52 protein-coding genes, 1 tRNA gene, 1 pseudogene and 1 riboswitch (2 of these 55 cut by a window edge) are annotated in these 57671 nt (G+C 61.8%); of the genes and pseudogenes, 32 read left to right on the plus strand and 22 right to left on the minus strand.

Annotated features, from left to right (window positions below; translation table 11 throughout):
* The 5 genes and pseudogenes from ACAX43_RS06205 to ACAX43_RS06225 all read left to right on the plus strand — a co-directional run.
* A pseudogene (locus tag ACAX43_RS06205) lies at nt 1–1138 on the plus strand (IS5 family transposase) (it extends 267 nt beyond the left edge of the window).
* Between the two features lie 370 nt (nt 1139–1508).
* Complete coding sequence (locus ACAX43_RS06210) at nt 1509–2552, plus strand: phage tail sheath family protein (RefSeq protein ID WP_370707525.1); 1044 nt, start codon at nt 1509–1511, stop codon at nt 2550–2552.
* A 527-nt stretch (nt 2553–3079) separates the two neighbouring features.
* Nucleotides 3080–3526, plus strand: coding sequence for a nuclear transport factor 2 family protein (locus tag ACAX43_RS06215; RefSeq protein ID WP_370707526.1), 447 nt, complete (start codon nt 3080–3082; stop codon nt 3524–3526).
* Nucleotides 3527–3582: 56 nt separating this feature from the next.
* Nucleotides 3583–4749 (plus strand): YheT family hydrolase, encoded by a 1167-nt coding sequence (locus ACAX43_RS06220; RefSeq protein WP_370707527.1) that lies wholly within the window; start codon nt 3583–3585, stop codon nt 4747–4749.
* Nucleotides 4742–5314 (plus strand): DUF2946 family protein, encoded by a 573-nt coding sequence (locus ACAX43_RS06225; RefSeq protein ID WP_370707528.1) that lies wholly within the window; start codon nt 4742–4744, stop codon nt 5312–5314. Before ACAX43_RS06220 ends, ACAX43_RS06225 begins: the two co-directional genes overlap by 8 nt.
* Nucleotides 5315–5389: 75 nt before the next feature.
* On the opposite strand, the gene ACAX43_RS06230 is transcribed toward ACAX43_RS06225, so the two are convergent.
* Nucleotides 5390–7105, minus strand: a complete 1716-nt coding sequence (locus tag ACAX43_RS06230; protein ID WP_370707529.1) for a M48 family metalloprotease — start codon at nt 7103–7105, stop codon at nt 5390–5392.
* A 226-nt stretch (nt 7106–7331) separates the two neighbouring features.
* On the opposite strand from ACAX43_RS06230, the gene moaC reads away from it, so the two are divergent.
* On the plus strand, nt 7332–7808 hold the full coding sequence (gene moaC / locus ACAX43_RS06235; protein ID WP_370707530.1) for a cyclic pyranopterin monophosphate synthase MoaC: 477 nt from the start codon (nt 7332–7334) through the stop codon (nt 7806–7808).
* A gap of 58 nt (nt 7809–7866) precedes the next feature.
* Here the strand turns inward: moaC and ACAX43_RS06240 are convergent, their stop codons facing one another.
* From ACAX43_RS06240 to recA, 8 genes are all read right to left on the minus strand, one after another.
* Complete coding sequence (locus ACAX43_RS06240; RefSeq protein WP_370707531.1) at nt 7867–9651, minus strand: PglL family O-oligosaccharyltransferase; 1785 nt, start codon at nt 9649–9651, stop codon at nt 7867–7869.
* A gap of 136 nt (nt 9652–9787) precedes the next feature.
* Nucleotides 9788–10411 (minus strand): pilin, encoded by a 624-nt coding sequence (locus tag ACAX43_RS06245; protein WP_370707532.1) that lies wholly within the window; start codon nt 10409–10411, stop codon nt 9788–9790.
* A 198-nt stretch (nt 10412–10609) separates the two neighbouring features.
* A complete protein-coding gene (locus ACAX43_RS06250; protein ID WP_370707533.1) occupies nt 10610–11320 on the minus strand; it encodes a TerC family protein in 711 nt (236 codons plus the stop codon).
* Nucleotides 11321–11467: 147 nt separating this feature from the next.
* Nucleotides 11468–12349 carry a succinate--CoA ligase subunit alpha gene (gene sucD, locus ACAX43_RS06255; RefSeq protein ID WP_370707534.1) on the minus strand — a complete coding sequence of 294 codons (882 nt, stop codon included), beginning with the start codon at nt 12347–12349 and terminating at the stop codon, nt 11468–11470.
* A gap of 124 nt (nt 12350–12473) precedes the next feature.
* The gene (sucC, locus tag ACAX43_RS06260) at nt 12474–13643 is read right to left on the minus strand and encodes an ADP-forming succinate--CoA ligase subunit beta (protein ID WP_370707535.1); all 1170 of its coding nucleotides are present in this window, start codon (nt 13641–13643) and stop codon (nt 12474–12476) included.
* Complete coding sequence (locus ACAX43_RS06265; protein WP_370707536.1) at nt 13640–14404, minus strand: DUF2889 domain-containing protein; 765 nt, start codon at nt 14402–14404, stop codon at nt 13640–13642. The genes sucC and ACAX43_RS06265 overlap by 4 nt, the downstream gene beginning before the upstream one ends.
* Nucleotides 14405–14580: 176 nt before the next feature.
* A complete protein-coding gene (recX, locus tag ACAX43_RS06270) occupies nt 14581–15222 on the minus strand; it encodes a recombination regulator RecX (protein WP_370707537.1) in 642 nt (213 codons plus the stop codon).
* Between the two features lie 292 nt (nt 15223–15514).
* On the minus strand, nt 15515–16591 hold the full coding sequence (recA, locus tag ACAX43_RS06275) for a recombinase RecA (protein WP_370707538.1): 1077 nt from the start codon (nt 16589–16591) through the stop codon (nt 15515–15517).
* A 231-nt stretch (nt 16592–16822) separates the two neighbouring features.
* Between recA and ACAX43_RS06280 the strand changes: the two genes are divergently transcribed.
* The 5 genes from ACAX43_RS06280 to ACAX43_RS06300 all read left to right on the plus strand — a co-directional run bounded on the left by ACAX43_RS06280 (nt 16823) and on the right by ACAX43_RS06300 (nt 21633).
* Entirely contained in the window at nt 16823–17599 is a 777-nt protein-coding gene (locus tag ACAX43_RS06280) for a response regulator (protein WP_370707539.1), read from the plus strand.
* Nucleotides 17600–17608: 9 nt separating this feature from the next.
* Nucleotides 17609–19147 (plus strand): sensor histidine kinase N-terminal domain-containing protein, encoded by a 1539-nt coding sequence (locus ACAX43_RS06285; RefSeq protein WP_370707540.1) that lies wholly within the window; start codon nt 17609–17611, stop codon nt 19145–19147.
* Between the two features lie 229 nt (nt 19148–19376).
* Nucleotides 19377–21035, plus strand: a complete 1659-nt coding sequence (locus tag ACAX43_RS06290; RefSeq protein WP_370707541.1) for an MFS transporter — start codon at nt 19377–19379, stop codon at nt 21033–21035.
* A gap of 86 nt (nt 21036–21121) precedes the next feature.
* Nucleotides 21122–21198, plus strand: a tRNA-Met gene (locus ACAX43_RS06295).
* An 84-nt stretch (nt 21199–21282) separates the two neighbouring features.
* Nucleotides 21283–21633 (plus strand): hypothetical protein, encoded by a 351-nt coding sequence (locus ACAX43_RS06300; protein WP_370707542.1) that lies wholly within the window; start codon nt 21283–21285, stop codon nt 21631–21633.
* Between the two features lie 100 nt (nt 21634–21733).
* Here ACAX43_RS06300 and ACAX43_RS06305 read toward each other — a convergent pair whose 3' ends face one another.
* Nucleotides 21734–22177 carry a MarR family winged helix-turn-helix transcriptional regulator gene (locus tag ACAX43_RS06305; RefSeq protein WP_370707543.1) on the minus strand — a complete coding sequence of 148 codons (444 nt, stop codon included), beginning with the start codon at nt 22175–22177 and terminating at the stop codon, nt 21734–21736.
* Nucleotides 22178–22313: 136 nt separating this feature from the next.
* Here ACAX43_RS06305 and ACAX43_RS06310 point away from each other — a divergent pair, with 136 nt between their 5' ends.
* Nucleotides 22314–23852: a DHA2 family efflux MFS transporter permease subunit gene (locus ACAX43_RS06310; protein WP_370707544.1), complete on the plus strand. Its 1539-nt coding sequence runs from the start codon at nt 22314–22316 to the stop codon at nt 23850–23852.
* Nucleotides 23853–23895: 43 nt separating this feature from the next.
* On the opposite strand, the gene ACAX43_RS06315 is transcribed toward ACAX43_RS06310, so the two are convergent.
* Nucleotides 23896–24585: a FadR/GntR family transcriptional regulator gene (locus ACAX43_RS06315; protein WP_370707545.1), complete on the minus strand. Its 690-nt coding sequence runs from the start codon at nt 24583–24585 to the stop codon at nt 23896–23898.
* 209 nt (nt 24586–24794) lie between these two features.
* Here ACAX43_RS06315 and dgoD point away from each other — a divergent pair, with 209 nt between their 5' ends.
* From dgoD to ACAX43_RS06335, 4 genes are all read left to right on the plus strand, one after another.
* A complete protein-coding gene (gene dgoD / locus ACAX43_RS06320) occupies nt 24795–25943 on the plus strand; it encodes a galactonate dehydratase (protein WP_370707546.1) in 1149 nt (382 codons plus the stop codon).
* A 314-nt stretch (nt 25944–26257) separates the two neighbouring features.
* The gene (locus ACAX43_RS06325) at nt 26258–26560 is read left to right on the plus strand and encodes a hypothetical protein (RefSeq protein ID WP_370707740.1); all 303 of its coding nucleotides are present in this window, start codon (nt 26258–26260) and stop codon (nt 26558–26560) included.
* A 37-nt stretch (nt 26561–26597) separates the two neighbouring features.
* Nucleotides 26598–26828, plus strand: coding sequence for a YodC family protein (locus ACAX43_RS06330; protein WP_370707547.1), 231 nt, complete (start codon nt 26598–26600; stop codon nt 26826–26828).
* A gap of 528 nt (nt 26829–27356) precedes the next feature.
* Nucleotides 27357–29435 carry a serine protease gene (locus tag ACAX43_RS06335; RefSeq protein WP_370707548.1) on the plus strand — a complete coding sequence of 693 codons (2079 nt, stop codon included), beginning with the start codon at nt 27357–27359 and terminating at the stop codon, nt 29433–29435.
* Nucleotides 29436–29817: 382 nt separating this feature from the next.
* On the opposite strand, the gene ACAX43_RS06340 is transcribed toward ACAX43_RS06335, so the two are convergent.
* Together ACAX43_RS06340 and copC are read right to left on the minus strand one after the other, a co-directional pair.
* Nucleotides 29818–30747, minus strand: coding sequence for a CopD family protein (locus ACAX43_RS06340; RefSeq protein ID WP_370707549.1), 930 nt, complete (start codon nt 30745–30747; stop codon nt 29818–29820).
* Nucleotides 30744–31121 carry a copper homeostasis periplasmic binding protein CopC gene (gene copC / locus ACAX43_RS06345; protein WP_370707550.1) on the minus strand — a complete coding sequence of 126 codons (378 nt, stop codon included), beginning with the start codon at nt 31119–31121 and terminating at the stop codon, nt 30744–30746. The genes ACAX43_RS06340 and copC overlap by 4 nt, the downstream gene beginning before the upstream one ends.
* Before the next feature lie 369 nt (nt 31122–31490).
* Here copC and ACAX43_RS06350 point away from each other — a divergent pair, with 369 nt between their 5' ends.
* The 4 genes from ACAX43_RS06350 (at nt 31491) to ACAX43_RS06365 (ending at nt 36072) form a co-directional block, all read left to right on the plus strand.
* Nucleotides 31491–32222, plus strand: a complete 732-nt coding sequence (locus ACAX43_RS06350; RefSeq protein WP_370707551.1) for a cytochrome c — start codon at nt 31491–31493, stop codon at nt 32220–32222.
* 21 nt (nt 32223–32243) lie between these two features.
* Nucleotides 32244–33542 (plus strand): cytochrome c, encoded by a 1299-nt coding sequence (locus ACAX43_RS06355; RefSeq protein WP_370707552.1) that lies wholly within the window; start codon nt 32244–32246, stop codon nt 33540–33542.
* A 119-nt stretch (nt 33543–33661) separates the two neighbouring features.
* Nucleotides 33662–34282 (plus strand): hemolysin III family protein, encoded by a 621-nt coding sequence (locus ACAX43_RS06360; protein WP_370707553.1) that lies wholly within the window; start codon nt 33662–33664, stop codon nt 34280–34282.
* 233 nt (nt 34283–34515) lie between these two features.
* Nucleotides 34516–36072 (plus strand): DEAD/DEAH box helicase, encoded by a 1557-nt coding sequence (locus ACAX43_RS06365; protein WP_370707554.1) that lies wholly within the window; start codon nt 34516–34518, stop codon nt 36070–36072.
* 35 nt (nt 36073–36107) lie between these two features.
* On the opposite strand, the gene ACAX43_RS06370 is transcribed toward ACAX43_RS06365, so the two are convergent.
* The 4 genes from ACAX43_RS06370 to ggt form a co-directional block, all read right to left on the minus strand.
* Nucleotides 36108–36632: a hypothetical protein gene (locus tag ACAX43_RS06370; RefSeq protein ID WP_370707555.1), complete on the minus strand. Its 525-nt coding sequence runs from the start codon at nt 36630–36632 to the stop codon at nt 36108–36110.
* Between the two features lie 113 nt (nt 36633–36745).
* The gene (locus ACAX43_RS06375; RefSeq protein WP_370707556.1) at nt 36746–37573 is read right to left on the minus strand and encodes a ferritin-like domain-containing protein; all 828 of its coding nucleotides are present in this window, start codon (nt 37571–37573) and stop codon (nt 36746–36748) included.
* A 350-nt stretch (nt 37574–37923) separates the two neighbouring features.
* Nucleotides 37924–39288: an MFS transporter gene (locus ACAX43_RS06380; protein WP_370707557.1), complete on the minus strand. Its 1365-nt coding sequence runs from the start codon at nt 39286–39288 to the stop codon at nt 37924–37926.
* Between the two features lie 232 nt (nt 39289–39520).
* Nucleotides 39521–41158, minus strand: a complete 1638-nt coding sequence (gene ggt / locus ACAX43_RS06385; protein ID WP_370707558.1) for a gamma-glutamyltransferase — start codon at nt 41156–41158, stop codon at nt 39521–39523.
* A gap of 306 nt (nt 41159–41464) precedes the next feature.
* Between ggt and ACAX43_RS06390 the strand changes: the two genes are divergently transcribed.
* From ACAX43_RS06390 to ACAX43_RS06400, 3 genes are all read left to right on the plus strand, one after another.
* Nucleotides 41465–42244, plus strand: a complete 780-nt coding sequence (locus tag ACAX43_RS06390) for a DeoR/GlpR family DNA-binding transcription regulator (protein WP_370707559.1) — start codon at nt 41465–41467, stop codon at nt 42242–42244.
* 313 nt (nt 42245–42557) lie between these two features.
* A complete protein-coding gene (locus ACAX43_RS06395) occupies nt 42558–42755 on the plus strand; it encodes a hypothetical protein (RefSeq protein ID WP_132373180.1) in 198 nt (65 codons plus the stop codon).
* 190 nt (nt 42756–42945) lie between these two features.
* On the plus strand, nt 42946–43572 hold the full coding sequence (locus ACAX43_RS06400) for a TetR/AcrR family transcriptional regulator (RefSeq protein ID WP_370707560.1): 627 nt from the start codon (nt 42946–42948) through the stop codon (nt 43570–43572).
* A 79-nt stretch (nt 43573–43651) separates the two neighbouring features.
* On the opposite strand, the gene ACAX43_RS06405 is transcribed toward ACAX43_RS06400, so the two are convergent.
* Nucleotides 43652–44026 (minus strand): hypothetical protein, encoded by a 375-nt coding sequence (locus ACAX43_RS06405; RefSeq protein ID WP_370707561.1) that lies wholly within the window; start codon nt 44024–44026, stop codon nt 43652–43654.
* Between the two features lie 201 nt (nt 44027–44227).
* Here ACAX43_RS06405 and glpD point away from each other — a divergent pair, with 201 nt between their 5' ends.
* From glpD to ACAX43_RS06425, 4 genes are all read left to right on the plus strand, one after another.
* On the plus strand, nt 44228–45757 hold the full coding sequence (gene glpD / locus ACAX43_RS06410; RefSeq protein WP_370707562.1) for a glycerol-3-phosphate dehydrogenase: 1530 nt from the start codon (nt 44228–44230) through the stop codon (nt 45755–45757).
* Between the two features lie 168 nt (nt 45758–45925).
* On the plus strand, nt 45926–47425 hold the full coding sequence (gene glpK / locus ACAX43_RS06415) for a glycerol kinase GlpK (RefSeq protein WP_370707563.1): 1500 nt from the start codon (nt 45926–45928) through the stop codon (nt 47423–47425).
* A 76-nt stretch (nt 47426–47501) separates the two neighbouring features.
* Complete coding sequence (locus ACAX43_RS06420; RefSeq protein WP_370707564.1) at nt 47502–48215, plus strand: MIP/aquaporin family protein; 714 nt, start codon at nt 47502–47504, stop codon at nt 48213–48215.
* A gap of 196 nt (nt 48216–48411) precedes the next feature.
* A complete protein-coding gene (locus ACAX43_RS06425) occupies nt 48412–49098 on the plus strand; it encodes an HAD family hydrolase (protein WP_370707565.1) in 687 nt (228 codons plus the stop codon).
* A 70-nt stretch (nt 49099–49168) separates the two neighbouring features.
* Here ACAX43_RS06425 and ribB read toward each other — a convergent pair whose 3' ends face one another.
* The 4 genes from ribB to ACAX43_RS06445 form a co-directional block, all read right to left on the minus strand.
* A complete protein-coding gene (ribB, locus tag ACAX43_RS06430; protein ID WP_370707566.1) occupies nt 49169–49915 on the minus strand; it encodes a 3,4-dihydroxy-2-butanone-4-phosphate synthase in 747 nt (248 codons plus the stop codon).
* Nucleotides 49916–50061: 146 nt separating this feature from the next.
* Nucleotides 50062–50391: riboswitch (FMN riboswitch) on the minus strand.
* Between the two features lie 120 nt (nt 50392–50511).
* Nucleotides 50512–51201 carry a helix-turn-helix domain-containing protein gene (locus ACAX43_RS06435; RefSeq protein ID WP_370707567.1) on the minus strand — a complete coding sequence of 230 codons (690 nt, stop codon included), beginning with the start codon at nt 51199–51201 and terminating at the stop codon, nt 50512–50514.
* Nucleotides 51202–51396: 195 nt separating this feature from the next.
* Complete coding sequence (locus ACAX43_RS06440) at nt 51397–52563, minus strand: MFS transporter (RefSeq protein WP_370707568.1); 1167 nt, start codon at nt 52561–52563, stop codon at nt 51397–51399.
* A gap of 31 nt (nt 52564–52594) precedes the next feature.
* Nucleotides 52595–52996 carry a VOC family protein gene (locus tag ACAX43_RS06445; RefSeq protein ID WP_370707569.1) on the minus strand — a complete coding sequence of 134 codons (402 nt, stop codon included), beginning with the start codon at nt 52994–52996 and terminating at the stop codon, nt 52595–52597.
* A gap of 118 nt (nt 52997–53114) precedes the next feature.
* On the opposite strand from ACAX43_RS06445, the gene ACAX43_RS06450 reads away from it, so the two are divergent.
* From ACAX43_RS06450 to ACAX43_RS06470, 5 genes are all read left to right on the plus strand, one after another.
* A complete protein-coding gene (locus ACAX43_RS06450) occupies nt 53115–54098 on the plus strand; it encodes a LysR family transcriptional regulator (protein WP_370707570.1) in 984 nt (327 codons plus the stop codon).
* A 131-nt stretch (nt 54099–54229) separates the two neighbouring features.
* Complete coding sequence (miaB, locus tag ACAX43_RS06455; RefSeq protein ID WP_370707571.1) at nt 54230–55603, plus strand: tRNA (N6-isopentenyl adenosine(37)-C2)-methylthiotransferase MiaB; 1374 nt, start codon at nt 54230–54232, stop codon at nt 55601–55603.
* A gap of 46 nt (nt 55604–55649) precedes the next feature.
* Nucleotides 55650–56717 (plus strand): PhoH family protein, encoded by a 1068-nt coding sequence (locus ACAX43_RS06460; RefSeq protein WP_370707572.1) that lies wholly within the window; start codon nt 55650–55652, stop codon nt 56715–56717.
* 67 nt (nt 56718–56784) lie between these two features.
* The gene (gene ybeY, locus ACAX43_RS06465) at nt 56785–57246 is read left to right on the plus strand and encodes an rRNA maturation RNase YbeY (RefSeq protein ID WP_106354199.1); all 462 of its coding nucleotides are present in this window, start codon (nt 56785–56787) and stop codon (nt 57244–57246) included.
* 30 nt (nt 57247–57276) lie between these two features.
* On the plus strand, nt 57277–57671 hold the 5' portion of the coding sequence (locus tag ACAX43_RS06470; protein WP_370707573.1) for a gamma-glutamylcyclotransferase. Its footprint extends 283 nt past the window's final position; the window shows 395 of its 678 coding nt (coding positions 1–395); the start codon lies at nt 57277–57279; its stop codon lies off the right edge, out of view.

The following is a 57671-nucleotide window of genomic DNA, read 5'->3' on the forward strand; positions in this document are numbered from 1 at the left end:
GTCTTCATGGGCGAAACGTATTTGCAGGCCGAGCCTCCGATCGACCCGTCGAGCCTGACGCGCTGGCGCAAGCGACTGGGCGAAGCCGGCGTTGAAGAGTTGCTGGCCGAGACGATCGAAGCAGCAAAACGTGCTGGCGTGATCAGGGCCTCGAGCGTGAAGCGCGTGATTGTAGACACAACGGTTATGGAGAAGGCGATCGCCCATCCAACCGATTCGCGATTGCTCGAGCGGTGTCGGGAACATCTGGTGAAGGCGGCCGCGCGGCACGGCCTGAAGCTGCGGCAGAACTACAACCGCGAGGCGCCGCGACTGGGGCTGCAGATTGGCCGCTACGCTCACGCGAAGCAGTACAGGCGCATGAGGAAGGCATTGCGCACGCTGCGTTCGCGCGTTGGGCGAGTGATGCGCGATGTGGAGCGACAGGTCGCCCAGGTGGCAGACTCAGGCCGCGTGGCCTTGCAGGAGCTGATTGACCGCACGAAGCGGATCCTGTCGCAGAAGCCGAAGGACAAAATCAAGCTCTACGCGCTGCACGCACTGGAAGTTGAATGTCTGGCGAAGGGCAAGGCCCGCACACCCCTACGAATTCGGCGTGAAGGTGTCGATCACGACGACCCAAAAGGAAGGCCTGGTCGTTGGCATGCGTTCGATGCCTGGCAATCCGTACGACGGTCACACGCTGGCTGAAGCGCTGGAGCAGGCGGCAATCCTGTGCGACGCCACGCCAGAAGTCGCCATCGTCGACCGTGGATACAAGGGTGGCGCGGTCGACGGCGTGAAGATCTACCACCCGGGTTTGCGGCGGGGCATCACTCGCGGAGTACGCGCGATGATCAGACGGCGAAGTGCAATCGAGCCAGCCATCGGCCACATGAAGACAGACGGAAAACTCGATCGCAACTGGCTCAAAGGCGCGCTCGGCGATGCGATGCACGCGGTACTGTGTGGCGCTGGCCGCAACCTGCGGATGATCCTGAGGAAGCTGCGGCTTTTTTGCGTCTTCGTTCTCGCTGCTTTGCTCAACCGATGCATTGCCGCCGACGTGACGGCGCGACGCCGGCGCAACGAGAAACGAATTGTTCAGGGTCGACTTTTTAATCGGCTTGCAGAGCCCACTCTCACGACCTTCAATTAACATTAATTTAAATAATGTACCTCGGCCCTGATTTTTGGCAGAGAAGAGCGCAAGCTCTGCTTACAGCAATGCATTGCATCACATCGGCCGCCGGCCACACGCAAAAGTTTGCAATCAAAAATTGCAGCTATTAGCGCTCAATTGTCGCATGCCATTTTTTACAATCAAAACCTGCTAGAGTAGTCACGAAAAGATTTTTATCATACAACCGCATTGAATACCAAACCCGGTCGGGGCGCCTCGCATGCGCCCTTGCCCTGGAAATGGATTTTCAATATTCAAAAATAGCATTACGCAAGAACAACTATTTAATTTTACGGCAGGATTAATTTTTTAGCGTTTTAAATGAACATATCCGGAGATCTCTCAAATGTCTGCGACACCCACTTACCCAGGCGTGTACGTTACAGAAGACGCAACGCCTTCGATCTCCGTCAGCGCAACGGCTACCGCCGTGCCTATCATTGCGCTATGGGAAATGCCGAGCGGACCCGCCCGAAAATTCAAAAATTATTTAGAATTCAATAGCTCTTCCTTAGCCACTGGGAACTATGATCATCAATACATGCGGGCTTATTTTGAGTGTGGAGGGGGGCCTTGCTACGTCGTGTCATATCATGACTTCTTAACAGAAGCACTAAAATACAACGACATAACTTTGCTGGTCGCCGGAGCAGAAAAAGATATCGAATCCAAAGCAACAGACCTCTGCCAGCCGGGCGCCGGATTATTTGCCATTCTGGACGGCCCGACGACAGAAATTACCGGAGGCGGCTCGGCCAACTCTTATCCAGCCAGCCCGTTTGGCGCAGTGTATTATCCCTATTTGAGACCGGACTGGTCGACCGTCAATATCCCTCCGAGCATCGTAATGGCGGCTCTATACTGCGTATCTGATCGCACTCGCGGCGTATGGAAAGCACCTGCAAATATCGCTTTACCCGCCAATTACCAGGCGTGTTATTCAATAACAGATGATATTCAGAGCCAATACAATAGTGGCAAAGCAATTAACATGATTCGCAAGCTTGACGACCGAGGCCTCCTTGTGTGGGGTGCGCGAACACTGGAAGACAGCGACGACTGGCGTTACATCTCAGTCCGCCGGCTATTCAACAGCGCGGAGCGTGATATAAAAGCCGCCATGGGTGCCATGGTATTTGAGCCGAATAATCAGCCAACCTGGGAAACGGTGCGTACTGCGATTACCAACTATCTGCATAATCTGTGGCGGCAAGGTGCATTAACCGGCGCGACCGAACAGGAAGCCTATTTTGTGCGCATCGGCAAAGGCATCACCATGTCCGATGATGACATTGCAGAAGGAAAAATGATTGCCGACGTCGGCATGGCGGCCGTGCGCCCCGCAGAATTTATTATCCTGCAGTTCACGCAGAATATAGGCCCGCGCTGACGCATCGCGCGCGTGTCCTGGTCAATTTCTGGATGCATGCCGATACTGCTGCAATTCACCCATAAGCGGAACGTCTCAGCTTATGGGGTGATCGACAGCCACCTGCCCAAATATTCCCAAGTTTACCAAGGAGTGAATTCTCCTCGAGCCGCGACAAATCTACGCCACACAGCCTGCACGCCGGCCAGAATATTCTCCGCACCGCATCGTGACAATCGTCGATCCGGATGCGTCACGCGCGGCAGACCGACCCGCACGCCAGCGCGTCACTCATGCGACTCCCTTTCGACCTTCCCGTGTCATCCACCGCCATTACCGTGGGCCGCGAAGGTACAATGGCTTAATCCCAGACACAGTCCTGCTGTCTGAGCGCAAGAACAGGCATCCCGCGAACACGTCGCGTCGCGTCATGTTCGCGCCTTGCGGCGCGGGCATTCTCTCGCTTGGGTGCGATTGTCCGGTGCTTCGGACTGTCCCGCTGACCGCTGCCCCGCAACCGCGCGCCGCGCACAAGAGACTGACGAGCCATGCCACGTTTTGCCCATATCTTCGAAGCCGCCGCCGATACGCTGAACGCCTATTACCAGGCTGTCGCCGAGGTCAATATCGACAGCTTGATGGGCCTGTGGATCGATGAAGAATTCGCCAGCTGCATCTGCGCCGACGGCTCCCACCTGCACGGCCTCGACAATATTCGCGCCGGCTTGCAGATCCAGCTCGAAGTCGCGCCCGTTTCGATCGAACCGCTCGATATTCGCGTCTACGACAGCCTCGGCACCGTCGTCTACGCGATTGCCGAAGCGCACCGGCGAGCCGATCCGAAGGCTACGCCCGCGATGGTATTCACCACTTACGTGATGGTTCACGAGCGCGGCGAGTGGAAGATTGCACATATTCACGCGAGTCCGATGCCGAATGAGGCCGCTAGTCAGTTCGCCACGAAGATGCGGCATGGCCAGGGGTCGCTGCACTGACGCTTGACCGGTGCTTCGACTTATTCACCGGTTTCATTTTTTGTTTCGACGCTGGTATGAGCACGCCCCACAGGAAGTCCCCCGCCTCGAAGGAAGTCCCCCGCCCCGAAGGAAGTCCGCTTGAGGGATTGGGGCAATGGGCGACGACCCACGATAAATCCGCTCCTTCCGGCGCTGCACGCGCCGCGTCTGCCGTCGAGGCCACCGTCGATCTGCTCTACCGCGCGCCGCTCTGGCTGCCGAACCGGCATGCGCAGACTATCGTCCCGTCGCTGTTCGCGCGCCGGCCGGCAGTCACTTTCCGGCGCGAACGCTGGGATACGCCTGATGGCGACTTCATCGATCTCGATTGGGTGGTGCATGACGGCGGACCTGCCTCCGCGCGCGCACCATCCGCCCCACTTCAGATTCCCGCCGACGGCGCGCCGCTGTTCGTGCTGTTTCACGGCCTGGAAGGCAGTTCGACCTCGCACTATGCAGCGACGTTGATGGCGGCTGCGCGCGCGTATGGCTGGCACGGCGTCGTGCCACATTTTCGCAGTTGCAGCGGAGCGCTGAATCTGTTGCCGCGTTTCTACCATCTCGCCGACAGCAACGAAGTCGACTGGATCCTGCGGCGCTTGCGCGCCGCGCATCGGGGGCCGATCGTGGCCGCGGGCGTGTCGCTCGGCGGCAATGTGCTGCTGCGCTGGCTCGGCGAGCGGCGCGAAGATGCGTCGCCGGTGATCTCGGCCGCCGCGGTGATTTCGACGCCGATCGACGTGCATGCCGGCGGCCGTGCGCTGTCGCAGGGTTTCGGCATGGTCTACACGCGCAGTTTCCTGAAGACGCTGAAGCAGAAGGCCGAGCAGAAGCTGGTGCAGTTTCCGGGGCTGTTCGATCGAGACGCGATGCTGGCGAGCCGCACGATGTACGACTTCGACAACGTGGTGACGGCGCCGCTGCACGGTTTTCGCAATACCGACGACTACTGGAGTTCGGCGACCACGCGCCCGCTGCTGCCCGGGATTGCCGTACCGACGCTGGTGTTGAACGCGCGCAACGACCCGTTCCTTCCGGCCGCGGCATTGCCGACCCGGCACGAGGTGTCGGCGGTAGTGGAACTCGATCAACCCAAACACGGCGGCCACGCCGGATTTATGACCGGGCCGTTTCCCGGCCGCATCGACTGGCTGTCGCGGCGCGTGTTCGGTTATCTGGAGCGATACGTCGATCATGGATGACATCGTCAAGCAGGCATTGGCCAAGTGGCCGAACGTGCCGAGTTGCACGGGATGGTTGATGTTGGACCGGCGCGGCAACTGGCGCATGCGGGATGAGGCCGCTCAGGCCAGCGGTGCGCCCGGTACGCCGATTCGGCATGAAGCGTTGCTCGGATTTATCAATCGGAATTACGCCGCCGATGATCGCGGGCAGTGGTTTTTCCAGAATGGGCCGCAGCGGGTGTATGTCGAGTTGGGTTATACGCCGTGGGTGGTGAGGTTGTCAGCCGATGCTGCCGGGGTGCTTTCCTTGACTGACCAGGCCGGTCGGACTTTCGAGCCTTCGGCTGTGTTTGTCGACGATGAAGGTGGAATTCTGTTTGTCGATGGCTCGGCGCCACCGAGCGTCGCTGTTTTGCACGATCACGACCTTGAGGTTTTTTCTGATCACGCAGCGTTGGGCGATGACTCGATGAGCGGGGCGTTTCGCTGGAACAATGGCGTGGTGTTGCCCTTGCAGGGCGTGCAGCGAAATGAGGTTGCCGCGCGGTTCGGGTTTGTCGACAGTCCGGCGGCGCGTGTCTAGATGTTTTGCGTGCCTAACGCCTGAGTCCTTTGCACAGGCTACGTTCTGGTCAGAGATAGCGAAGGCCGGCAGCCACTAACTCTTCTCGTCAAGCCGTTCCTCTTTGTAGCGGCTCTCCATTTCATGTAACCGGGCATCGACGGTGGCGAGATCGTAGTAGCCGATCGCCTTCAGATCACGCGCTTCCTTCAGTTGCCGGATGGCCGACGGCCACGCCCCCTCGAGCGCGAATTTTTCGGCCAGCGCCCGATGCTGCGTCAACGCATCCCCACTGCCGGCGCTTGCCTGCGCAAGATACATCCACCAGGCAGGCTGATCGGATTGTGCACGCGTTTCCTTCCGAGCCAGAGCCTGCGCGTCGGCAAATCGCTTCAAAGTCAGCAACGTTCGGATATGCATGTCGATCGCGGCGTTCGACTGCGGCCAGCGCTTCTGTGCAAACGCGGCAAGACGGGCCGCCTCCTCATCACGCCCGGCGCGGCGCGCGATGTCGGCAGCCAGCACGTCGAGACTCGGCGAACTTCGCATGGGCTCCCCTTCGCCCTGTTCGCCGGCGGCAAACGCGGCACGCGATGAAGCCAGCGACGCCGCCGCATCGTCGTAACGCTCAAGCAGCATCTGCCCATACGCAATCCCGTACCAATTCGCGGCGACGTTCACCGCCATACGATCCTCGATTTCGGAGCGCAGGCGCGAAATCTCATCGGCGTATTCACTGCGCGAACGGTCCTGCAGCAAGCGCGCCCGCGCCCGCACAAAACCATATTCGGACGTCTGATGCGGCTGCCGGTAAGGCGCGCGACGGGCACGGTCTTCCATGTCGGCAATCCGTTCGCCAGTCAGCGGGTGGGTGCGTGCGTAGGCCGGTATGCCCGTGTCGCTCATCGCCGCGCGATCGAGGCGGCCGAAAAACGTCGTCATCGCATAAGGGTCGTAGCCGGCGCCGGCCAGCAGCAGAAAGCCGACGCGGTCCGCTTCATGCTCGGCGGAGCGCGAGAAACGCAACTGGTTGTCGATCGCATAGGCCTGGCCGCCAATCGCAATCGCGCTGCCGAGGTCGCCGCTGTGCGCGAGCACGCCCGCCAGAATACCGAACAGCAGACCGGCGAGCGCGGCATAGGAACTGCGCTCGCCGGTGGTGATCATCCGCGAAATGTGCCGCTGCAAGACGTGCCCCATCTCATGGCCGAGCACGGAGGCCAGTTCGGACTCGGTCTGCGTCGTCACGATCAAACCGGTGTTCACGCCGATAAAACCGCCCGGCAACGAGAAGGCGTTGATCTGCGTGTCGCGGACCGCGAACAGCTCGAAGTCCGGACGATAGCCGCCGATGTATAACGCGCTCGCCGCCGCGGCGAGTTTCGCGGCGACCGAGTTCAGGTAGTCGCGCACCAGCCAGTCGTCGAGATAGTCGGGGTCGCGGCGCAACTCGCGCATCACGCGCTCGCCGAGTTTGCGCTCGGCTTGTGGCGTCAGCGAGCCGGAGCCGCCGTTGCCGAGATCGGGCAGTTGTTGCGTGACGATCGGTGCACGCCAACCCAGGTTCGCGCTGGAGTTGCCGGAGAAGCGGCTCTGTGCGCCGCCATAGACGCCAAAGACGCCTTGCGCGATGTCAGGCGGCACGATGGGATCGGCGTAGGAGGCGAGCGGCCCGCTTTCCAACGGCGGTTCCGCGGACTGCATATTGAGCGCGACGCTCGCGCTCGATACGCCACGCGATTGCGCGTAAGCGCCGGGTGGCGCCACGAGCGTGACAGACAACAACGCAGCAAGGAACCGGTTCGGACGCATCGCGAGGTCGGATAACGAAGTCGAAAAGCGACGCCCGCCGCTCGGACTAAGATAGCGGGCATAGGGCAATTGTAATCAGTCGTCGCGACGAGTCGGGGAGATTCGATGACCCGGGCGTTGCGGCCGTCAGGTGTAACCTCGCAAGGCGACCCTCGGGTCGGCGCGGCCCCAGATGTCTGACCCTTGCCGCGCTGCTATGATAGGCGCCCTCTGAAGGAGCCCAACCATGCCTGAACTCACTCATTTCGACGCTGCCGGCCAGGCACATATGGTGGACGTCGGCAGCAAGCTGGAGACCAAGCGCATCGCCGTCGCGCGCGGCTCGATTCGCATGCTGCCGGAGACGTTCGCGCTGATCCGCGACGGCAACGCCAAGAAGGGCGACGTGATCGGTATCGCGCGCATCGCTGCGATTCAAGGTTCGAAGCGCACCGCCGATCTGATCCCGCTATGTCATCCGCTTGCGCTGACGCGCGTCAAAGTGGACTTCGAGCTCGATGAAAAGCTGCCTGGCGTGCATTGCACGGTGCAGGTCGAAACGCTGGGACGCACGGGCGTGGAGATGGAAGCGCTAACCGCCGTGCAGGTCGGACTGCTGACGGTGTACGACATGTGCAAGGCGGTGGATCGCGGGATGACGATCACCGATGTGAAAGTGCTCGAAAAACACGGCGGGAAATCGGGCGATTGGGTGGCGGCTTGATGACAGCCACCGCCGTCGCCTCGCTCTCCCTCTAAAGCTTTGAAGCGAAAGCGGCGATTCAATCCTCGTCGCTGTCGTCGTCCTGATTGACGTCGCCCGGCGGCATGCCGTAGCGCTTGACCAACTCCGCCTTGAAGCCGGTCAGCGTCTTCTGCTCGTCGCAGAGTTCGTACAGATAGCCCAACTGCGACGGCCAGTCCTTCAACTCCTGAGCAAAAATCTTCAGGCGCTCGACAGTGTCGAACGCTCCCGCCGTATCGCCGCTCAATGCTTGCAGCACCGCGTACCGACGCAGCACGGTTTCGCCCGGCAGCAGCGCCATCGCCTTTTTGTGCATCGCGAGCTTGTGTTGCAGATCCATCGAATTCATTGGCAGCAGCGTCGCGAGGCCATACTCGCCCCACGCCTGAAACAGGAACGACGGGTCCGCGCGATACTGCTCGGCAGGACGCGAGCCGTAATACAGCACCTCGGCGCGCGCGTAATCGCGATACACCGGATACAGCGCGGCCAGGCCGCCGAACACCACCACCGCAAACGCGCCGAACGACAGCCGGCCAGGAACGAGGCGCAACGGGCGCGTCTCCAGCAACCCGAACACGAACATCGCCGGCAGCAGGAAGAACATGTATTGCTGCGGATACTCGACCAGCGCGTGCATGACCAGCACGCCGATCAGCGCGATGCCGAACACCCTCGCGGCGCTCTGCGGCGCGCGCACCACGCGCACCAGCCAGGTGATCAGGCCGAACAGCACGATCGCGAGGCCGATCAAGCCGGTCTTCGCGAGCAGGTCGATGAAGATGTCGTGCGAATTGTTCGCGATCTCGACCCCGCCCAGCGTCTTCGCAAACTCGTACTGGTAGCTCGGAAACTCGCCCCAGCCGACACCCAGCAGCGGATGCGTCTTGAACATCGTCCAGCCGTACTTCCAGAGCGCGAGGCGCGGGGCGATCTGGCCCGCGTCCTTGAAGCGCTCGGCGGCGGACTGTCCCAGTTCCAGGTGGTAGTGCACGTTCGCCCAGCGAATCAAGGCGTTGATCCCGATGAACAGCGCCGCCAACGCAATCGGGATCAGCCACTCGCGATTGCTGCGGCGGGGGAGCGGCTGACTACGCGTCTGCGCGAACGCCATCCAGAAACCCGCCACCACGATCACGCCCATTTGCAGCCAGGGGCCGCGCGATACGGTCAGTGCGAGTCCAACAGCGAAAATCGTCGACACGAGCAGCCAGATGCTGACGGCAAGCCGGCGTGTCTGCACGAGGAAGAGCGCACCCGCCATCGCAAACGCAATATAGGTGGCCAGATGGTTCGCCTGCGCCATATTGCCGAACGGCCGGCGCTCGACGGTCACGTTATAGGCAACGACCAGCGGCGACACTCGCGTCTCGAGGTGAAACAGTTGGATGATCTGACAGAACACCGCAAACAGGCCGCCGGCAATCAACGCGCCGGCCGCCCAGCGCAGCGCTGTTTCGTTGAGCTTGGCGCGCGTGAAGCCGTAGCCGGTGTGCGTTGCCATGAATGCGGCGAGCAGGTAACCGCCGCCGAGCCAGTTCATCGACGGCTGCGAGACCGGCAGCAGCACCGCTTGCGCCACCAGCACGAGCCCGAACAGCAACGGCACGAGCGCCACGACCGGCGACGCAAACGAAATGCGCGGCCTCGCGCTCCACACCAGCAGCGCGACACCCGCGCCCGTCAACAGATACAGCGCGAGCGCCGTGAATTCAGCGTAGAACGTCGGAATCGGATACGTGTGGTTGACGACTGCATAAGGCAGCACCAACGCAAGAGCCAACAGGATGAGAGACAGGTAGCGCGCAAATGGGGTGGGCATCGAATAACCGGAGGGCGTCAGCAACCGGCGCACTATACAAAAAAATCCTCCTGCTGTGCGCCGGCTGGGCTGAAATATCCCGAAAATCAGCGTTCTACGTGCGGGCCGCGACTCATCCGATCACCCTCGCCATCGCTCACGCGCGGCACTCCGGAGGTGCAAGGTTCGACGGCAAGGACGGCGCATCGCCAGGTGCGGGCCCGGCGCCTGGAGCAGGCAACGAGGAGGCCGTTTTGCCGCCGGTAAAACATTCCCAGGTGACTGCGCCAGGCTGCACTGCGCCCTTACTCAAAGCGATCCGCGCGGTGGGCGCATCGGCATTGTCCGGCACCGACGGCACCAAGGTCAGCGTGTTCGAACCGGCAGGCGCGACGCGCGTCGTGAACGCGACGGTGATCTGGCCGGTGTCGTCGTCGACATGAATGGACTCGACGTTGCGGGTGGCCGGCGGCGACGCATAACCGCCGCCGAACGCATTGCCGCTAGCCGCGTTTTCGGACACCGCGAGCCGCGCGGATGCCGCCAGCGAAAGACCCTCGCCCACGCGACTGCGGGCCAGATAGTCCTGATACGCCGGAATCGCGTAGGCCGCGATCACGCCGACAATCGCCAGCACGATCATCAGTTCGATCAGCGTAAAGCCGAAGCCGAGGCGCCGGCAGGCTCGCGCAAGCCGAGAAGGCCAGCGCGCTGGTCCGAATGCGCTCCTTAAGGAAAGCGTGGTCTGTGAATAAGGGGAATACGGCAAGGTAACGATCATGGGCAGGCTCCTGAAACAAAAAACGCCTGCCCCTCGAATCGGGACAGGCGTTTCAATCGTAGCCAGCGGCGCTCGTTTCACACAGTCAGCCGAATGGCTAACGTTGCGTTAGCGCGGCGGCGATCGGCTCGGGGGCGGCTCCATGCTCAGGCCGCCGCGCTGTTGCCGTTGCCGCGTTCGACTCAAGCTCAGGTCAGGTCAGCTTCGCGCCGCCGCACGATTTGCGTTACGGCGTTTCAGCACATACCCAAGGATCACAACGAACACCGCCCCAGCGATGCTCATGCCGTACTCGGCCACCGGCGAATCCAGGATCGGCCAACGGTCGCCGGCCGGGTCGTTGATGATCAGACCGCCCGCGATCCAGCCAAGCAAAGCGGCGCCGAGCGTGATGACGATCGGAAAGCGGTCGAGCAGCTTGAGCACCAACTGACTGCCCCACACGATCAGCGGAATGCTCACCACCAGGCCGAAAATCACCAGCGCGAGACGGTGCGCCGGATCAGCCGCCTCGGCGGCGCCCGCAATTGCGATCACGTTGTCGAGGCTCATCACCGCATCCGCGATGATGATGGTCTTGATCGCCGACATCAGCTTGTCGGCTGGCTTGATGTTCTCGTGCACGTCGTGCGCGGGCGCCATCAAACGCACCCCGATCCACAGCAGCAGCAGGCCGCCGGCGAATTTCAGCAACGGCACGTCCATCAGCGCCACAGCGAACGCAATCAGCGCGACGCGCAGCACGATGGCGCCGGCCGTGCCCCACAAGACGCCTTTTGTACGCTGAGCGGCCGGCAGGCTGCGGCAAGCAAGCGCGATCACGACCGCATTATCGCCACCCAACAGGATGTCGATGACAATGATCTGAATGACTGCGCCCCAATGGAGCGTGGCGAAGAACTCGAGCATGGCTGAAAAAATAAGAAGAAATCGGACACGCAGCCAATAAAAAAGCGGAGGAGTCTAAAACTCCCCCGCTTTTTCAAACCGCACACTGACGAAAGGATTTCGTAAGCGTATCAAAAAACGCGCCGTGACTGCGCGCGAATTTCGTTTTTACAGCATCGCCTTCAGAAGACGCGCCATTTCCGACGGGTTCTTCGTCACCGTGATGCCGCAGGCTTCCATGATTTCCAGCTTGGCTTCAGCCGTGTCCGCACCGCCCGAGATCAGCGCGCCGGCGTGGCCCATGCGTTTGCCCGGAGGCGCGGTGACACCGGCGATAAAGCCGACCACCGGCTTCTTCATGTTGTCCTTGATCCACTCCGCAGCGTTCGCTTCGTCCGGACCGCCGATCTCGCCGATCATGATGACGGCGTCCGTTTCCGGATCGTCGTTGAACATCTTCATCACGTCGATGTGCTTCAGACCGTTGATCGGGTCGCCGCCGATACCCACTGCCGACGATTGGCCGAGGCCGATCGCCGTCAATTGGCCGACTGCTTCATACGTCAGCGTGCCCGAACGCGACACGACGCCGATGCGGCCCTTGCGGTGGATGTGACCCGGCATGATGCCGATCTTCAGCTCGTCCGGCGTGATCGTGCCCGGGCAGTTCGGTCCGAGCAGCAGCGTCTTGCGGTTTTCGGCACGCATACGGGCCTTGAGCTCGATCATGTCACGGACGGGGATGCCTTCCGTGATACAGATCGCCAGATCCAGGTCGGCTTCAACCGCTTCCCAGATCGCAGCCGCAGCGCCTGCCGGCGGAACGTAAATCACCGATACGGTCGCGCCCGTTTCAGCCTTGGCTTCAGCGACGCTAGCGTAGATAGGAATGCCTTCGAAATCTTCGCCGGCACGCTTCGGGTTCACGCCTGCAACGAACGCTTCGCGGCCGTTTGCGTATTCACGGCAAGCACGCGTGTGGAACTGACCGGTCTTGCCGGTGATGCCCTGCGTGATGACCTTGGTGTCTTTGTTAATCAGAATCGACATGTATTGACCTCTGTTCGTTTGGCGTCGCGCTGGTGCGCCACGAGGCGGAATGTTCTTCGCCCGCGTCGCTCACGCGCCGCCATTCGTAATCCTGGTTAATCCTGGCAAAAGCCGTGGACTAGGCTTACGCCTTGCCCGACGCGGCCGCGACGACCTTCTGAGCCGCTTCTTCCATGCTGTCTGCCGCAATGATCGGCAGGCCGGATTCGGCGAGCATCTTCTTGCCCAGGTCTTCGTTCGTGCCCTTCATGCGGACCACGAGCGGCACCTTCAGCGACACGGCCTTCGACGCCGCGATCACGCCTTCCGCGATCACGTCGCAGCGCATGATGCCGCCGAAAATATTGACCAGAATCGCGGTCAGGTTCGGGTTCTTCAGCATGATCTTGAACGCTTCCGTGACCTTCTCGGTCGTGGCGCCACCGCCCACGTCGAGGAAGTTCGCCGGTTCGCCGCCGAACAGCTTGATGGTGTCCATCGTCGCCATGGCGAGGCCAGCGCCGTTCACGAGGCAGCCGATGTTGCCGTCGAGCGAGATGTACGCGAGGTCGAACTTCGACGCTTCGACTTCAGCCGGATCTTCTTCGTCCAGATCGCGATACGCGACGATTTCCGGATGACGGAACAGGGCGTTCGAATCGAAGTTGAATTTTGCGTCCAGCGCAATGACCTTGCCGTCGCCGGTCAGGATCAGCGGGTTGATTTCGGCCAGCGATGCGTCCGTTTCCCAGAATGCCTTGTACAGGCCTTGCAGGATCGCGCGCGCTTGCGGCAGCGAAGCGGCGGGCACGCCGATCTTCGTGGCGAGCTCGTCGGCTTCGGCGTCTTTCAGACCGGTGGACGGGTCGACGGCGATCTTGTGGATCAGCTCAGGCGTCTTTTCCGCGACTTCTTCGACGTCCATGCCGCCTTCGCTCGATGCCATCACGACGATCTTCTGCGAAACGCGATCGATCACGAGGCCGACATACAGTTCCTTCTTGATGTCAGCGCCTTCTTCGATCAGCAGGCGATTCACCTTCTGGCCTTCCGGACCGGTCTGGTGCGTGACGAGCTGCATGCCGAGGATCTGGTTCGAGTATTCACGAACCTGTTCCAGCGACTTGGCGACCTTCACGCCGCCGCCCTTGCCACGGCCACCCGCGTGGATCTGAGCCTTCACGACCCATACCGGGCCGCCGAGCTCTTGCGCGGCCTTGACCGCATCATCCACCGTGAAGACCGGCTTGCCGCGCGGTACCGCGACGCCGAATTTCCGCAGGATTTCCTTACCCTGGTACTCGTGAATCTTCATGCGTGATTCCCTTCAGTCTGAGAGTTGGATTGAACTTCGTTTCCGCTGCCGTCGTTCATGCCGGACGTATTGCCGCCCTCGCCTGTCTGGCGGGCTGCCCCGTCGCCTGACGATGCCGCGCGATCCGCTGAACGCGGCGCGTGGCCATACCAGCGCGGATAAAACTGTTGCACCGCCTCGCCGTCGAAACGCAGCGCGTGGCAGCGTCCCAGCTGGAATGGCGGTTTGTCGTTGGAATGCTCGTCTGTGCTGTCTTTGCTTCTGGCCTGCCCGGTCCCGGAACTCGCCGCGGCGCCTGGCGTGCTTTCGCCCGGCGTGCCTTCATTGGTGTTCCACACGTCGCCGGCGAAGGCCTGAATCGCGACGGTCGGCAGGAGCGCGCACAACTCGGTGAGATGCGTGCAGCCAGCCGTGCCGGCCAGCAAACGGGCGGCATCGCGACGGAAGTTGTGGAACAGATTGAGCCCGATGAGGGCACGGTAGGCGGGATTGCTGGCTTGGCACAACCCGGGATAGGGCACCCAGTCGGACGACGCTTCGGCGTCGACGACGTTGAGCTTGCGATCGATGGTGAGGCGAAGCCAGAGTTCATGAATCGGCTGACCATTGGGCCGGACGCCCGACGCAAGCACCACATCGCGCGGTTTTTCGTCGGTCAAGCACGCTTCCACATCCCACAGGCCATCGGCTCGCTCATAGGCTTCCGCTCTGATTGCGCGACGATGGCGCAACTGACGGGACACTGGCGGGGAGAGCGGCATGCGGAAAGGAAAGGCCGAATTTGAAAACCTAAGAATTTTAGCATACTGGGTATTTGAGACAGATGGGAATACGCAGGGCCGCTCCGCAGGCCTGAGAGCGCGAGAGGCCTTATCTCGAAGTGAGGCTGGCTAAGGGGCCCGGCGGGGCCCCGGCGGGGCCCCGCCGGGCCCCGCGGCTAGTCGCCGCTCCACTCCTCGTCGATCCCCTTGAGGATTTTGCCGATCGTCGCGCCGGAGAAACCGCGCGATGCCAGAAAGCGCGCCTGCTTGGCCCGCTCGGCGGCCGTTTGCGGAAGCTGGCCGAATTTTTTTCGCCAGACGGCTTGGGCGCGCGCGACTTCGGTTTCGCGTAATTGCGCGCCGGCCTCTTCAACCAGCGTCTGATCGACGGCGTGCTGTTTCAATTCACCGACGATCCGGCTCGCACCCAGCCGCGACGAACGCCGATGAATCAGGCTTTCCGCGAACCGCGAATCCGACAGCCAATTTTCGCTTTCAAGCACGTCGAGCAAGGTGTCGAGCGAATCGGTTTCTTCGACGAACGGTTTCAGCTTGCGCGCCAGTTCGGAGCGGCTGTATTCACGCCGGGATAAATAGCCGAGCGCGCGTCCTTTTAGCGAACGGGCTGGGCGTTGGGATTTTTTCGAATCGTCCTGATCCGATTTCGCCTCGCCAGGTGCACGGCGCGAGCGGGTGTACGTGGTTTCCGACGGGTCCGCTGCAGCTTGCGGGGAAGAGTCAGACTCGGGCTGACGACCTGCGGCGCGATCGTGCGCGTCGAAGGACTCGAAGGGATCGGCGTCGCCGTTTGCGGCCAAGGAATCGGGATCTGACGCGCATGAGCGCTGGGGCGATGAGTTGCCGGCCGGATAGCGTGGCGAACGCGAGGTGGAACGCCCGAACGAGCTTCCAGAGGACTTGCCGAATGAACTTCCAGACGAGTTTCCCGATGACCGCCCAAACGAACGGGTGGACCGGGAGGTCGATGACGAGGATGTTGGTGACGAGGTTGAAGACGACGATTCGGTCGAATCGTCGTCACCGTCACGCGGGCCGTCCGCGTTGCGCCCAGCGTTGGACAACGGCCGGCCCTTGCGTATCACGTGCTGATTACTCTTCTTCGCCCGCGACTTCAGCGGCCGCGCCGGTCGTCACTTCCGCCATGGCATTCACGCCCAGCGATTCGCGGATACGGTTTTCGATCTCACGAGCGATGTCCGGATTTTCGCGCAGGAATTCGCGCGCGTTGTCCTTACCCTGACCAATACGTTCGCCGTTGTAGCTGTACCAGGCGCCGGCCTTGTCGACGATCTTCGCTTGCACACCCAGGTCAATGACTTCGCCCTGACGGGAAATGCCCTCGCCGTACAGAATGTCGAAAATCGCTTCGCGGAACGGCGGCGCAACCTTGTTCTTCACCACCTTCACCCGCGTTTCGTTACCGATCACTTCGTCGTTCTTTTTGATCGACCCGATCCGGCGAATGTCCAGACGCACCGACGCGTAGAATTTCAGCGCGTTGCCGCCCGTGGTGGTTTCCGGGTTGCCGAACATCACACCGATCTTCATACGGATCTGGTTGATGAAGATCACAAGGCAGTTGGTGCGTTTGATCGTGCCAGTGAGCTTGCGCAACGCTTGCGACATCAGACGCGCTTGCAGACCCGGCAGCGAGTCGCCCATTTCGCCTTCGATTTCAGCCTTCGGCACCAGCGCCGCGACCGAGTCGATCACGATCATGTCGATCGAGCCCGAACGCACCAGCGCATCGGCGATTTCAAGCGCCTGCTCGCCGGTGTCCGGTTGCGAAACCAGCAGGTCGTTGACGTTCACGCCGAGCTTGCCCGCGTACTGGATATCCAGCGCGTGTTCCGCGTCGATAAACGCTGCCGTGCCGCCGAGCTTCTGCATTTCGGCGATGACTTGCAACGTCAGCGTGGTTTTACCGGACGATTCCGGACCATAAATTTCGACCACACGGCCACGCGGCAAACCGCCGACGCCCAGCGCGATGTCGAGGCCGAGTGATCCCGTTGAGACCACCTGGATATCTTCGACCGCCTCACCTGCGCCGAGCCGCATGACCGACCCTTTGCCGAACTGCTTTTCGATCTGCGCGAGTGCGGCAGCGAGTGCCTTGCTCTTTTCAGCAGTCAGTCCAGCCGAGCCTTTCTTGCTTTCTTCCATGAATCGTCCTTTGCTATGATGAACGGCGTCTGAGGCAGATGTGCAGCCCGTTCTTAGAGGACAGCACACGAAACCCAGACACTGTATAAAAAAACAGTAGTTTTGGCAAGCGCGATTCTCATGCGAACGCGCATTTTTACCGTCGCACTGCCCAACTACCCACAATAATTTCGGAGACCGCTGTGCGCCGGGGGACACCCCACGGTGCCGGCAAGGCCAGGTTGGCGCACCATGCGAATTCTGATTGCCGAAGACGACAGCATACTCGCGGACGGTCTGATTCGATCACTCCGCCAATCGGCCTATGCCGTCGATCACGTGAAGAGCGGCGTCGAAGCGGACACCGCCTTGTCGATGCAGACTTTCGACCTGCTGATTCTCGATCTGGGCCTGCCGCGCATGTCCGGGCTTGAGGTGCTGCGCCGCCTGCGCGCGCGCAATTCGAACATGCCGGTGCTGATCCTGACCGCCGCGGACAGCGTCGACGAACGCGTCAAAGGCCTCGACCTCGGCGCCGACGATTACATGGCCAAACCCTTCGCGCTCAACGAACTCGAAGCACGCGTGCGCGCTCTGACGCGGCGCGGTGCGGGCGGCGGCCCGACGGTGGTCCGGCATGGCTCGCTGTCGTTCGATCAGGTCGGCCGGATCGCCTATGTCAATGAGCAGGTGATCGACCTCTCGGCGCGCGAACTGGGTCTGCTCGAAGTGCTGCTGCAACGGATCGGCCGGCTGGTGTCGAAGGAACAGCTCGTCGACCATCTGTGCGAATGGGGCGAAGAAGTCAGCAACAACGCGATTGAGGTCTACGTGCACCGGCTGCGCAAGAAGATCGAGCCGAGCGGCGTGCGCATCATCACCGTACGCGGCCTCGGCTATTGCCTCGAGAAAGCCGCACTGCCCCCGAACGTGAACGCCAACGCGATCGTGACGCAGGCACCCGCCGAGCCCGACCCGACCGCCTCGCCGCCCTCCGGCGCGATGCCGGCGAGCCACCACTACAAATAGAGGACGCCCATGTCCGCACGCGCAGACCGCGCTACGGCGCACGCGGCGGACCTCGACGAGGCGCGCGACGAGCGCTACGCGAATCCGTTCGCCCCGCCCGACGAAACCGAAGCCGCTGCCGAAGCGCGTCCCCGCTCGCTGTTCGGCGAGATCCTCGACTGGATGCTGGCGCCGCTACTGCTGCTGTGGCCGATGAGCCTCGCGGTCACCTATCTGGTCGCCAAGTCGATCGCCAACGGCCCCTTCGACCGCGCGCTCGAAACCGACGCCTATGTGCTCGCCCGCCAGATCCACCCGATCAACGGCGTGGCGGAGTTGTCGCTACCCGACTCCACGCGCGACTTTCTGCGCGCCGATAACGTCGACAGCGTGTTCTATCAGGTGCTCGGCACGCGCGGCGAACTGGTGGGCGGCGAGCGCGACATGCCGCTGCCGCACGAGGAAGACCGGCCGCCGCCGGGCCTTGTCGAATTCCGCGACGACGTGCTGCGCGGCAACGATATCCGCGTCGCCTATACGACCGTCGAGTTTCCGCAGACGCCCGGCGCCCAGCCGGTACTGGTACAGGTCGCCGAAACGCTCGACAAACGCAGCCAGCTCGCCAACGACATCATCAAAGGCGTGATCCTGCCGCAGTTCGTGATCCTGCCGCTGGCGATCCTGCTGGTGTGGTTCGGCCTGTCGCGCGGGCTGGCTCCCTTGCACGCCCTGCAGGCGCACATCCGGGCGCGCCGCCCGGACGATCTGTCGCCGCTCGAGGCACGCCGCGCGCCACCGGAAATCGAGCCGCTGGTGACGTCGTTCAACGATCTGCTGACGCGCCTCGAACAGAACATGGAGCTGCAAAAGCGCTTCATCGCAGACGCCGCGCATCAGATGAAAACGCCGCTGGCCGGGCTGCGCACCCAGGCCGAACTGGCGTTGCGACAAGACGCCTCCGCGGAAGTCCACCGCTCGCTCGAGCAGATCGCCACCAGCTCGGAACAGGCGGCGCGCCTCGTCACCCAGTTGCTGGCGCTGGCGCGCGCGGAAAACCGCATGTCGGGGCAAATTTTCACACCGGTCGAGGTGACGGAGATGGCACGTCATGCCGTGCGCGACTGGGTGCAGGCCGCGCTCGCCAAGCAGATGGACCTCGGCTACGAAGCGCCCGAAGAGCCGGTCGAAGTCGACGGCAATCCGGTCATGCTGCGTGAAATGCTGTCGAATCTGATCGACAACGCGATCCGCTACACGCCGGCCGGCGGCCGCATCACCGTACGCGTGCGGCATGACGCGACGGCGCGGCGCGTGCATCTGGAAGTGGAAGACACCGGGCTCGGCATTCCGGCGACCGAGCGCTCGCGGGTGGTCGAGCGCTTTTACCGGATTCTCGGCCGTGAAGGTGACGGCAGCGGTCTTGGGCTCGCCATTGTTCGCGAGATCACGACCATGCACGGCGGCGAGCTGACGATCGAGGATAACGTCTATCAAACCTCGCCGCGGCTTGCTGGAACGCTCGTGCGTGTCAGCTTACAGGTGCTCGAACGGGCACGGGACTTACCCTAGGACCGCTCGCACCCACCCATCAGAACCCACCATATAGAGACAACTTATCCGCACGTTGAAATAATTTGGATGTCAGTTGACAGATTTTGGACGAATTTCCGTCAACACACCGAAGCGTCCATTTCACCCCGCCACGTCAGTACACCGTAAGTTTCCACTCCAATAATCGATTCCACGGGAACGCCTCTGCCGGCGGACCGCGTGTACATATCAATATTGGAGACAACATATGGCTACCGTTGGCGGGCAAATCTCGCACGTGCCGATGACGCACGAAGAGAAGCGGGTGATTTTCGCGTCGTCGCTAGGTACTGTTTTCGAGTGGTACGACTTCTATCTGGCCGGCTCGCTCGCGATCTTCATCAGCAAAAGCTTTTTCTCCGGCGTCAATCCGACTGCCGCCTTCATCTTCACGCTGCTCAGCTTCGCTGCGGGCTTCGCAGTGCGGCCGTTCGGCGCGATCGTGTTCGGGCGCCTCGGCGATATGGTCGGGCGCAAATACACGTTCCTCATCACGATCGTGATCATGGGTCTGTCGACGTTCCTGGTCGGCTTCCTGCCGGGCTATGCGTCGATCGGCATTGCCTCGCCGGTGATCTTCATCGCGATGCGGATGCTGCAAGGTCTCGCGCTCGGCGGCGAGTACGGCGGTGCGGCAACCTACGTCGCGGAACATGCGCCACGGGGACGCCGCGGCTTCTACACCGCATGGATCCAGACGACCGCCACGCTCGGTCTGTTCCTGTCTCTGCTGGTGATTCTCGGCGTGCGCAAGACCATGGGCGAAGACGCATTCGGCGACTGGGGCTGGCGCATTCCGTTCATCGCGTCAATCATCCTGCTTGGCGTGTCGGTGTGGATTCGCCTGCAACTGCATGAGTCGCCGGTGTTCGAGCGCATCAAGGCGGAAGGCAAGACTTCGAAGGCGCCGCTGACCGAAGCGTTCGGTCAATGGAAGAACCTGAAGATCGTGATTATCGCGCTGATCGGCCTGACCGCCGGCCAGGCCGTGGTCTGGTACACGGGTCAGTTCTACACGCTGTTCTTCCTGACGCAGACGCTGAAGGTCGACGGCACCAGCGCCAACATCCTGATCGCCGTCGCGCTTCTGATCGGTACGCCGTTTTTCCTGTTCTTCGGCTCGCTGTCGGATCGCATCGGCCGCAAGCCGATCATCATGGCCGGCCTGCTGATCGCCGCCTGTACCTACTTTCCCCTGTTCAAGGCGCTCACGCACTACACGAACCCGGCACTGGAGGCTGCTACAGCCAAGGCACCGATCGTCGTGATCGCGAATCCGGACGAGTGCTCGTTCCAGTTCAACCCGGTCGGCACGGCAAAGTTCACGAGCTCGTGTGATATCGCAAAGAGCGCGCTGTCGAAGGCAGGCTTGAACTACGAGAACGTCGCCGCGCCGGCGGGCACGCTGGCCGAGATCAAGGTCGGCGATACCGTGATCAACACCTATGACGGCAAGGCAGCCGACGCGAAAGACCAGGGCAAAGTGTTCGACAAGACCCTCGCCACGACGCTGAAAACCGCCGGCTACCCGCCGAAGGCCGATCCGTCGCAGATCAACTGGCCGATGAGCGTGGTGATCCTGACGATCATGATGATCTACGTGACCATGGTGTACGGGCCGATCGCCGCGATGCTGGTGGAAATGTTCCCGACGCGCATCCGCTACACCTCGATGTCGCTGCCGTATCACATCGGCAATGGCTGGTTCGGCGGCTTCCTGCCGGCAACCGCATTCGCGATCGTCGCGGCGAAGGGCAACATCTACTCGGGGCTGTGGTATCCGATCGTGATCGCGCTCATCACCTTCGTGATCGGCATGTTGTTCGTCAAGGAAACCAAGGACTCGGACATTTACGCGAGGGACTGACACGGTTGACGGACAGGGCAATTTAAAAAACTTGCGTGGCGGGGGTTGACAGCCCCCAGCCCTATCCTCATAATCTCGCTTCTTTCGGCGAATTAGCTCAGTTGGTTAGAGCGACGGAATCATAATCCGCAGGTCCGGGGTTCGAGTCCCTGATTCGCCACCAGTTGCAAGAAAAAGCCGCTGATCCACAAGGTCAGCGGCTTTTTTGTTTTGGCTTTCCAAACAGCAACTTCAAGGAGGTTTCTTGATGACGTTCCGCACTGCCACGCTCGCCGTGGCCACCGCTTCCATCACATTTCTGGGCGCTGCGTCCGCGCTCACCGTCAACGCTCAAACACCGCCCGACAGCCAGTGGCGCGCCAGTCCGATCACGCTTTCGACGTTGCTGCAGGACGGCTACAAAATCGTCGCGGTAGTGAACCGTGCCCACGGCGATGCCGGCTCCGCCGATACGATTTTCGTCCAGCGCGATCAGAGCGCCTTCAAATGCATCGATCCGCAGCAACCGGAACCGAAAACGAAAACGCCGGCCGTATCAGCCGCCTGCTTCGAATTGGTCCAGCCGTCGGGCGCGGCGGCAGCCTCCGAAGTCAAGTAGCCGAGCGCTCGCGGCAGTCAGCGCTCTACACTCTCACTCGCGAGCGCAGCCGGCTTCATGCATGGCAACCGTCGGCAGACTCAGTTCAGCCGGCGGGGCTTCACCGATCCACCAACCGGCTCAGGTTACCGCGCACCCGTTGCAGCAACCCGATGAGTTGCTTCGCCTCTTCGTCGGTAAAACCGTTCAGCGCTTCGAGCGCGACTTCATCGCCCACTTTGCGCGCCTTGCCGAGCGTGCGCTCGGCCTTCGGCGTCATGCGCACCTGGCGCTCGCGGCGATCCTGCGGATTGGCCGTGCGCTCGATCCAGCCGCCCTCCTCCATGCGGTCCAGCAAGCGCCCCGCCGAAATCGGCGCGACTTCGAGCAGATCCGCGAGCCGCGCCTGATTGACGTCGCCGTAATGGGCGAGGTTGGCCAGCACGCGGCATTGCGCGCGCGTCAAATCGACCGATGACTTCGCGAGATCGTCGAAACGCTTGCCCGTCAGCCGGCCGACGTCGGAAATCAGAAAGCCGAAACGTTCTTCGAGTTGGGTTGTCATGCGCGGATTATACGAAAGGCTTGGGTCTGTCATCGTCGACACGGACGCAATTCGGGCTCGGCATAATTCCTGGTGGGCGCACGCCCGTGCAGCCGATATACTAAGCATGCTTATTATATCGAAGACCCCACTCCCCATGTCCTCCGACTCCCCGCCGACGAGCGCCGCCGCGCCGCTCAACCGGCCGATGATCACCGTCTCGATCATGCTCGCGACGCTGATCCAGACGCTCGACAGCACCATCGCCAACGTCGCGTTGCCGCACATGCAGGGCACGCTGTCCGCGTCGCAGGATGAGATCACATGGGTGCTGACTTCGTACATCGTCGCCGCCGCGATCGCCACGCCACTCACCGGCTGGCTCTCCGACCGGCTGAGCGTCAAGCGACTGCTGATCTTCGCGATCGGCGGCTTTACGGTCGCCTCGGCGCTGTGCGGACTGTCGGAAACACTCGCGCAGATCGTGGCGTCGCGCTTGCTGCAGGGGATTTTCGGCGCCTCGCTGGTACCGCTGTCGCAATCCATCCTGCTCGACATCAATCCCCGCGAAAAACAGGGCCAGGCGATGGCGGTGTGGGGCATGGGCGTGATGGTCGGGCCGATTCTCGGGCCGACGCTCGGCGGCTGGCTCACCGATAGCTACAACTGGCGCTGGGTGTTTTTCATCAACGTGCCGATCGGCGCGTTCGCCCTGTTCGGCGTGGCGACCTTCCTGCCCTCGCGTGAACCGAAGCACGATGCGAAGTTCGATGCGTTCGGCTTCGCCACCCTGGGTCTGGCCATCGGCGCGCTGCAGGCAATGCTCGACCGCGGCGAGCAACTCGACTGGTTCGGCTCGCATGAGATTGTCATCGAGGCACTCGTCGCGGCGATCAGCTTCGCGTTCTTCCTCGTGCATACGGCGACGGCCGGCAAGAAATCGTTCTTCAAATACGAGTTGCTGAGGGACCCGAATTTCGCCACCGGCACGTTGTTCATTTTCGTGATCGGCGCGGTGATGTATGCGACGCGCGCGTTACTGCCGCCGATGCTGCAAAACCTGATGAACTATCCGGTCGCGACCACGGGTCTGGTCACCGCGCCAAGCGGCGCGGGAACGATGGTCGCAATGCTGTTCGCCGGGCGGCTATTGAAGCGGGTCGATGCGCGGCTGTTGCTGCTCGCCGGCTTCCTGATCTCAGCGTTCGCGCTATGGCAGATGATGCATTACACGATCGTGCTGTCGGAGTCGGATATCGTCTGGCCCGGCGTGATTCAGGGTTTCGGCCTGGGCCTTGTGTTCGTGCCACTGAGCGCGCTGACCTTCTCGACGCTGACGCCCCAACTGCGCGCGGACGGCACAGCGACGTACAGCCTGATGCGCAATATCGGCAGCAGTATCGGCATCTCGATCGTGCAGACGCTGATGACGCGCAACACGCAGGTGTCCCACGCGGATCTCGCGGCGAATATCACGCCCTTCAATCCGGCGATCCAGCCGATGCTCAACAGCGGCTCGAACTACGGCATGGCGGCGCTGAACGCGTCGATCACACAGCAGGCGTCGATGATCGCCTATCTGAACGACTTCAAGCTGATGTTCGTGGCGACACTGCTGGTCATTCCACTGCTGCTGTTGATCCGGCCGGCGCACCACGCGCCGGATGCGTCGGTGGCGCACGCTGCGATGGACTAGCAAAGGTTAGTCGAACGAGGCGCGCGGCGCGTTCGCTCCGTGCTCACCCTTCGATTCTTCCGCGCGTCACGCCCAGCAATCCCGCCATCGCCTCTCGCGCCGCGGCGGCATCACGGTCACGGATCGCTTCGAACACGGCCGTGTGCTCGGCCAGCGACGCGTTGAACACGTCCGCGCGTTTCGCATTCAGCCGTAACTGCGCTTCGAGCGTGCGCTCGATCAGCGTGCCGAGCGGAATCAGTAACTCATTGCTGCATGCCGTCAGCACACTCAAATGGAACTGCAGATCGGCACGCACCCATTCATCGACATTGCGCGCGCCGACCATCGACGCGTGTGCCGCCGCCAGCGCATTGAAGGTGTCGTCCGTGTGCGAGGCCGCCGCGAGACCCGCTGCGTACGGCTCGATCATCTCGCGCATTTCCTGCAGCTTGAGCGCGAATGCCATCGGTTCCGCAACGCGCGAGTACCAGTCGAGCACGTCGACATCGAGCAGATTCCACGCGTGTTTCGGCCGTACCCGCGTGCCCACCCGTGGCCGCGATTCGATCAGCCCTTTCGACGTCAGCGTGCGCAGCGCCTCGCGTAACACCGTGCGGCTTACGCCGAAGGTGTCCATCAACTCCGCCTCGCGCGGCAGGATCGAGTCGGGCGCATAGTCGCCGCGCAGAATCGCGGTCGCCAGCAGATGGGCGACGCGCCCATGCAAATCGTGCTGAATAGCTTTCTCCAAACGGCCTTGCGGCGCTGTTGATATCGGGACTGAGACCGAACGACCGCGATTATCCGGTATCTCGACCGGCACACCGACCGCTTCGATTCCGTCCCGCGATGACCAACATTTGCCAGATAGTACTATTAATAGTACTTAAGCGAGCTTTTGTTGTAGCATGTGAATCCTCGAAATATTCCGCATGGGACCCGAGTAAGGAGACGCACACCATGAAAATCACCAAGCTTGAAACCTTCATCGTTCCGCCGCGCTGGTGCTTCCTCAAGATCGAGACCGACGAAGGCCTCGTCGGCTGGGGCGAACCGGTGGTCGAAGGCCGCGCGCACACGGTGGCGGCCGCCGTCGAGGAACTGTCCGACTATCTGATCGGCAAAGACCCGCTCCTGATCGAAGACCACTGGCAGGTGATGTACCGCGCGGGGTTCTACCGCGGCGGCCCGATCACCATGAGCGCAATCGCCGGCGTCGACCAGGCGCTGTGGGACATCAAGGGCAAGCATCATGGCGTGCCGATTCATGCGCTGCTCGGCGGCCAGGTGCGCGACAAGATCAAGGTGTATTCGTGGATCGGCGGCGACCGTCCGAGCGACGTCGCGAACAATGCGCGCGCCGTGGTCGAGCGCGGCTTCAAGGCGGTGAAGATGAACGGTTCGGAAGAACTGCAGATCATCGACACGTTCGACAAGGTGCAAGGCGTCATCAACAACGTCGCCGCTGTACGCGAAGCGGTCGGGCCGAACATCGGCATCGGCGTGGACTTCCACGGCCGCGTGCATAAGCCGATGGCGAAAGTGCTGGCGAAAGAACTCGATCCGTACAAGCTGCTCTTCATCGAAGAGCCGGTGCTCTCGGAAAACGCGGAAGCCTTGCGCGACATCGTCAATCAGACCAACACGCCGATCGCTTTGGGCGAACGTCTTTATTCGCGCTGGGACTTCAAGCACATCCTGTCGGGTGGCTACGTCGACATCATCCAGCCGGACGCGTCGCACGCGGGCGGGATCACCGAGTGCCGCAAGATCGCGTCGATGGCCGAAGCGTACGACGTCGCGCTCGCACTGCACTGCCCGCTCGGTCCGATCGCGCTGGCCACTTGCCTGCAGATCGATGCGGTCAGCTACAACGCGTTCATCCAGGAGCAGAGCCTGGGCATTCACTACAACAAGGGCAACGACCTGCTCGACTACATCAGGAACCCCGACGTCTTCAAATACGAAGACGGCTTCGTGTCGATTCCGCAAGGCCCGGGCCTTGGTATCGAAGTCAACGAAGAGAAGGTGCGCGAGATGGCGAAGGTCGGCCACCGCTGGCGCAATCCGGTGTGGCGCCATGAGGACGGCAGCGTCGCCGAATGGTGATTGCGTAACTGCGTGATTGCGTGACGGAGCGCCGCCTGCGGGCGGCGTTTTGTTTTGCACGGCGCTGAGGCTTCTTTCAAAGCGCTTCGTGGCCCTCAGCGCGTTACGGTGGCGTGACGCGCGCCGTCGCAGTTACGTAACATCCCGGACCACAAAGATCGGAAAACGCCTTTCCACGCTCTCGCACAACCTCCTCGCGTATCGCGCAAAGCCTTACTCAAAAAGGCTTTCAAGCCGTTTGTTCGGCATCAGACATACGCATGGCAAGCTCTTTGCTCAAATGCATTCAAATGACAAATGCATCGGGGACCATCATGGGCGAATTCCTTCCTGACTATCTGATCCGCGAACAAGCCGCCGTCGGCGCGCTGGTGGTGTTCGGCGTGCTTCGCATCATCGGCGCGGCGCTCGCCTATGAGCGCGGCTGGCGCATCTCGGTGGTTGAGAAATGCTTTATCGGCGCTGCGGTGCTTTACTGCGTGCCGCAACTCTTCGACCTGCTGACGCAGCTCTACGGTTCACGTGCCGCGAGCGCGGAACTCGAGGGCAAAGTAGCGGGCTGCGCGATCGCGCTCTTCTGCGCGCCGATCCTCGGGCATCGACTCGGCTTCGAGTAATCACCGAATCATCGGCTTTATCGACCGGGTGCTGACTATGCGATTGCGAAAGAGGCCCGCGCGCCCCGCAAAACCCGCTTTCCACGCAGGCGACGTCCTGACGCTCAAGTCCGGCGGACATCCAATGACGGCCACCTGGAGCGGGCCGGTGCTGTTCGCGCCGGGCAACTGGCTGATCTGCCAATGGTTCAGCGACGCGGGCGAATTGCAGCAGGAAATGTTTCCGGAGGAGACGCTGGAACGGGCGCACAACGCGCTCGCTGCCTAAAGAGCAGTAACGGATCTGCTGGCCACCGCCAGGCGACCGTGTGTGTTGCGCCGCACGCTTTTGCTGTGCGGCGTTTTTTTTTGCCTGCCCACTCGACCGAGCCCAATCACTCTGCAATTCCATGAAATCGCAAGTGCCTCGCGCACCGGCGACGAAAAGCCACATACAGAATGGATTAATTCATTTGAAGACGAGCGCGTATCCACCTATATTGAGACACAAATAACACGGCGCCAATGACGGTTGCCGTCCTTCATATGTATATTCAATAAAGGCGATAAATGAGCAATACAATTCGTATTCCTTAAACCAAACTTCCGGCCGCTTCCACTCGCGACATGATTCGCGATCATCCGCTATGGGCAGCGGCAGAATTTTTCTTGCTCGACATTAAATCGGAGATAAATCGGCCGAAAAGCAGACCTTTCCATACTCATAGCTTCAATATCACCCCTTTATTCAAATTTTATTATCAGCCAGACCGGAAACATCACCCGGTCTATTAAAACATGTCAAAGGAATGTAGCTATGCGAAATAAATTCCACCTTAATATTATCGGATTGCTAGCCGTCGCAGTTACATGGGCAATACAAAGCATCAACCCGGCAATCGCAAGTAGCAATAGCACTACATCTCAATCGCTCACCTTTCCGAACCAAATAGACAACCAGATCGTCCGACTCCCTCAAGATATCGATCTTTTCAAAAAACTCGGGACCAATCACAGCGCGACGGTCACTTTCAATCCAGAGCAGGATTATGAAAAAATATCAATCCTATTTTCTAAAATTTCGCTACCAGCGGGAGCTTATTTACAGATCATTCCCTCCAGGACCGAAAAACCAATCACCTACAATTACCCGGAATTTTACAACCGCACAGGAAACGGGAGTTTCGAAAGCGATCCGGTCCCAGCCGGCGGCGTGACCGTCCGCCTTGTCTATCCAAAAGGGCATAAAGTCCCCTTCAATGGCAAGGCAGACATCATTGGTTATCGACTAATAAAGGATCCCGCTCGAGCCGCCCAAACCAATATGCGCACTGGAACTGTAGGTAGCATTATCGGGCAAAATCAAATGAAACAGGCAGTTTGCTATCAGGAGATCAACCCCAGTTTTTACCAACGCAGTCTCGCTGTAGCAACCGCTAATGGCGGAGACGGAACCGGGTGGAACATAGCTGGAGATGGACCTTATATGATGACCAATCACCACGTGGCAGGTGATGTTGGTCCTAAAAGACATTCCCTGAGTTACAACTATGAGTCGCCTACTTGCAATCCTGCCGCAGATTCGCAAAACAGCCTGACAATCAAAACGGAATCCGTGATCGCCTCTGGCGGAGGAGGTAATGAAAATGACTGGTCAATCTATAAGGTTGACGAACTCGCATGGCAAGAGGCAGGGATTGTCCCATTTTTTGGTAACCTCTGGATGGACACTTCCCATTCAACCTCATCCCAGCTTAATAAGCTACCGCTCTTTTTACCCCAACATCCGTGGGGAGCAGTAAAAAGAATAACCCATTTGCATGACGATGGAAATTCGTGTGCAGTAACGAAAGTTAATACCGACAACCAGGGTCAGCCTCTTTCATTGGCATACAATTGTGATACAGACGGCGGCTCATCAGGCTCACCGGTTTTATCGCAGCAAAGCTACGGCGTTATTGCCGAACATTATGCTGGCGCAACGAGTTATAACATTGGGATTGATATCAGCCACATATACCGCAGCATTGCCCCTACATTTCCCGATGCCAACCGGCAAGACAAATCTATATTGGGAAAGGGGAAAGTCCTTGTCTTTAATTCGACAATTGTGCCCTATATGCCGGCTGAAATTTCGCTCAATCTGCAGCAATCCCTGGACTTGAAGGCGCTAGACGATTCACGTCTGGTCAACTATGGAATGTATTATCTATTCAAGGCCAAGGGCCGTGGATCCGACGGCGAGATTAAAACCGTCAACGCACGCCTGAGCCCGTCCAATGATAAATCTGCAGGCGTCCAGAAAATCACCATTTCAGTCCTGTCGGAAGATAATCCCGGCCTGACACCCGAGCTACTTTCCGGATGGATGGCGTTCTATGTCAATGATTACAACGGCGGGGGAAATCTGGCAAATCTGGTCGTGCCTTTCACATTCGATGAATACGATCCATTTGTGTCGCCCTTCTCCCCTGACACACAGGTACCGGCGTACACGGTGACAGCCGAACAGCAGGCAACCAGCGATCAGATCCAGCCTGTTGCCAGCAATTTCGGCTTCACGGCGGTAAGAACCGGTCAGGGACCAATGACCCTCGTGACAAATAGCACGGGATATAGCGCGCTTAAAGTACAGGTAAAGGATGAGAACGGACGAGTTGATATCATCAAATTGCGCGGCCAACGAAAAACCACATGTTCCCCGAATCTGCGCCAAATGAATGATTATACCGGTTGCGGCTCAAGCCCAAAGCCCGCTACGCTGATTGTGACCTACCAGAATGACGACAATCCGGACTTGCCAAAAGGGCATCGCTATCAAGGAATTTTTCCCGTCCAGACACAAAGAGATACTGTCAGCGAACCGATGTTGATAAATATCGATGTAAAAATCTAACTCAGATGCAAGCTGGCACACCGAAAACCCGAAAAATGGAAAATCCGGCATTACTCTGATTCGCCGCACTATCTTCACTTTCAGGTGGCAAAAGCGGGTTTGCCATTCGGGCGTGTAGAACTTCGTCGCCACGGAGGTCTATCGAAGCCGGTACAGATCGATGCCCGGCTATTGTCGCACCATGTAGGCAGTTCAGAGTCTCAAGCTGAAAAGAAGCCGTAACGGAACTGCCGGCCACGACTATACATCCGCGTGTAGTTGCGCCGCACGCTTTTGCTGTGCGGCGCTTTTTATGTCGAAACGAAGGACGCGGCGGTCCATCCGCGTGCGCTTCCTTGCCAGCGCTTCGCCGTCCGCGCGCGCGGGCACTCCCCATGCTCACTCAACCCAGCGCCGCGAATGCCGGCACGCTATGCGACAGCACCGCCGCCGCGACGAACACGCCGATCATCGCGAGCGCTTCCAGATACAGCACGTTGACGAAGGTATGCGCGTCCATCGTCGAGGCCGTGCGACGCAAGCGCGGCAGCGCCGAGAAGCGGTTGAGGCCCCCAAGCACGAACGCGAGCCCAACCAGCGCGAGCTTCAGCATCAGCACGTGGCCCCAGGTGCTCATCTCGATCGCGTCGAACGAGCCGCCCGACCCGCGCACGGCATTGAATATGCCGGTGAGCAGCACGAACCCAACCGCCACCACCGATACATTCGACACCTGCGTCGCCGTACGGATCAACATCCCACGTGCGGTCGACGTGCCGAGCGCGGGCAATACCGAGAGCCCCGCCGCCATCGCCAGTCCGCCCCAGACGCTCGTGACCAGCACATGCAGCGTCTGCATCCCGATCGCCGCCGAGGCCGCCCCGGCGTCGGCCGCATGCCCGAGCGACGCCTTGCCCGCCGCGATCGCGATCACCGCGAGCCACAGCAGCGCATTGCGCAGCTTGCCCGTATGACTGGCCATCGCCGTGCCCAGCAACACCAGCGCGCCGGCAAACGCCACGCTCCAGCCGTAACCAGCATGGGTTTGCGTCAATACAGTCGGTATTACGCCAATCGCGGACGACAATGGGACGCCGCTCATCGACGCCGCCTGATACAACAGCCAGCCGAGGTCCGCCAGGACCAGCACGAGCGTGGCCGTCAACATCGATCGTTGCGCGCGCAACCACGCGGGCCGCGCCGGCGCGATCTTGGCCTGCGCGTCCTTGGCAAGCCATGCGCCGAGCAACGCCGACCCGACCGCAAACGCAAACGCGACATTCATGAGCGCGGCCATGGCGACCTGCCCGATCCACAGTCCGTCGATGTTCATTTGACGATGAACGCGAAGTCGCCTTGAGTACGGTGGCCGTCCGTGGCAACCGCGACCCAGTGCACCGCGTAGCGGCCCGCCGTCAACTGCGGCAGCGCCAGGTGCATCACCTTTGCGTCACTTGTGTCGACTTGCGACGCAGCCGGTGCGGCGGGCTTGCCGCTCGCGTCGCTCAGATCGATCTTGCTGAAAGCGGGCTCGAGCGGTTCGGTGAAATGGATCGTCACTTCAGTGGGCGCAGTCACTTCGGCGTTCGCCGCCGGCTCGCTCGACATCATATGGGCATGCGCGAAAGCCGTGGACGTCATCGCCAGCGCCGCGGCGCCGAGCGCCAACGCACGCAGCGCCGGACGGGAAAAATTGAATAGCTTCATGGAAGGCCGATAGCTTGTGGAAAGTAAAACGGTGAACGTTGAGCCAGGCGGCGCGGGCGTCGGACCGACGCCCGCGCGCCCGGAAGTGTACGCTTCGATGGCCGGCGCGCGCGTCGGTTCAACCTGCTTTGTTATGCAAGCCGACGAAAGCGACACGTGCGCCCGCCATCCCGCGGACAAAATCGAGATGGCCGGCCCGCTTGCCGGACGGTGGCGCGCGTCAAACTGTCGCATGGCTGTGACAGCTGGAACCTTCTCTAATGTGGCAAATAGTCACCATCAGCCTTCGATGATAGAATGCTGCGTCGCCGCAGCGCCGGCTGCCCTTCACACCGAGCCGCTCGAAGTTCGGTCAGGTCCCCGATTTTGATGGAGTTACGCGTGTCTTCAAGACGCATTTTCCGCCCGTTGCTTGCCCTTCTGCTGATCGGCTCCGCGGGTGTCTATAGCGCTGCGAAAGCGCAGACTCAACCGAAGGCCCCCGATACGATGGAAGCGCGCGTGCAAGGTTGCACGGCCTGCCACGGCTCGCATGGCCAAGGTACCGACAACGACTACTTCCCGCGTCTGGCGGGCAAGCCGGCCGACTATCTGTACAACCAGTTGCAGAACTTCCGCGAAGGGCGCCGCAAGTACCCGCCAATGAATTACCTCGTCACGTATCTCTCGGACGACTACCTTCATCAGATCGCCACGTACTTCTCGCAGCAACGTCCACCGTACCCCACGCCGGCCAAGCCGACCGTGTCGGCGGCCATCGTTGCGCGCGGCCAGCAGATCGTGCTGCACGGCGACGCCTCGAAACAGATTCCGGCCTGCGCGGCCTGTCACGGCAAGGCGCTGACCGGCATGGAACCCGCTATTCCGGGCCTGGTCGGCCTGCATGCTGATTACATCAGCGCGCAGTTGGGCGCATGGCGTTCGGGTTCGCGCCACGCGATCGCACCTGATTGCATGCATACCATCGCCACGCGTCTGACCGATGACGACGTGAACGCCGTCGCGGCATGGCTTTCCACGCAAACGGCTCCACAAAACCCCGTGCCGGCTCCGGCCCGCTCGATGAAGACTCCGCTTGCCTGCGGCAGCGAACCGCAATAAGGCACCGGGAGAGACACTCAAATGAAACGCAAGTCTTTGTTCGCCCTCTCGGCAGTCGTCGTCGTTGCGGCTGCCGCACTCGTTCCCGTCCTGTGGTCGGGCGGCGACAACCTGCATAACGGTACGGCTATGGCGGCAACGCCCGCCGACCAGGTCGCGCTGATCAAGAAGGGCGAGTACCTCGCCCGCGCCGGCGACTGTATCGCCTGCCACACGGTGCGCGGCGGCAAGCAGTTCGCCGGCGGCCTGCCGATGGCTACACCGTTCGGCACGATGTTCACGCCGAACATCACGCCTGACGACCAGTACGGTATCGGCAAGTGGACGCAAGACGACTTCTACCGCGCGATGCACACGGGCCGCTCGAAAGATGGCAGCCTGCTGTACCCGGGCTTCCCGTTCACGAGCTACACGAAGGTCACGCGCCCCGACTCGGACGCGATCTACGCGTACCTGCGCTCGGTCACGCCGGTCAATGTGCCGAGCCGCCCGCACGAACTGAAATTCCCGTTCAATCAGCGCAACATGCTGATCGGCTGGCGCACGCTGTTCTTCCGTGAAGGCGAGTACAAGGCCGATCCGACCAAATCGGTCGAATGGAACCGCGGCGCGTACCTGATCGAAGGCCTCGGCCACTGCGGCATGTGCCATACGTCGATCAACGCCATGGGCGGCCCGGTCAGCTCGGCTGCGTTTGCCGGCGGATTGATCCCGCTGCAGAACTGGTACGCACCGTCGTTGACGTCGAACAAGGAAGCCGGCCTCGGCGACTGGGATACCAAAGACATCGCCGATCTGCTGAAGACCGGCGTGTCGAACCGCGGCGCGGTGTTCGGTCCGATGGCTGAAGTGGTTCACAACAGCCTGCAGTACATGTCGGACGAAGACATCAACGCGATGGCCACGTACCTGAAGACGATTCCGCAGAAGAGCGAAGCACCGGAACCGCTGCAGCTCGAAACCTCGGAAAAGTTTGGTGGCGAACTGTTGAAGCAAGGTCAGAAGATCTACGCCGACAACTGCGCGAAGTGCCACGAGGCGAACGGTCTCGGCATGCCGCCGGCCTTCCCGCCGCTCGCGAACAACCAGTCGATCCAGATGCCGTCGGCGGTCAACCCGATCCGTATGGTGCTGAACGGCGGTTATCCGCCGAGCACGGACGCCAACCCGCATCCGTACGGCATGCCGCCGTTCGCGCAGGCACTGTCGAACACGGAAGTGGCCGCTGTCGTGACGTACATTCGTATGTCGTGGGGCAATCACGGTACGGCAGTGTCGCCGCAGCAAGTGTCTGATCTGCGTTCGGCGCCGCTCGACTAAGCGACGTTGGATGCACCGGGGGGCGCGGCCAGCGAAACTCGCAGCCGCGCCCTTCGTTTTTGCAGGACCGGTATCATGTGGGGATAAACCCTTATGAAACCGCGCAGGAGGAAAGAGCCGTGCATGTCGGTGAGCGTTTCAACAGCATTACCCACCTCGTCGGCGCCGTGCTGTCGGTGGCGGGGCTTGCGGCGCTCGTGACAATGGGCGCGCTGCACGGCGACGCGTACAAGGTGGTGAGCTTCAGCGTGTACGGTGCGATGCTGTTCGTGCTGTATGCTATCTCGACGCTTTACCACAGCGTGCGCAACCCGCGCGTGAAAGCCGTTCTGCAAAAGTGCGATCATTCGGCGATCTACCTGCTAATCGCCGGCAGCTATACGCCGTTCGCGCTTGTCACATTGCGTGGACCGTGGGGCTGGTCGCTATTCGGCGTAAGCTGGGGGCTTGCCGCTCTCGGCATCGTGCAGGAACTGACGCTCGGGCGACGCACCCGCAGCGTTTCGATGGTGCTGTATGTCTTGATGGGATGGCTCGCGCTCGTTGCCGTCCGCCCGCTGGTTCAAGCCTTACCGGCAGCGGGTACCGCCTGGCTCGTGGCCGGCGGGGTCATCTACAGCGCCGGCATCTACTTCTTCATCAACGACGAGCGCATCCGGCACGGACATGGTATCTGGCACCTGTTCGTACTGGCGGGCAGTCTGTGTCAATTCGTCAGTGTTGCGCGCTATGTCGCGTGACATCCCACGGCGGCGAAATGCAACTTAAGGCCAGTCAACGTGTCTGCATAGCGCGTTGAAGCATTCGGCACGCGTTTCCCGCGTGCCGCCGATTTCTCTGCGACCGGAACTGGGCTTCGGCCTCGAACGCGCCATGCGGGCGTGTTCATGTCGTGCTTGTGCCTGTTTGAGCCCGCCTGGGCCCGATCAGGCCCATGTGTGCCGTTCGCGAAACTGCATTGCAAAGAGCTTTTATGTCTTTTGATTCCCTCGGCTTGTCCGAACCGTTGGTCCGCGCTGTACACGAACTCGGCTACACCACGCCGACTCCGATCCAGACGCAAGCAATCCCCGCCGTGCTCAACGGCGGCGACCTGCTGGCCGGCGCGCAGACCGGCACCGGCAAGACCGCCGGCTTCACGCTGCCGATCCTGCAGCGCCTGAACACCATGCCCGCTGCCACCACGGCCTCGGGCAAGCGCGTCGTACGCGCGCTGATCCTCACGCCGACGCGTGAGCTGGCCGCGCAGGTCGAAGAAAGTGTGCGCGCCTACGGCAAATACCTGAAGCTGAAGTCGACCGTGATGTTCGGCGGCGTCGGCATCAATCCGCAGATCGGCGCACTGCGCAGCGGCGTGGACATCGTCGTCGCGACGCCGGGCCGTTTGCTCGACCACATGCAGCAGAAGACCATCGATCTGTCGCATCTCGAGATTCTCGTGCTCGACGAAGCGGACCGTATGCTCGACATGGGCTTCATCCACGATATCAAGCGCGTGCTCGCGAAGCTGCCGCCGAAGCGTCAAAACCTGCTGTTCTCGGCCACCTTCTCCGACGAGATCAAGACCCTCGCCGACAATCTGCTCGACTCGCCGGCGCTGATCGAAGTCGCACGCCGCAACACCACGGCTGAACTCGTCGCACAGAAGATTCACCCGGTCGATCGCGACAAGAAGCGCGAACTGCTCACGCACCTGATCAAGCAGCACAACTGGTTCCAGGTGCTGGTGTTCACGCGCACCAAGCACGGCGCGAACCGCCTTGCCGAGCAGTTGACCAAAGACGGCATCAGCGCGTTGGCGATTCACGGCAACAAGAGCCAGTCGGCCCGTACGCGTGCGCTGGCGGAGTTCAAGGACGCCACGCTGCAGGTGCTGGTCGCCACCGACATCGCCGCACGCGGCATCGATATCGACCAGTTGCCGCACGTGATCAACTACGATCTGCCGAACGTGCCGGAAGACTACGTGCACCGTATCGGCCGCACGGGTCGCGCCGGCGCGACGGGCGAGGCGATCTCGCTGGTGTGCGTGGACGAACTGCAATTGCTGAAGGACATCGAGAAGCTGATCAAGCGCCAGGTGCCGCAGGAAGTCATCGCCGGTTTCGAGCCGGATCCGACGGCCAAGCCGGAGCCGATTCTGCGCCGTGGCCAGGGCGGCGGTGGTGGCGGCGGCGGCGGTGGCCGTCAGCCGCGTCAGGGCCAAGGTTCGCCGAAGCGTGATGGCGCGTCTTCTGCAAAACCGGCGCAACGTTCGGGTCAACGTCCGGCCAATGGTCAGCAGCAGCCGAAGTCGCAAGGTGCGAAGCCGGCCGGCAACGGCGGTCAGCCACGCCGCGACGGTCAGCGTCATGACGATCGGCCGCGTGCGGCCACGCATGAAGGCAGCGCCGCGCAGCATGCACCGCGCAAGCCCCAGGCCAACAAGCCGCAAGGCGGCAATCAGGGTGCCTTGCTGGGCGGCACGAAGCCGCGCAACGACGCGCCGCGTGGCGGCCAGCCGACGCGCAGCGGACAGCGCGGCCGTTAAGCATCCGCGGCCCGCTCGCCAGCCGGCGTCCTTGACTAACGGCTAGCCGCAGCGGCGGCTTGCTTCAGGTGCTCGATCTGCTGTTCCCATCGATCGAGCACCGCCTTTCCCTCCCCCTCCAGTTCGAACGTAATGCCGCTTGTGAGGCGCGCATAACGCACGCTTTGCGCCTCCCCGGTATCGATCGAGCCAATCAGGTACACGAGGCCGCTGTCATCGCCTGCCACGCCTGCTAGCGGCGTCAAGCGCAACTGCACCTGATAGAACGCCTCGTCGCAGACGAACGTCAGCGCGGCCCGGCCGCTTTGCGCAATCACGTGCGCGGCCCGAGCTTGCGGCCACAACGCGATGCAGAGCGAGCGCGAATCAGGCGCGTACAACTCGCCGACGCCGAGCAGCGAGGTGCGCAAGTGGCCGTTCGCATCGACGGTGAGCAGCGACGCGGTGAAACCCGTTTTGCTCGCCAGCGACGAACCGTCGAATAACGTGCGGACAGCGTCGGGCCATTCGTCGAACACGTTCTGTTCGAGCGGACGTTTGGGTGCGGGGAAATCGCTCATCGTGTCGATCCGGTCAGTAGTACGTTGCAAGGGTGGCAAAGAGCAATCATGCCTCGAAAAATAAATGGCCCGCACAAGCGGGCCATTCGTTTTCATCGCAGTACGCGAGAGACTCAGCGAAAGAACACATGCTGCGTGATCTTCGCGAGCGGGTAATGCACGCCCGGCTGAATCCTGGCAGGCAGATCGAGTGGCTTGAGCAGCATCTTCACACACATGTCCGCCGACAGATTGCGCCGCACCAGTGCATTGATGCGTGCCGCACGTTCGCGGTTATAGGCCGAATCGTGCACGCGCTCCGGGTAGCGGACGGCGAAGACATGGCGCAACGCGATCTCCGAGTCTTCGTTCTTGATCTCCATCACGCGGCGCATCAAGGCGCCGAGCACGGCGAGACGGCCGTTACCCTCGATCTTGTTGTACTTCTTGAAGAACTTGAAAAAGTGCTTGTAGTGACGGACTTCGTCGGTGCGGATGTTGTCGGTAATCTCCTTGAGCACCGGTTCGTCCGAACATTCGCCGATCGCACGATACAGCGTTGCGGTGCCCGTTTCCACCACACAGCGGGCGACCATCTCAAGTGCACGGGTCTTTTCGAAGTCTTCGAACGAGCAGGTCAGCGAATACTCCTCCATGAAATTCCGGAACGCAGTGTCCCAGTCGAACTCAGGCCAGACGTAGGCGATGTACGTCTTCAGCGCCCGGCCGTGCTGCATCTCTTCCGGCTCCCATTCCTTGTTGAGCCACGCCGAGACTTCCGGGTCGCCGTCGAAAAAAGTGCTCAGATTGCTGGTGTAAAGATCCGTGCCGCTTTCGATAAACGAAGCGGCGCACAGCAGCAGCAGCAGATCTTCGTTAGCGACGGCCTTCTGGCGATCTATGCGGGTAAGGTCGATATCCTCGATCCGCCAGGGCATCACATGGTTCAGCTCAGTGTGCATCGTGTCTTTGCTCCGAAAGCTGTATCGACGGGTGGAGCATGCTCGAAACCGCCCGCTCTCGCCGGGACGGTCAGCCGTGTCTGATACAGCGCCTTGAATTAGAGTTAACCCCTTGTATCTTGCATCTTAGCCGGTGTTTCACAACTCTGCAGATAACCCAGCACAGACCGTGCCGAACGGCCGCAGTTCCAATTCCAAGGTAGTCGAAATATTCAGTCAGTAAGAAAAGGCGCACCGGCAGAGCAAAAAAAAACCAGCTCAGGGAGCTGGCTTGTGCGTGAAGGCATTGCCTGAAGTCAGACGCGGCAAGAATGGCCCGCGCGAGCGAACAACGGCCACCGGCCGTGCCGTCAGGCGGGTTGGACTCCTCCCACTTGCCGAACGCGACGCATGCGCCACGCGACCACGGCGAGGGACAACCCCGACAGCAAGGAGGCGATCAACACGTAGTAACTTGGCGCGAGCTTGTCACCGGTCAAGTGAATGAACGTCACGACAATTGTCGGCGCAAAGCCGCCGAAGATCGTCACGCCGAGGCTGTAGCCGATTGAAAGACCGGTGGAGCGCACCTGCGTCGGGAATATCTCGGACATCAGCGCGGGCATCGGTCCGGAGTAAGCCGCCTTGAAAATGCCGGCTGTGGCTTGCAACAGCATCAGCCAGCCGATCGTCGGGTGGGTTTGCAGCCACGCGAACATCGGATAGATCAGCACGCTCATCAGAACGGACGTCGTGAGCATGATGCGAATCCGGCCGATGCGGTCGGACAATGCCCCCATCACGGGCGACAGCAGGAACTGCAAGCCGCCGTTGAGCACCACCACACCGAACGACGCTGCCGCCGGCAAGTGCAACTGCTTGACTGCATACATCGGCATGTAGAGTTGCAGGACGTATACGCCGACCGTGGATTGCGCGACGATGCCCACGGCCAGCAGCAAATTCACCCACTGGCTGGAAAACGACGCACCCACCTCCTTGGACGTGTCGTTACGCTTGCGCGCGATCTCGCGCGCTTCGCGCATCGCGAGAAACTCCGGCGTCTCGTCGAGATGCGAACGGATGTAGTAGCCGACCGGCCCGACCAGCAGACCGAACACGAACGGCAGGCGCCAGCCCCAGCTATTGAGTTGCTCGGGCGGCATCCACGCGGTCAGCAGCGAACCAAAGGCCGCCGCGGTGATCGCAGCCAGCCCCTGACTGGCGAACTGCCAGCTCGCGTAATAGCCGCGGCGCGACGCGCTGTGTTCGACCATGAACGCCGTCGCGCTGCCGAACTCGCCGCCCACCGCGAAGCCCTGCACAAGCCGCGCGAGCAGGATCAGCACGGGCGCCGCAATGCCGATCGACGCATACGGGGGAACTACCGCCATCGTGAAGGTGCCGACCATCATCAGCGCGATGGCGAGCGTGAGCGCCGCCTTACGGCCCTTGCGGTCGCCGTAGACGCCCAGCACGATAGCGCCCAACGGCCGCATCAGGAACGAGAGGCCGAAGGTGGCGATGGCGAGCAGCGTCGAGAGCCACTCGTCCTGCATCGGGAAGAACTGTTTCGCGATGATCGAGGCGAAGTAGCCGTAGACCAGAAAGTCGAACCATTCGAGCGCATTGCCGACTGACGACGAAAACACGATACGCCGCACCATCGCTTTGGAAAGCGGCGCGGGCGTCGAATGAGGGGAAGCTGTCGCGGAGTGCGACGCGGGGGTGTTCATGGTGTCTCCTGCCTTGCCGGATGTTTAATAGTTGATTTGCTTAACGTGCTCGAGATGCGGAATGCCCTCAATGCACTTGTCCCGCGCGATGCCGGCTCTTGCTCGCGGTCTGCCTGGTTGCGCGCGATGCCTTGCCCTGGTCCCGGCGATGTGCCGCGGCAATGCGTGATGCGTCGTCCGCAGATTCGGCAAAACGCGGCGCCCAAGCGGCGCCGCGTTTTGCAGGGAACGCCTAGAACCCGGCTGCCAGCCCGTCGCGACGGCTGTCGCTCGCCGCCACGTAGCCACGGTCCGGATCGTTGCCGTCGAGCTTCCAGATGTACTGGCCGGAGCCGAAGTCCATGTACGGATCGTCGACCGACTTGATCGTGTGGCCCAGCTTCTGCAACGCTGCAGCGGTCTTCGGATCGAGCGTCGATTCGATGTCGATCGTGAAGTCGCGGTTGACCTTCCAGCGCGGCGCGTCGCATGCGGCCTGCGGCTGCTGGCCGTAGTCGAGCATCCGCACGATCGATTGCAGATGGCCTTGCGGCTGCATGTCGCCGCCCATCACGCCGAAGCTCATCACCGCTTCCTGCTTGCCGTCCACCTGCTGCGTCAGGAACGACGGGATGATCGTATGGAACGGCCGCTTGCCGCCTTCCACCACGTTCGGCGACTTCGGGTCCATCGAGAAACCGCAGCCGCGGTTCTGCATCGCGATGCCGCTGTCCGGCACGACGATACCCGAGCCGAAGCCCATGTAGTTCGACTGGATGAAGCTGACCATCATGCCGCGCTCGTCCGCCACCGACATGTAGATCGTGCCGCCGGCCTTCGGCATGCCGAAGTCGAACTTCGTGGCGCGTTTGTGATCGATCAATTTGGCGCGCGACGTGAGATACGCGTCGTCGAGCATCTGCTCGGGCGTGACTTCCATCGAACGCGGATCGGCGACATAGCGGTAGACGTCGGCGAACGCCAGCTTCATCGCTTCGATCTGCAAATGCTGCGACTCGACGTTGTCGACGGCCAGCTCTTTCACATCGAATTTTTCGAGGATGCCGAGCGCGATCAGCGCCGCGATGCCCTGGCCGTTCGGCGGAATCTCGTGCACCGTGTAGCCGCGATAATCCTTGCCGATCGGCTCGACCCAATCCGCGCGGTAATTGCGCAGATCGTCGAGCGTCAGCGCGCCGCCGCCTTCGCGCGCAAACGCGGCGATCTGCTCGGCGATCTCGCCTTCGTAATAGGCGCGCGGACCTTGTTCCGCGAGCTTGCGCAACGTCTTCGCGTGACCTGGAAAGCGCATCAGTTCGCTGACTTCCGGCGCGCGGCCGCGCGGCATGAAGGTTTGTGCGAAGCCTGGCAGGTCTTTCAGTTCCGGCACCGCCGCCGCCCACTTGTACGCGACGATACTCGCCACCGCGTGGCCACGCTCGGCGATTTCGATCGCCGGCTCCATCAGATCGGCGAACGGCAGCGAGCCGAATTTCTGATGCAACGCTTCCCAGCCCGCGATCACGCCCGGAACCGTCACCGCGTCCCAGCCGCGCTTGGGCTGCTTCGCCAGACCGTTTTCCTCGCCGTACTTGCGCTTGAAGTAATCGACGTTCCAGGCCGCCGGCGATACGCCGGAGGCATTCAGGCCATGCAGCTTCCTGCCGTCCCACACCAGCGCGAACGCATCGCCGCCCAGGCCGCACGACACCGGTTCCACAACCGTGATGGCGGCGGCCGCCGCGATCGCCGCATCGACGGCATTGCCGCCTTTCCACAGCATCCGCAGGCCGGCTTGTGCGGCGAGCGGATGCGAAGTCGAAACGATGTTGCGCGCGAATACAGGCAGACGCGGCGTCGGGTAGGGGTTTTGCCAGTTGAAGCCAGTCATGTCGAACACTCTCGAAAGCGCGGCCCGGCTTTGGGAAGACGCCGGAAACCATGGGGAACAGGTGAAACGGGTAACCTCGGATTGCAGCGCGATCCGGTCCAAAAAACAAATTCATTTATCAAATGAATAAATGCATAAATGACCTGAATGCGTCCGCGTCGACGTGATGCGTGTCGCGCGCGTTGGCAGACAAGACGTGCGATGGTCTTACAATACGCTCACCTCGTTCACGCATGACTCGTTTTCCGGCGCAGTGCGGCGCGCCGGTGGCGGGCAGCGCCGATAAAATCCCACGACCCGAGACACATGACCCGAGACCCCCGCCTGACTCTCAACGCCCGGCAACAGGAACTGCTGGAGTGGGTGCAACGCGACGGCTTCGTGACCGTGGACGACCTCGCGGCCCACTTCGACGTGACGCCGCAGACGATCCGCCGCGACGTCAACTGGCTGGCGGACATGAACCTGCTGCGCCGCTACCACGGCGGCGCCAGCCTGCCGACCAGTTCAGAGAACGTCTCCTACACTGCGCGTCAGCGGATGTTCCATGAAGAGAAGCGGCGCATTGCGGCGCTAGTGGCGACTCACATTCCCGATCAGGCGTCGCTCTTCATCAACCTGGGCACCACCACCGAAGAAGTGGCGCGCGCGCTCAACCGGCATCGCGGCTTGCGGGTGATCACCAACAATCTGAACGTCGCCAGCATGATGAGCGGCTACCCGGATTGCGAGGTGCTGGTGACAGGCGGCATCGTGCGGCCGTGGGACAAAGGCATTGTCGGTGAACTGGCGATCGACTTCATCCGGCAGTTCAAGGTGGACTTCGCGATCATCGGTACATCGAGCATCGAAACGGATGGGACGCTGCGCGACTTCGACACCCGGGAAGTACGGGTGGCCGAAGCAATCATCCAGCACGCGCGCACCGTCTTCCTCGCCGCCGACAACTCCAAATTCGGCCGCCCTGCGCTCGTCCGCCAGGGGCACCTCGATCAGATCGACGCGCTTTTCACCGACGCCCCGCCGCCCGCCGAAATGGTTGAAACGCTCGCCGCCGCCAGCTGCCAGGTGTATATCGCGGAGTAACCCCAGGTCTTCTCCGCCATGTTGCAGTGCACGCCAAACTTCGCGTGAAATCAAGGATCTGGCCGCTGCTCCAAACCGCCTCTGCGGGCCTCGATTGTCAACGGGAAAATTTACTGGGGCCGAGTTGGTGTTTAACGGACGTTTGACTAGACTCCAGTTCCCCGGCGTCCTTTCCGCGTGACGCGGAGTGCCGGTAGTGTGAAGTGAACCTGTCGTGATAGCCGTACCTCCCGCCTGATCCTTTAGCGGACTTCACTGGCATCTGGCCAGTCGCCGGCAAGGCCGTCCGCGTTAGCCTGACATGGAGAGAACGATGCTGAGTCCGCATGAATTCGCCACGTTGTTGCTCGTCAAGGACGCTCCCAACCAAGTCGACATGGAGCGAGAAGAACTCGACGCCCTGCTGGAACGCCAGCTTGTGCAACTCGAACGGCTCGCGTCGGGCAACGAACAATGGCGCGTGACCGAATCCGGCGACAACGCGCTTCGAGCCATCAAACGGCTCTCTTAATACGTTGGGCTGTGCAGCCGCGTCCGGCGGCATGACGGCGGGTCGCACAGTGGCTGTTTCGCGCGCCGCCGTCTCCGCAAAACTGCAGCAGATTCTTTTGCCTGAGGCTCAGGCGCCGCGCGAGCGGCGCTTTGTTGTGCCCAACTCATTTACAAAGTAAATTGGCGCGACGGACTTTCTGCCCTCGCGCATGCCAAAAACGCTTTCTTCCGACGACATTCAGCAATTCCGCGAAACCATGCGGCGCATTGCCGAGCACGCGTTCGCCACGCGAGGCGCCCAAGGCGTGACGATGCGCGAACTGGCGAAGGAGCTGGGTTGCAGCGCGATGACGCCGTATCGCTACTTCCGCGACAAGGACGAAATCCTCGCGATGGTGCGCGCCGCCGCCTTCACCCGCTTCGCGGCGCGGCTCGAAGCAGCGGCGAAACATGCTTCCGAGGACGACCACGCCGCCGTCAGCGACGCCTACGTCGCGTTTGCGCTCGACGAACCCCACGCCTACCGTTTGATGTTCGATCTGACGCAGCAGCAAGGCGCCTACCCGGAACTCACCGCCGCTTCGCAACGTGCCTGGCAGATGCTTGGGGCGCATTTCGAGGGGCTCGTTGCCGCAGGCATTCTGGAAGGCGATCCGCAATTGATTGGCTATGCATACTGGGCGAGCCTGCACGGCTTCACGATGTTGGCGCTCGCCAATCAGCTGCCCTTGCCGCAGGCGCAACACGCCGCGACGAGCAACGCGCCGACGCGCGAAGCCGTGTTCGCGCAGATTCGCCGAATGCTGTGGCGGGGGGCCCAGCCTCAGCGCAGCTAGCGCCGCGTCAGGCTATTTAACTCACTCAACACGAACAGCCCGGCGGGACGCGCCGGACGAAGCGAACCGAACGCGAAACTCAGCCCGCGCGCAAGGTCGGATCGACCGCCGCGCGCCAGCTCAGCGCCTTGGCCCGTTGATCGGTGAAGAATGTGACCCACTGATTGCGCACTTGCGGATCGGTATTCGCGCCTTGGCTCGTGTAGCGCTGCGCGATTGCCGTCTGGAAGGCGCAGTAATCTTCTTTCGACAACCTGCCGCGCCGATTCGCTACATACGCATCGAACAGCGTCGCGTAGACGCCTTGCGCGTCTTTACCGTAGTCGACCGTCTGGGCACTGCACATCTGCTGCAACGATGCGAACGAGGGCGCACCCATCGTCCCGTTCAAACTCGGCGAGCTGATGCATCCCGTCAGGAGCGCTGCGGCGCCGATTATCCAAAGTCCACGCATGAATTCACCTCGAAATGGCCACTGCCGAGAGTATCGTCCGTGGCCACGCGTTGCGCCACCACCTTAGCCAATCGGTAGAGGATCGCCTAAAACAATCGAACTTTACTTTTTCGAATATGTTCATTAAAGTTCGCAAACGAACACACTGGTTTCGATAGTTTTCCAAACGGCTTCACGAACGCGACGCAAGGGACACAGCAGGTGACGCAAGGCTCGAGATACGATTTGCTCGTCGTGGGCGGCGGGATCAACGGCGCAGGTATCGCACGCGACGCGGCGGGCCGCGGCCTGTCGGTGCTGCTCTGCGAACAGGACGATCTGGCGGCGCATACGTCGTCCGCCAGCACCAAGCTGATTCATGGCGGCCTGCGCTACCTCGAATACCGCGAATTCGGGCTGGTGCGCAAAGCCCTGCAGGAACGCGAAACGCTGCTGCGGGCGGCGCCGCACATCATGTGGCCGCTGCGTTTCGTGATGCCGCACATGCCCGATCTGCGGCCGGCCTGGCTGATCCGTGCCGGCCTGTTCCTCTACGATCACCTCGCGAGACGCGAACTGCTGCCCGGCTCGCGCGGCATCGTCATGCGCAACCATCCCGCCGGCGCACCGCTGGTGGATTCGATCAAGCGCGGTTTCGTGTATTCGGATGGTTGGGTCAACGACGCACGCCTCGTCGTGCTGAACGCGCTCGATGCGCAGGAGCGCGGCGCGAAGATTCTCACGCGCACCAAACTGCTGAGCGCGGTGCGCGCCGGCGGCGAATGGCGTGCGCAACTCAAACGCGCGGACGGCACGATCCTCGACGTGCGCGCCGCCTCGATTGCGAATGCGGCCGGTCCGTGGGTCGGCGAACTGCTGCAAGGCGCGCTCGGCCGCGAGGCAACGCATAGCGTGCGCCTTGTGAAAGGCAGCCACATCGTCACGCGCCGTTTGTTCGAACACGATCACGCGTACATCTTCCAGAATCCGGACAAGCGGATCATCTTCGCGATTCCGTACGAACACGATTACACGCTGATCGGCACGACCGACATCGAATATCGCGGCGACCCGTCGCAAGTCGCGATCACGCCTGACGAAACGCAGTACCTGTGCGACTCGATCAACCGCTACTTCAAGCAGAAGATCTCGCCGCAAGACGTACGATGGACCTATTCGGGCGTGCGCCCGCTGCTCGAGGAAGAAGGTGCGGACAACCCGTCGGCGGTCACCCGCGACTACTCGCTCGAACTCGATGCGCCTGCGGGCGAAGCCCCCCTTTTGTCGGTGTTCGGCGGCAAGATCACGACGTTCCGCAAGTTGGCGGAAGAAGCCGTCGACACACTCGCGCATGCGCTGCACAACGGCACGCCTACGTGGACAGCCGGCGCGCCGTTGCCCGGCGGCGATATTCCGCAAGCCAATTTCGAGCGCTTCCTTTCCGGGTTCAAGCAGCAGCATGCGTGGTTGCCCGCCGACCTGGCTCACCGCCTCGCCCGCGCGTACGGCACGCGGGTGAAGAATGTAATCGGCAACGCGCGCTCGGTGGCCGATCTCGGCCGCGCTTTCGCGCCGGGTCTTTACGAAGCCGAACTCACTTATCTGCGCGACACCGAATGGGCGCGCAGCGCGCAGGATGTGTTGTGGCGCCGCTCGAAACTCGGCCTGCACGTCGAACCGGGCACGCTCGATTCGATCACACACGACATCGACGCGTGGTTCCTCCGCGAGCCGGTACGACAGAGCGCTTAGTTACAACGCGGCCTGCCCGCGTGTCAGAACAGAAACGATTTCACAACCTCGGCTACGGACAAAGCCGGGACGCACACCCGCAAGCCGGTGCAGCCCGCTTAAAACAACAAGCCGTTCCCGTCGCCGGTAAGCAGTCCGGCGATTCATAAAACGCATGGAGAAGAGACAATGCAGGACCAGTACATCCTCGCGCTTGACCAGGGCACCACCAGCTCGCGCGCGATGCTGTTCGACCGGCTCGGCAACATCGTGTCGACCGCTCAGAAAGAATTCCAGCAAATCTATCCGCGTCCGGGTTGGGTCGAGCACGATCCGCAGGAAATCTGGTCGACGCAAGCCGGCGTGGCTGCGGAAGCCGTCACACGCGCGGGCATGAACGGCACCTCGATCGCCGCGATCGGCATTACGAATCAGCGTGAGACCACCATCGTGTGGGACCGCGAAACCGGCCACCCCCTCTATAACGCGATCGTCTGGCAAGACCGCCGCACTGCGGACTTCTGCGATCAACTCAAAGAGCAAGGCCTCGAAGAAAAAGTCCGCGCGAAAACCGGTCTGCCGATCGACTCGTATTTCTCCGCGACCAAGATCCGCTGGATTCTCGACAATGTAGAAGGTGCGCGCGAAAAGGCCAGGCAAGGCCGCCTCGCATTCGGTACGGTCGATAGCTGGCTGGTATGGAATTTCACTAAAGGCGGCCTGCACGTCACCGACGTGACGAACGCGTCGCGCACGATGCTGTTCAACATCCACACGCTGAAGTGGGACGACGAACTGCTCGAAGCGCTCGACATTCCGCGCAGCATGTTGCCGGAAGTGCGTGCGTCGTCGGAAGTGTATGGGCCGACCAAGACCACCGTATTCGCCTCGAAGATTCCGCTCGCGGGCATCGCCGGCGACCAGCACGCTGCCCTGTTCGGCCAGATGTGCACGCAGTCGGGCATGGTGAAGAATACCTACGGCACAGGCTGCTTCCTCGTGATGAACACCGGCGACAAGCCGATCGAATCGAAGAACAATCTCGTCACCACGATTGCGTGGCAGATCGGCGACCAGATCAACTACGCGCTCGAAGGCAGCATCTTCATTGGCGGCGCCGTGGTGCAATGGCTGCGCGACGGTCTCGGCATCATCAAGAACGCCGCTGAAATCGAAACGCTGGCGCGCGGCGTGCCGCATTGCGACGGCGTGTATCTGGTGCCCGCGTTTGCAGGTCTCGGCGCGCCGCATTGGAATGCCCGCGCTCGCGGCACGCTGTTCGGCGTGACCCGCGGTACGACCTCGGCGCATATCGCCCGCGCCGCGCTCGACTCGATCGCCTATCAGTCGCTCGACGTGCTCAAGGCGATGGAAGCCGACTCCGGCATTCGCATCGGCGAATTGCGCGTGGACGGCGGCGCTTGCGCGAACAATCTGCTGATGCAATTCCAGGCGGACATTCTCGGCGTCGATGCCGTGCGGCCGAAGGTATCGGAGACGACCGCACTGGGCGCGGCGTATCTGGCCGGCCTCGCGGTCGGCTACTGGAAAGACGTGGACGAACTGCAAAGCCAGTGGAAGCTCGACCGCCGCTTCACACCGGAACTCGAGCAAGCCGACGTCAAGGAATGCCTCGACGGCTGGAAGCGCGCGATCCGCGCCGCGAAGGCCTGGGCCGACACGCCCTGATCCGAGCCCCCCTTTCGACATAACGAAGCCGCCTATCCCGCGGCTTCCCTAACAGCTATATTTCGGATTACCAACGATGTCTCCTTACATTGCGGAATTCATCGGCACAGCACTCCTGGTGCTGCTCGGCAACGGCGCGGTCGCCAACGTGCTGCTCGCGCGCACCAAAGGCAAGGGCGCCGACCTGATCGTGATCGTGATGGGCTGGGCGATGGCGGTGTTCATCGCCGTCTACGTCACGGCGTCGTTCAGCGGCGCGCACCTGAATCCGGTCGTGACGATCAGCCTCGCGCTGGCAGGCAAATTCACCTGGGCCAAGGTGCCGGGCTACATCGCGTCGCAGATGCTCGGCGGTATGGCGGGCGCCCTGCTCGTCTGGGTCGCGTATCGTCAACACTTCAACAAGGAAGGCGATGCCGATGTGAAGCTCGGCGTGTTCTGCACGTCGCCCGCGATTCGCAGCGTGCCGCATAACCTGCTCACCGAAATGATCGCGACTTTCGTGCTGATTTTCGGCGTGCTGTATCTGGCTTCCCCGCAAGTCGGCCTGGGCGCGCTCGACGCACTGCCGGTCGGCCTGCTGGTACTCGGCATCGGCATTTCGCTCGGCGGCCCGACCGGTTATGCGATGAGCCCGGCGCGCGACCTGTCGCCGCGTCTGATGCACGCGCTGTTGCCGATTCCGGGCAAGCGCGACAGCGACTGGCGTTATTCGTGGATTCCGGTGTGCGGTCCGCTGCTGGGCGGCGCGGCGGCGGCGGGGTTGTATTTGTATCTGCACGCGCACTGATCCTGCGGCACACAGAGGGCGCATATAAGGTGCACACAAGGCGCCACTCAAGTTGCAATCAAGGCGCAATTAAGCGCCGGCATAAAGCTTTGGCGCCGCGCACGCGGCGCCAAAGCACGTATCATGTTGCTTTCTTTCTCCGCGCATGAGCTTGCAATTGTCGTGCTTCCGTGCCTCTCGCTTTCCGTTTTAAAGCATGATCGACCACCTCATCTGTGACTGCGACGGCGTGCTCGTCGACAGCGAAATCATCGCTGACCGCGTGATGCTCGAAACGCTGTCCGCCGCCTTCCCCGGCCTCGACTTCGAACCCGTCGTCAAGACGGCGTTCGGCCAGCAGACCTCGCGCTTTCTCGAAGGTATCGAGAAGTCATTCGATATCACGCTGCCCGCGGATTTCTTCAATACCATCGAACATAACGTCGAGCTCGCGCTCGCGGCCTCACTCAGCCCGATCAACGGCGTGCGAGACGCATTGCAACGCGTGACGCTGCCGGCTGCGGTCGTGTCGAACAGCCGGATAGCGCGGGTGAATGCGTCGGTGCGGCGCGCAGGTTTGCAGCAGATTTTCGGCGAACGGATTTTCAGCGCGGAACAGGTGGCGCGGCCGAAGCCTTATCCGGACGTGTATCTGTTCGCTGCGAAGACGCTGGGTGTGGAACCTTCGCGATGCATCGTCATTGAAGATAGCGTGGCCGGGTTGAATGCGGCGCGTGCGGCGGGTATGAAGACGATCGCTTTCGTCGGTGCGAGCCATATCCCAGACGGCTATGCGGATGCGCTGCGCAAAATGGGCATGACACGCATCATGATGCATATGGATGAACTGCCTGCTCTGATCGAGGCAGCTGTGCGCGGCGAATTCGGCGACGTGCAGTCTTAACGAGTGCAATGACAAAGCGTTCGCGTTCAACTGCCAGCCAGGTCACCGCACGCGCCACATCTTTAACGCATCAAGCCTCGTCCGCCACGCATTCGCGCGCCGTCGCCAGCGCCTGACGGAATTCCACCAGCTCGGCGATCGTCAGCATCGGCAGATTGTGTTGAGCGGCGAAGCGTTCCACATCCGCGCCGCGCGTCATCGTGCCGTCGGCATTCATCAGTTCGCACAGCACGCCGGCCGGCTTCAGACCCGCGAGAATCGCCAGATCGACCGTACCTTCGGTGTGGCCGCGACGCGCGAGCACGCCGCCCGGCTGCGCACGCAGCGGGAACACGTGGCCAGGCCGCACAATGTCGGCAGGCTTCGCCGTATCGCTGATTGCAGCACGGATCGTCGTCACGCGATCGAGCGCGGACACGCCGGTCGTCACCCCATCGCGTGCTTCGATCGAGACGGTGAACGCAGTGCCGTGGCGGCTTTCGTTGTTCACGGCCATCGGCGGCAGTTCGAGCGCGCGAATCTTGTCGTCGGGCAGGCACAGGCAGACGATGCCGCTGCATTCGCGGATCAGCAAGGCCATGGTTTCGACGGAAAGACGCTCGGCGGAAACGATCAGATCGGCTTCGTTCTCGCGGTCGTGATCGTCTTGCAGGACGACGGCACGGCCCTCGCGCATGGCTTGCAAGGCAGCGGCGATACGCGGCGGAACGGGCTCGGTGGCGAGCAGCGGGAGGTCGAGAATTGCGTTGTCCACCAGGGAGACTTCCTTCGGGGCGTCCGCAATGACTGATGGAGCAGGAAAAGTAGCAAAGGACATAGTTGAAACGCTCATCGCAAAAGTTGGGCGAGAAACGTTTCAGGGCATTGCAAACAGACAAAGACGCGCCGTTGAACGCCGCGCAAAGCGACGCTCGCGCACCACCCCAACCTCCGGCGGCGCCACGGAAACGAACATGACTATCTGCACATCTTCTTCCATCCGGACTCTAACCGTCGGCTCTGGCATCTCACCAGATCTGCTGACCCCGTGTCGACCAGAGTTAGCGCTTTAGCGCTTACTCTGGTCCCATGCAAGTGCTGTCGACCAGAGTTAGCGCTTTAGCGCTTACTCGGGTCCCATGCAAGCGCTGTCGACCAGAGTTAGCGCTTGAGCGCTTACTCGGATCCCATGCAACGTAGTTGCACAGCGCCAAACACATTGACGACCACGGGCGCTCGCGGGCTCACCGGCTCACGCTTTCGCGCTGCCGGCATACCGCCGGTGGGGAATTTCGCCCCGCCCTGAAGACGCACTGATTGCCGGATTGACCGGCTGGCAAAGCATACAGCAGTCACCCGGGGCCTGCAGCGCAACCCCTACTGACTAGACGGACATTGCGGCGCCCTCGCACAGCCCCCCGATAAACCTGCTTCTCAAACCGGCGCAGCGGCGCGCGCGATGTCCTGCGGCGCGGGCACGTCCCAGCGCGGCGGCGTTTCCGCCTTTAGCGTCACGCGAAACGCGCGCGCTTCGGTGTCGCCCGGATTGCGCAGACTGTGCGGCTGATCGGCGTCGAACACGATCGCATCGCCCGTTGCCAGCAGTTGGCGTTGATCGTGCACGCTGACTTCCAGCGTGCCTTCGCTGACCACCAGATTCACGGTGGTGCCCGGCGCGCGCGGCGTGCCGGCCTCGGTATGCAACGGCGCGATACGCAACTCGTGAAACTCGGCGGCGGTCGGGTCGGCGTCCGGGTAAAGCGGCCGGGCGGAATAGCGCCCATCCGAACTGACGACGCGCGACGAACGCTCAGCCGGCAGATGCTCGAAGCCGTTGGTGGCATGACGCCGCAAAAACGCCGCCACCGACACCTTCAATGCCGACGCCACCTTGCACAGCACCTTGATCGACGGCACGCTGCGCGCCGATTCGATCTGCGCGAGCATCGCTCGCGAGACGCCCGAGGCGCGGGCCAAGGCGTCGAGCGACAGTTGCCGCTCGGCGCGCAAACGGGCGAGATTCACGCCGACCAGATGTTCAAGCGCATCAAAGGGTTCTGCGGCGCGCGGCGACGCATCGGTGTCAGCCGTGGGATCGCGAACCAGTGCAAGCGGGGAATGCATGATTGCCTCCAGAAGCGCCGCCGGACGGCGGGCAAGCGGTTAGTGGAGGCAAGATAGCATCGCGCCTGGCTGCGCCCAACGAAGTTATCTTCACACTGTTATCAGCATTGCAGAGGACGATTCTCGCCATGCTTATGCGAATTTTTCATGTGCGCCTTCAGGAGCGCGTCGGCGAGTCGGCGAACGCGCTCAAACTCATGCCCGCTGCACCACCGGCGACGTCGGCGCATCGCTCCGCGCCGCGAACCACGTCACCGACAACGCCACCACGCTGACCGCTGCCGCAACCCAGGACAGCGTATCGAGCGAATGACCGTGATTGATCACCAGACCGCCGAGCCACGCGCCGCCCGCATTCCCCACGTTGAAGGCACCGATATTCAGCGTGGAAGCCAGATTCGGCGCCGCAGCCGCCTTTTCGACCACCCGCATCTGCAACGGAGGCACCGTCGCGAACGCAGCAATGCCCCACACGAAAATGGTGATCGCCGCGGCCACCTGCGAATGACTGGTGCGCGCGAAGATCGCCATCACTATCGCGAGCGCCACCAGAATGCCCATCAGCGAAGGCATCAGCGCGCGGTCCGCGAGCTTGCCGCCCACTGTGTTGCCGATCGTCAGACCAACACCGAACAGCACGAGGATCAGCGTCACGCCGCGCGGCGAGAAGCCGCTGACCTGCTCGAGAATCGGCGCGATGTAAGTGAACACCACGAACACGCCGCCGAAGCCGAGCACCGTCATCGCGAGGGCCGTCCAGACTTGCGGATCCTTCAGCACGCGCACTTCATGACTGAGGCCAACCGGGCCGGAATCATGCCGATTCGGCACCAGCGCAGTCACGCCTGCGAGCGACAGCACGCCTAGCGCGCTAACGATCCAGAACGCCGCACGCCAGCCGAATTCCTGGCCCACGAAGGTCCCGAACGGCACGCCGAGCACGTTTGCCAGCGTCAAGCCGGTGAACATCAGCGCAATCGCGCTTGCCCGCTTTTCAGCGGGCACGAGCGAAGCCGCCACCACCGCACCGATCCCAAAGAACGAACCGTGCGCGAATGACGTCACAACACGCGCGATCATCAGCACGGAATAGCTGGACGCGATCGCGCACAGCGTATTGCCGACGATGAACACGCCCATCAGCAACTGCAACGCGAGCTTGCGCGGCATCTTGCTGGTGACCACCGCGAGCAGCGGTGCGCCGACGGCCACGCCAAGCGCATAGCCGCTCACCAGCAATCCGGCCGACGGAATCGACACGGCCAGATCGCGCGCTACGTCGGGCAGCAAGCCCATGATCACGAACTCGGTCGTACCGATCGCGAAAGCGCTGATCGCTAGCGCGAGTAATGGAATGGGCATTTTTCTACTCCAGGTTCGAAAGTTGAGCGTGTTAGCTGCGGGGAGCGTGGCGCAGCGCCGTCACGAATTCGATGACCACGCCCGGCGCGAGCGCGACGAACAGTTGCAATTCGGCGTGCTGCGGACCCATCCGCGGCACTTCGGCGAGCTGATAAGGCATGGCCGCCGCATGCAAGCGCTGCAATAGCGCTTGCCATTCGTCGGCGCTCTCCAGCCGGAAGGCAATGTGATCGATGCGTGGCGCCGCCCTTCCCGCTACCGCGGGCGCCGTCGCGTCGATCAGATGAATCACCGGGCGGCCGTTTGCATACAGCCAATAGCCGTCGATCGAAAACGGCGGACGCGCACCCTCCTCCAATCCGGCCACGTCGACGAAGAAGCGTCGGGCGGTATCGAGGTCGGCGGTGACGATCGTTGCGTGATCGAGTTGCATGGCGTGGGCTGTACACAGCACAGAGGGTTGACGAGGAACGCATTGTGAGCGGAACACGTTGATTTGATAATTGGCGTAGCATTTGAAGCATTTTCAAATCGTCTTTGAAAGTCTGAAAATGGATAACCTCGGTGACATCCGCCTGTTCGTCGAAGCGGCGCAGCAGGGCAGCCTCTCAGCGGCAGGCCGCAAGATGGGCCTGACGCCGGCCGCCGCCAGCGCGCGTCTCGCCAAACTCGAAGCCGGCCTGAAAGCGCGGCTGTTCGAGCGCACCACGCGTCAGTTGAGGCTCACGGACGAAGGCCGCCTCTACCTGAACTGCTGCCGCCAGGCGCTGCAATCGCTAGACGACGCCGAAGCCGCGCTGCAAGCAGGCCAGGGCGTGGTGCGCGGCAAAGTCCGGATCTCCGCAACGTCGGACTTCGGCCGCAATCTGCTGATGCACTGGCTCGACGAGTTCAACTCGTTGTATCCGGAGGTGACGTTCGCGCTGACGCTGTCGGACTCGCTATCGAATCTGGTGCAGGAGGACATCGATCTCGCGATCCGGTTCGGCGTGCCGCAGGACAGTTCGCTGGTCGCCCGCAAGCTGGCGCCGAACCGGCGCGTGCTGTGCGCGTCGCCCGACTACATTGCACGCAAGGGTGAGCCGAAGGATCCGCACGATCTGGCGAATTTCGACTGCATCGTGCTCGGCACCGCGTCCGGGCCGGTCAACGAGTGGCGCTTCACGCGCGGCGACGAAGTGCAGCACTACACCGTGCCGTTGGAAACCGCCCGCGAGACGAATGACGGCGCCGTGGCCCGCGAATGGGCGCGGCGCGGCTACGGGATCGTCATCAAGTCGATGTGGGACGTGGAAGCGGACTTGCGCGGCGACTGCCTGAAAATCCTGCTGCCCGAATGGCGCTATCCTGACGCGCCGCTGCATGCGCTCTATCACCGCAACCGCTTCATGGCGCCGCGTGTGCGCGTGTTGCTGGATTTCCTGAGCGAGCGCTTCGCCCGGGTGTCGGACGAACTGGAAGGCCTGCTGGGCTTGCCGCCGGAGCGGCCGCGAGCAAGCGTGACCGCAGAAACCGCATCCGATGAGGGGCTATAATATTGAGCTACGCTGCAAACGTGCATTGAAAGTGGACGAAAGCGCCGCCCCTCGGCCCGTCCGCACGTTTTCACCCCTCTTCACCTTTTAAACGACGCCCCCAGGTTAACCACTGCGACCGGCGAAAATCGATGACCAAGAAAGTTTATGTAAAGACCTTTGGCTGCCAGATGAACGAGTACGACTCCGACAAGATGGTCGACGTACTCGGCGCGGCGGAGGGCCTCGTCAAGACCGACACGCCGGAAGACGCGGACGTCATTCTGTTCAACACCTGCTCGGTGCGCGAAAAAGCGCAAGAAAAAGTCTTCTCCGACCTCGGCCGTGTGCGCGAGTTGAAAGAAGCGAACCCCAATCTGATCATCGGCGTAGGCGGTTGTGTGGCGAGCCAGGAAGGTGCCTCGATCGTTGCGCGCGCACCGTATGTCGATCTTGTGTTCGGTCCGCAAACGCTGCATCGTCTGCCGCAAATGATCGACAAGCGGCGCGAAAGCGGCCGCGCCCAGGTCGATATCTCGTTCCCGGAAATCGAAAAATTCGATCACCTGCCGCCGGCGCGCGTCGACGGTCCGAGCGCGTTCGTATCGATCATGGAAGGCTGCAGCAAGTACTGCAGCTACTGCGTTGTGCCGTACACGCGCGGTGAAGAAGTGTCGCGTCCGCTGGACGACGTGCTGACCGAAATCGCCGGTCTCGCCGACCAGGGCGTGCGTGAAGTCACGCTGCTTGGCCAGAACGTGAATGCTTACCGTGCCGGCCTCACGCTCGGCTCGTCGGAAATCGCCGACTTCGCTCAGCTGATCGAATACGTCGCCGATATTCCGGGCATCGAACGGATTCGTTACACCACGTCGCATCCGAAGGAATTCACGCAACGCCTGATCGACACCTACGCCAAGGTGCCGAAGCTCGTCAGCCATCTGCATCTGCCGGTGCAGCACGGCTCCGACCGCATTCTGATGGCGATGAAACGCGGCTACACGGTGCTCGAATACAAGTCGGTGATTCGCAAGCTGCGCACGATCCGCCCCGACCTGTCGCTCTCGACCGACATGATCGTCGGCTTCCCCGGCGAAACGGAAGAAGACTTCGACAAGATGATGGCGCTGATCCACGAGATGAAGTACGACACCAGCTTCTCGTTCATCTACAGCCCGCGTCCCGGCACGCCCGCCGCGAATCTGCCCGACGACACGCCGCGCGAAGTGAAGCTCAAACGTCTGCAACATCTGCAGGCTACGATCGAAGAAAACGTTCAACGCATCAGCGAGTCGATGGTCGGCAAGGTCGAGCGGATTCTGGTCGAGCGCCCGGCGCGTAAAGACCCGAACGAACTCGCCGGCCGCACGGAAAACAATCGCGTGGTGAATTTCCCGGCGCCGATCGCGTCGCACGCGCGGCTGATCGGCCAGATGGTCGACGTGAAAATCGTCCTTGCGTACCCCCATTCGCTACGTGGCGAGCTCGTGCTGGTGCAGGACGATGCAGCCGCCGCCACTCACTGAGCGACGCCACCCCGCGTCACGAACCTGACAGGATCGATCCACCGCCTTGAAGACCATTCAGCAGCATCTGGAATTCACCGCACCGCGCGACGACAACGCGCGGCTCGCCAACCTCTGCGGACCGCTCGACGAAAATCTGCGGCAGATCGAGCAGGCGCTCGACGTGACGCTGCAACGCCGCGGCCACCGCATCACGATTCGCGGACGCGGCGCGAAACTCGCGCTCACCGCGCTCGAAAAGTTCTACAACAACTCGCATGAGCCGCTGTCGGTCGACGACATCCAGCTCGCGCTCGTCGAAGTGCGCCATCCGGCGCGCCATCGGGCGAACGGCAACGGCAATGAAACGGTCGATGCGCGTTTCCCCGGCAACCCGGATCATCCGTTCGACCAGCCGGCCGACAACGGCGACGAAGACCTCGAGGAACTCGGCCCGAAGCTGTACACGCGGCGCGCCGATCTGCGCGGGCGCACGCCGATGCAACGCGAGTATCTGAAGCAGATCGTCTCGCACGACGTCACCTTCGGCATCGGCCCGGCCGGGACGGGCAAGACGTATCTCGCGGTGGCCTGCGCGGTGGATGCGCTGGAGCGCGATCAGGTCAAGCGCATCGTGCTGACCCGTCCGGCTGTCGAAGCGGGCGAACGCCTCGGCTTCCTGCCGGGCGATCTGGCGCAGAAAGTCGATCCGTATCTGCGCCCGCTGTACGACGCGCTATACGATCTGCTCGGCTTCGACAAAACCGCCAAGATGTTCGAGCGGCAGATGATCGAGATCGCGCCGCTCGCGTACATGCGCGGCCGCACGCTGAACCACGCGTTCATCATTCTCGACGAAGCGCAGAACACCACGCCCGAACAGATGAAGATGTTCCTTACCCGAATCGGGTTCGGCTCGAAGGCGGTGGTCACCGGCGACACCACGCAGGTCGACTTGCCGCGTGGTCACAAGAGCGGCCTGATCGAAGCACAGCAAGTGCTGTCGGACGTACGCGGCATTGCGCTCACGCGCTTCACCAGCGCGGACGTGGTGCGGCATCCGCTGGTCGCGCGAATTGTGGAGGCGTACGATGCGCATTCGCAGAAAACCGCGAGTCCGGCGGATTCGCGCTGATTTACGGCGCTGATTTGCGTCAAATTTCACTGGATATGCCGCAAAACAGGCAACAAACCGATCACGCATGAGTCGCGCTCCCAAACTGACCTTGAATCTGCAATTCCCCGCCGCCAAGGCCTGGCCGGAACACAAGGCGCTGCTGCCGCGCGCCACCGTAGCCGGCTGGATCAAGGCGGCGCTCTTCGCGGACGGCGAACTGACGGTGCGTTTCGTCGACGCCGAAGAAGGCCGCACGCTGAACCGCACCTATCGCGGCAAGGATTATTCGACCAACGTGCTGACCTTCGCGTACGCCGAATCGGAAGACGATCCGGTGACGGGCGATCTGATCCTGTGCTGTCCGGTCGTCGAGAAGGAAGCCGCCGAGCAGGGCAAGCCGCTCCTCGCGCACTACGCGCATCTGCTGGTGCACGGCACGCTTCATGCACAGGGCTACGACCACGAGGTCGAGGAAGAAGCCGAGGAAATGGAGGCGATCGAAACCGAAATCCTCGGCAAGCTCGGCTTTCCCGATCCTTACCAATAGCCTTCTTCGCCAACAACGTTCAAAGCTATCGTGAGCACTTCTTCCCCTGAAGCCGACACCCGAACGCCCTGCCCGGACTACCCGCCTGCACTCGGCGAATCGCGGCTACTGACGGACGAGGAGTTGCGCGCGTCGCTCGAATGCACGTTGCGCGACTGGGACCGCAAGAGCGACTTGTGGCTGTTCGGCTATGGTTCGCTGATCTGGAATCCCGGCTTGCCCACGATAGAAGCCGCCCGTTCCAAGGTGCACGGCTATCACCGTGGGCTGTATCTGTGGTCGCGCGTGAACCGCGGCACGCCCGAACAGCCGGGCCTCGTGCTCGCGCTCGATCGCGGCGGTTCGTGCGCCGGTATCGCGTTCCGCGTGGCCGCCGAAGGTGCGATGCCGCATCTGGACGCGCTGTGGCGCCGCGAAATGGCGAT

Source organism: Paraburkholderia sp. IW21 (genome assembly GCF_041321145.1).
GTDB lineage: Bacteria > Pseudomonadota > Gammaproteobacteria > Burkholderiales > Burkholderiaceae > Paraburkholderia.

Excerpts from the sequence above, each read along its gene's own strand:
- ACAX43_RS06210 (WP_370707525.1), top strand. The coding sequence starts at position 1,509 with ATGTCTGCGACACCCACTTACCCAGGCGTGTACGTTACAGAAGACGCA.
- ACAX43_RS06215 (WP_370707526.1), top strand. The coding sequence starts at position 3,080 with ATGCCACGTTTTGCCCATATCTTCGAAGCCGCCGCCGATACGCTGAAC.
- ACAX43_RS06220 (WP_370707527.1), top strand. The coding sequence starts at position 3,583 with ATGAGCACGCCCCACAGGAAGTCCCCCGCCTCGAAGGAAGTCCCCCGC.
- ACAX43_RS06225 (WP_370707528.1), top strand. The coding sequence starts at position 4,742 with ATGGATGACATCGTCAAGCAGGCATTGGCCAAGTGGCCGAACGTGCCG.
- ACAX43_RS06230 (WP_370707529.1), bottom strand. The coding sequence starts at position 7,105 with ATGCGTCCGAACCGGTTCCTTGCTGCGTTGTTGTCTGTCACGCTCGTG.
- moaC (WP_370707530.1), top strand. The coding sequence starts at position 7,332 with ATGCCTGAACTCACTCATTTCGACGCTGCCGGCCAGGCACATATGGTG.
- ACAX43_RS06240 (WP_370707531.1), bottom strand. The coding sequence starts at position 9,651 with ATGCCCACCCCATTTGCGCGCTACCTGTCTCTCATCCTGTTGGCTCTT.
- ACAX43_RS06245 (WP_370707532.1), bottom strand. The coding sequence starts at position 10,411 with ATGATCGTTACCTTGCCGTATTCCCCTTATTCACAGACCACGCTTTCC.
- ACAX43_RS06250 (WP_370707533.1), bottom strand. The coding sequence starts at position 11,320 with ATGCTCGAGTTCTTCGCCACGCTCCATTGGGGCGCAGTCATTCAGATC.
- sucD (WP_370707534.1), bottom strand. The coding sequence starts at position 12,349 with ATGTCGATTCTGATTAACAAAGACACCAAGGTCATCACGCAGGGCATC.
- sucC (WP_370707535.1), bottom strand. The coding sequence starts at position 13,643 with ATGAAGATTCACGAGTACCAGGGTAAGGAAATCCTGCGGAAATTCGGC.
- ACAX43_RS06265 (WP_370707536.1), bottom strand. The coding sequence starts at position 14,404 with ATGCCGCTCTCCCCGCCAGTGTCCCGTCAGTTGCGCCATCGTCGCGCA.
- recA (WP_370707538.1), bottom strand. The coding sequence starts at position 16,591 with ATGGAAGAAAGCAAGAAAGGCTCGGCTGGACTGACTGCTGAAAAGAGC.
- ACAX43_RS06280 (WP_370707539.1), top strand. The coding sequence starts at position 16,823 with ATGCGAATTCTGATTGCCGAAGACGACAGCATACTCGCGGACGGTCTG.
- ACAX43_RS06285 (WP_370707540.1), top strand. The coding sequence starts at position 17,609 with ATGTCCGCACGCGCAGACCGCGCTACGGCGCACGCGGCGGACCTCGAC.
- ACAX43_RS06290 (WP_370707541.1), top strand. The coding sequence starts at position 19,377 with ATGGCTACCGTTGGCGGGCAAATCTCGCACGTGCCGATGACGCACGAA.
- ACAX43_RS06300 (WP_370707542.1), top strand. The coding sequence starts at position 21,283 with ATGACGTTCCGCACTGCCACGCTCGCCGTGGCCACCGCTTCCATCACA.
- ACAX43_RS06305 (WP_370707543.1), bottom strand. The coding sequence starts at position 22,177 with ATGACAACCCAACTCGAAGAACGTTTCGGCTTTCTGATTTCCGACGTC.
- ACAX43_RS06310 (WP_370707544.1), top strand. The coding sequence starts at position 22,314 with ATGTCCTCCGACTCCCCGCCGACGAGCGCCGCCGCGCCGCTCAACCGG.
- dgoD (WP_370707546.1), top strand. The coding sequence starts at position 24,795 with ATGAAAATCACCAAGCTTGAAACCTTCATCGTTCCGCCGCGCTGGTGC.
- ACAX43_RS06325 (WP_370707740.1), top strand. The coding sequence starts at position 26,258 with ATGGGCGAATTCCTTCCTGACTATCTGATCCGCGAACAAGCCGCCGTC.
- ACAX43_RS06330 (WP_370707547.1), top strand. The coding sequence starts at position 26,598 with ATGCGATTGCGAAAGAGGCCCGCGCGCCCCGCAAAACCCGCTTTCCAC.
- ACAX43_RS06335 (WP_370707548.1), top strand. The coding sequence starts at position 27,357 with ATGCGAAATAAATTCCACCTTAATATTATCGGATTGCTAGCCGTCGCA.
- ACAX43_RS06340 (WP_370707549.1), bottom strand. The coding sequence starts at position 30,747 with ATGAACATCGACGGACTGTGGATCGGGCAGGTCGCCATGGCCGCGCTC.
- copC (WP_370707550.1), bottom strand. The coding sequence starts at position 31,121 with ATGAAGCTATTCAATTTTTCCCGTCCGGCGCTGCGTGCGTTGGCGCTC.
- ACAX43_RS06350 (WP_370707551.1), top strand. The coding sequence starts at position 31,491 with ATGGAGTTACGCGTGTCTTCAAGACGCATTTTCCGCCCGTTGCTTGCC.
- ACAX43_RS06355 (WP_370707552.1), top strand. The coding sequence starts at position 32,244 with ATGAAACGCAAGTCTTTGTTCGCCCTCTCGGCAGTCGTCGTCGTTGCG.
- ACAX43_RS06365 (WP_370707554.1), top strand. The coding sequence starts at position 34,516 with ATGTCTTTTGATTCCCTCGGCTTGTCCGAACCGTTGGTCCGCGCTGTA.
- ACAX43_RS06370 (WP_370707555.1), bottom strand. The coding sequence starts at position 36,632 with ATGAGCGATTTCCCCGCACCCAAACGTCCGCTCGAACAGAACGTGTTC.
- ACAX43_RS06375 (WP_370707556.1), bottom strand. The coding sequence starts at position 37,573 with ATGCACACTGAGCTGAACCATGTGATGCCCTGGCGGATCGAGGATATC.
- ACAX43_RS06380 (WP_370707557.1), bottom strand. The coding sequence starts at position 39,288 with ATGAACACCCCCGCGTCGCACTCCGCGACAGCTTCCCCTCATTCGACG.
- ggt (WP_370707558.1), bottom strand. The coding sequence starts at position 41,158 with ATGACTGGCTTCAACTGGCAAAACCCCTACCCGACGCCGCGTCTGCCT.
- ACAX43_RS06390 (WP_370707559.1), top strand. The coding sequence starts at position 41,465 with ATGACCCGAGACCCCCGCCTGACTCTCAACGCCCGGCAACAGGAACTG.
- ACAX43_RS06395 (WP_132373180.1), top strand. The coding sequence starts at position 42,558 with ATGCTGAGTCCGCATGAATTCGCCACGTTGTTGCTCGTCAAGGACGCT.
- ACAX43_RS06400 (WP_370707560.1), top strand. The coding sequence starts at position 42,946 with ATGCCAAAAACGCTTTCTTCCGACGACATTCAGCAATTCCGCGAAACC.
- ACAX43_RS06405 (WP_370707561.1), bottom strand. The coding sequence starts at position 44,026 with ATGCGTGGACTTTGGATAATCGGCGCCGCAGCGCTCCTGACGGGATGC.
- glpK (WP_370707563.1), top strand. The coding sequence starts at position 45,926 with ATGCAGGACCAGTACATCCTCGCGCTTGACCAGGGCACCACCAGCTCG.
- ACAX43_RS06420 (WP_370707564.1), top strand. The coding sequence starts at position 47,502 with ATGTCTCCTTACATTGCGGAATTCATCGGCACAGCACTCCTGGTGCTG.
- ACAX43_RS06425 (WP_370707565.1), top strand. The coding sequence starts at position 48,412 with ATGATCGACCACCTCATCTGTGACTGCGACGGCGTGCTCGTCGACAGC.
- ribB (WP_370707566.1), bottom strand. The coding sequence starts at position 49,915 with ATGTCCTTTGCTACTTTTCCTGCTCCATCAGTCATTGCGGACGCCCCG.
- ACAX43_RS06435 (WP_370707567.1), bottom strand. The coding sequence starts at position 51,201 with ATGCATTCCCCGCTTGCACTGGTTCGCGATCCCACGGCTGACACCGAT.
- ACAX43_RS06440 (WP_370707568.1), bottom strand. The coding sequence starts at position 52,563 with ATGCCCATTCCATTACTCGCGCTAGCGATCAGCGCTTTCGCGATCGGT.
- ACAX43_RS06445 (WP_370707569.1), bottom strand. The coding sequence starts at position 52,996 with ATGCAACTCGATCACGCAACGATCGTCACCGCCGACCTCGATACCGCC.
- ACAX43_RS06450 (WP_370707570.1), top strand. The coding sequence starts at position 53,115 with ATGGATAACCTCGGTGACATCCGCCTGTTCGTCGAAGCGGCGCAGCAG.
- miaB (WP_370707571.1), top strand. The coding sequence starts at position 54,230 with ATGACCAAGAAAGTTTATGTAAAGACCTTTGGCTGCCAGATGAACGAG.
- ybeY (WP_106354199.1), top strand. The coding sequence starts at position 56,785 with ATGAGTCGCGCTCCCAAACTGACCTTGAATCTGCAATTCCCCGCCGCC.